Source organism: Streptomyces sp. NPDC058470, from assembly GCF_042721055.1.
GTDB lineage: Bacteria > Actinomycetota > Actinomycetes > Streptomycetales > Streptomycetaceae > Streptomyces.
Window position 1 is genome coordinate 1 of the sequence record NZ_JBHXMF010000054.1, and the last position, 57,671, is coordinate 57,671.

Sequence of the window (57,671 nt, forward strand, 5' to 3'; positions counted from 1 at the left end):
GACGCCGCGAGGCCGCCCTCCGGGCGACGACGGGAATGTGACGACAGGACCTAGCTGGGGTCGGTCTCGATGACCGCGACCCGGTCGGTCGTGCTCAGCAGTGCCTGGCGCAGGGCGCCGTAGACGTCCTGCGGTGTCACGGCCGTCTTCTCGCCGTTGGCCCGGGTGATGAGCACACCGTCGAAGGTCTGACCGTAGAGCTCCTCCAGAGCGGTCAGGTTCGGCTTGTCGACCAGCTTGCCGTCGACGGCCGCCACCCCGAGGAACTTCCACAGCGAGTTCTGCGGACTCATCTGGATCGAGTGCGCCGCGTCCGTCTGCACGGTCACGATGGCCGACATCGCCGGCTCCGCGAACTCCTTCATCATCCGGTCGACCTCGGCGTCGCTGACCGTCGGCTGCTGGGTGGACGTGGCGACCTGCACCGGCGGGGCCGTGCCGCTCTCCACCTGCGTGCGGTAGGCGTCCTCGACGGCCTGCGTGGAGGACGCGACGTCGATGCCCTTGCCCGCCTTGCCGTACACGGCGACGGCCTTGCCGGACTCGAACTTGACCGTGCCGTCGCTCGCCGAACCGGAGCCGCCCGCGGTGCTCTGCAGCGCCGCCTTGAGCTTCTCCTCGTCGACGGGCATCGCGGGCTCGACGACACGCTCCTGGCCGAACAGGGAGCCGATCACCGAGACGGGGTTGTAGTCGCTGCCCGCGGCGGCGCGGACCGTCGCCTGGGTGTCGAGCTGGAGCCCGGCCTGGTCCGGCTTGAGCGAGACCGTCTCGCCATCGACCGACAGGCTGAGCGCCTTGTTCGTACGGTCGCCGAAGGCGTCGTCGAGCTTCTTGACGGCGTCGTCCCGGGTGCCGCCGCCGATGTCGACGCCCAGCACGGTGGTGCCCTTGGGTACGTCCGAGTGGTTCATCAGCAGCCCGGCGCCGTAGGCACCACCGCCTATGACGAACACGCCGACACCGAGGAGCACCAGCTTGCTGCGGCCCTTCTTCTTGGTCCGCTTGCCCGTGGGCGCGGGCTCCTGGACCGGCTCGGGCAGCTTCGGCGGGGTGTGCGGCAGCGGTCCATCCGGGTGCGCGCCGGGCCCGAACGGGGAGTTCTGGGTGGCGGGTACGACGGGGATGCCGCTGGTCAGGGTGTGCCCGGAGACGTTCTCCCCGGCGCCGCCGCCGTAGCCGCCGAGGCCCGGCTCGGGGGCCGGCTTCTGCGGCGTGAGGATCGCGGTGTCGTCGCTGAGACCGCTCGCGAAGTTGTATTCCGAGCCGCTGCCGGGGTAGCCCGAGTCTCCCGGACCCGCCTGGCCGGGGCCTGCCTGGGGCCCTGCCTGCCCTCCGGGACCCCCGGGACCCCCGGGACCTCCACGGGGGTACCCCGAGCCCGCGCCGGGCCCACCCGGCCTCATTCCCTGCCCGGCCTGTCCACCCGGCCCACCAGGCCCCGCGGCCAGACTGCCGGGCGCCACGCCCGGACCCATCGGCGGAACCAGCGGACCGTCCCCTGTGACCGGACCACCGGTCGGCCCCGAGGGGCCGGGGCCGCGCCGGCCGTCGTCGGGGAACTCCGAGAAGTACGGGAGGTCGTCGCGCCGCTGTTCACCGGCGCCGGATCCGATCGCCGGGAAGGAGGCGGTGTTGCCGAGCGCTCCGGAGACGTCGAAGGAACCGGTGCCGCCGCCGTGGCCGGGTGCCACAGGTCCGGCGCCGGTGGCACCGGGCAGCCCGGCACCGTTCGTACCGCCGGGACGGGGCGCGTTCGCTCCGCCGGGCCGGGCGCCACCGGGGGCGCCCTGCGGACCGGCGCCGTTCGCGCCGGCGGGACGCGCACCGCCGGGAGCACTGTGACGGCCGCCACCGGCACCCTGGCCGCCCGAACCCTGCGGCCCGGCAGGACCGGCGCCGCCCCCGGGACCCGAACCACCGGGCAGACCTGCCCCGTTGGTGGACCCGCCGCCCGGCCCGCCCTTGGGCGCACCGGACTTGCGCGGCGCGAACCAGTCGCTCGCCTTCTCTTCGGCGGCGGCAGCCGCGGGAGCCGGAGCGGCGCCCCCCGGAGCGTCCATGTAGGTGGCCGCTCCGCCGCCGGAAGTCAGGGCACGCGGTGGCTCCGCGCCACCGGCCGGGCTGTCGGCACCGTCGGCGGACGCATCCGCGACCGGTGTACGCACCACGACGGGCGGGATGGGCCGCGATCCAGGGATGTTGATCCGGATCCGCGTCGTCAGCGTGGTCTCGGTCTTGCGCTCCTCCGGAGGGGTGCCGGCAGCCGAACGGGCCGCGTCAGCACCGCTGTCGGTGGCCTGTGGGGTCCCGTACGGCGGCGTCCCCGACGGGTACGCGGCTCCACCGCGCCCGTTGGGCCCGGAGGACGAACTGTCAGTTTCACGACTCAAGGCAAGTTCTCCCGGTTGGCTCCGCCGCCCGTTTACTCGACCTCATCTCGGGCAGCTCGGCGGCGCGCACCACCATACTGGCCATGTCCGGCCCGCAAACCTCGCCCGCCAAGGAAAACCCCACGGGACCCGCACCTGCCGGATACGGCGAAGTGGTACGTCACTTGCCAAGTCGGACGGCGGAGCCGTCAGGTTGCGGCACTTGTCCAAGCGTGGCGCACATCACAGCCACAGCCATTCCACCGAGCAGGAAAAGGTAGGAGCCGAATCCCGCGCCGAAGAGGAAGTCGCCTTCCGGGCGGCTGGCGGTGAGCAGGATGACGGCGACCATCCAGCCGGCCGCGGGCACGACGGCCCCGGCCCTGGTGCCGACCCCCTGCGCCCCGCCCAGGAAGAGCCCGGCCGCGCCGGCCACCGCGAGCAGCAATCCGCCCGGGAACCAGCCGGGTTGCACCAGCGCTCCGGCTGCCCCGACGACGGCGCCGAGCACGAAAAGCCCCACGTAGACGGCGATGCGCCCGCCCGAGGGCAGTGCCAGCGGCTGGGCGATCCCGCTCCCCCGCTGTCCCGTCGTACTCATCACACGCCCGCCTTTCGCTCGTGCCGGTCGATCCCCGCGAACAGATCGGTTTCCCGCGACCTCGGTCGCTCGCCCCGCACCAACTCGTAGTACTCCGTGGTGAACAGCGGCTGAGCGAGCTCATTGGACAGGACGAACCAGGGCTCGGCCACTTCGACCTGGGTGGCGTGCGCGCGCATCGCGGCGGCCTTGGCGGCGGCGTGGGCCGTTCCGTCGATCTCGGTGGTGATCAACGAGTCGTCGACCACACCCGGTACGTCGTCGATGACGGCCGACTTCGCGTACGGCAGTCCGGGCAGCGCTTCCCGAAGCCGTGCGAACCCCGCCGCGACCACGGAACGCGGGACCCGGTTCCAGTAGATCTTTGCGATCTCCCAGGGTTCACCGAGATCGGTGCGGAAGGACGGCTGCGCGGCCAGCTCGGCGGCGCGCATGGCCACGCGGTGGGCCTGGATGTGGTCCGGGTGCCCATAACCCCCGTCGGGGTCGTAGGTGACGAGCACCTGGGGGCGTACCTCTCGGATCACCGCGACGAGGTGTCCGGCGGCTTCGTCCACATCGGCGGACCAGAAGGCGCCGGGGCGCCGGTTCTGCTCGGTGCCCATCATCCCGGAGTCGCGATAGCGCCCGGGGCCGCCCAGGAAGCGGTGGTCGGTGACGCCGAGTTCCTTCATGGCGGCGGCCAGCTCGCCGATCCGGTACGGGCCGAGCCCGCCCTCGCGGTCCGGCGCGAGGTGGGCGAGCCCCGGCGGGATGACCTCACCCTCTTCGCCGAGGGTGCAGGTCACCAGCGTCACCTGGGCGCCCTCGGCCGCGTACCTCGCCATGGTCGCGCCGTTGTTGATCGACTCGTCGTCCGGGTGCGCGTGCACCAGAAGCAGACGCCGATCGGGCAGTTCCGTCATGGAACCCACCCTACGAGGCGCCCGCCCCGCCGCTGCGGCGGGCGCGGGTCGGGGTCGGTCGGAGAGCCTGGCCGGTCGGACGGGGGCGGTCAGAAGTTGATGCTGCCGATCATGCCCGCGATGTTCGTGGTCACCTCGCTGATCGTGGGAGCGACCGTCGAGGAGGCGAGATAGAACCCGAGCAGGACACACACGATGGCGTGCGGCGCCTTCAGTCCTGACTTCTTCACCAGGATGAAGACGATGATCGCCAGCAGCACCACCGCCGAAATCGAGAGTGCCACGGCGGTTCACCTCCAAAGATCCCAGGGACACGGGTCCGGTACGGGGGTCGGACATGAGGGGTCGGTAAATCCATACAGCAGCCAGCAGGTTCATACCCACACAGCGCTAGTGATCATAACTATCCGTACGCGCGCATCGATCGGCGCACGGCCGCACAAGGGGGCGCATGGCCAATATGGTCGGGGCATGACGACCGAGCCCCTCTCCTTCCCCCGACAGCACGCCCGTACCCAGCGGTTCACGCTCGGCGCGCCCCGCGCCTTCGCCGTGGCCCCGGACGGTTCCCGCGTGGTGTTCCTGCGTTCCCGCTCCGGTACGGACCGGGCGAATCTGCTGTGGGTGCTCGACGTGGCGGACGGCACGGAGCGCGTCGCGGCCGATCCACAGGCGCTGCTCGGGGGCGTCACGGAGCACCTGTCGGCGGCGGAACGCGCGCGCCGCGAGCGCAGCCGCGAGGGCAGTGGCGGGATCGTCGGCTACGCCACCGACACGGCAGTGGAGTTGGCCTCTTTCGCCTTGTCAGGGCGGCTTTTCACGGCCGAGCTGCGGGTCGGCACGGCACGCGAACTCCGCGTCCCCGGACCGGTGATCGACCCGCGCCCCTCACCCGACGGACGGCTCGTGGCGTACGTCTCCGGGAGCGCCCTGCGAGTTGTCGGCGCCGAGGGCGAGAACGACCGGGCGCTCGCCGAGCCGGAGACCGAGACGGTTTCCTATGGATTGGCTGAGTTCATCGCGGCCGAGGAGATGCAGCGTTCGCGCGGCTTCTGGTGGTCGCCGGAAGGGGACCGGCTGTTGGTCGCACGGGCCGACGACGCACCCGTACGCCGCTGGTGGATCTCCGATCCCGCACAGCCCGAACGCGATCCGCAACAGGTCGCGTATCCGGCGGCTGGAAGCGCCAACGCGGACGTACGGCTCTACGTCATCGATCTCGACGGGGTGCGCACGGAGGTTGTGTGGGACCGGGCGCGGTACCCGTATCTGGCGCATGTGCACTGGTCAGAGGCTGGTGCGCCGCTGGTTCTCGTGCAGGCGCGGGACCAGCTGAGTCAGCTGTTCCTGGCGGTGCATCCGGACACCGGAGTGACCCGGATGGTGCACGCGGACGAAGATCCACAATGGCTTGATCTTTTCCCCGGCGTGCCGTGCTGGAGCCCCGCCGGGCAGCTCGTCCGCATCGCCGACGAGGGTGGCGCGCGCGTCCTCGCGTTCGGTGAACGCCCGCTCACAGGACCGCAGTTGCACGTGCGCGCGGTGCTCGACGTGACGGACGAGGAGGTGCTGATCTCGGCGTCGGCGGGCGAGGTGGCGGCCGCGCCCGAGACCGGCGAAGTCCATGTGTACCGGGTCAACGAGCTCGGGTTGGAGCGCCTCTCACAGGAGCCCGGCGTGCACTCGGCGGTGCGCGCCGGGGGCGTGACCGTGCTCGTCTCGGCGGTACTGGACCGGCCTGGCGCCCGAGTGCAGGTACTGCGCGACGGAAAGCGAGCGGCGACGATCACCTCGTACGCTGAAAGCCCCGGTCTGTCCCCGCGCGTGACCCTCACACAGGGGGGCGCACGGAAAATCCCATGCGCCGTGCTTATGCCTACGGACTACCGCGGCGACACTCCCCTGCCCGTCCTCATGGACCCCTACGGCGGTCCGCACGGCTCCCGGGTACTGGCCGCGCACAACGCGCACCTCACCTCGCAGTGGTTCGCGGACCAGGGCTTCGCGGTGATCGTCGCGGACGGGCGGGGCACCCCCGGCCGTTCGCCGGCCTGGGAGAAGGCGATCAAGGACGATGTGGCCGCGGTCGTGCTCCAGGACCAGATCGACGCGCTCCAGTCGCTCGCCGAAACCTTCCCGCTGGATCTGACCCGGGTCGCCATCAGGGGCTGGTCGTTCGGCGGATATCTGGCGGGGCTCGCCGTGCTGCGCCGCCCGGACGTGTTCCACGCGGGCATCGTCGGGGCCCCGGTCACCGACCAGCGGCTGTACGACACGCACTACACGGAGCGCTACCTGGGCGACCCGAACACCCGGCCCGAGGTGTACGCCGCGAACTCGCTGATCGACGACAACGGCCTGGTGGCCGCCGCGGAACCGGCCCGCCCCATGATGATCGTGCACGGCCTCGCCGACGACAACGTGGTGGTCGCCCACACCCTCCGCCTGTCCTCGGCCCTACTGTCCGCCGGCCGCCCGCACGAGGTACTCCCCCTGTCGGGCGTCACCCACATGACTCCACAGGAACAGGTCGCGGAAAACTTGCTGCTGCTCCAGGTGGACTTTCTCCGGCGCGCCCTCAAGCTGGGCTGAGCGGAAAGATCCCACAGAGCACCGCAACCATCAATTGAGTAACCACGACGGCGAGTACCAGGTCCGCGAAAGCGGCGCCGGTTTAGGCGCAAAGAGGTGCAGCGGGCCGGGACGACATGGCGCGTCCCGGCCCGCTTACGGCACCCGCACGGCCGTACGTTGTTCAGACTGACGCGTCCGTATATCGGGTCCGCTTCCGTGAAGTTGCCTGCGTGTAAACGCGATTGGTGCACATTTGTGCGGCTATGCCGCCCCCTCTGTGGGGCCCTCCGGCGGCACCACCTGTTTCTCCTCCGCGAAGTGACAGGCAGAGTCGTGCGCGGCCGGACCCTCGGTGAGCCGGAACTCCGCGGGCACCGCGAGCAGCGGGACCTCCAGCGCGCAGCGCTCCTGCGCCTTCCAGCAGCGGGTACGGAAGCGGCACCCGGACGGGATGTTCGCCGGGGAGGGCACATCCCCGGTGAGGATGATCCGCTCGCGGTGTTCCCGGGCCTCGGGGTCGGGGACGGGCACGGCGGAGAGCAGGGCCTGGGTGTAGGGGTGCGTCGGGTGGTCGTAGATCTCGGCGTCCCGGCCGGTCTCCACGATCCGCCCGAGGTACATCACGCCGACCCGGTCGGAGATGTGCCGCACGATGGAGAGGTCGTGCGCGATGAAGACGTACGACAGATCGAACTCGTCCTGGAGCCGGTCGAGCAGGTTGATCACCTGCGCCTGGACCGAGACGTCGAGCGCGGACACCGGCTCGTCCGCGACGATGATCTCGGGGCGCAGCGCCAACCCCCGTGCGATACCGATGCGTTGGCGCTGTCCGCCGGAGAACTGGTGCGGGTAGCGGTTGATGTACTCGGGGTTCAGTCCGACCACGTCGAGCAGGTCCTGGACCTTCTGCCGCCGGTCGCCCTTCGGCGCGACCTCGGGATGGATCTCGTACGGCTCCCCGATGATGTCGCCGACGGTCATGCGCGGGTTGAGCGAGGTGTACGGGTCCTGGAAGACCATCTGGATGTTGCGGCGTACGGCTTTCAGCGCCTTGCCGGACATCTTGGTGATGTCCTCGCCCTTGTACTTGATCACCCCGGCGGTCGGCTTCTCCAGGTTGACCAGCATCTTGGCGACCGTCGACTTGCCGCAGCCGGACTCGCCGACGATGCCGAGAGTCTCGCCCCGGTCGAGGTGGAAGTCGACGCCGTCGACGGCCTTGACGGCGCCGATCTGTTTTCTGAAGACGATGCCCTGGGTCAGCGGGTAGTGCTTGACCAGCCCGCTGACCTCCAGAAGCGCCTCCGTGGTGGCTGCTGGTGTCGCCTCAGTGGCTGCTTGTGTCATCGAGGCACTCCCTCCAGAAGAAGCAGGCGCTCCTGCGGTTCTCGTCGACCTCCGCGAGCGGCGGCACGTCGGTCCGGCAGATGTCCTGGGCCATCGGGCAGCGGGGGTTGAAGGCGCAGCCCGGGGGGATGTGCATCAGGTTCGGCGGCAGGCCCTTGATGGCGTAGAGCTCCTGGCCCTTCTGGTCCAGGCGCGGGATCGACTCCAACAGGCCCTTGGTGTACGGGTGTGCGGGGGCTTTGTAGATGTCGTGGACCGGCGCCGACTCGACGATCCGCCCCGCGTACATCACGGCGATCCGGTCGGCGACGTCCGCGACCACGCCGAGGTCGTGGGTGATGAGGATGAGCCCCATGTGGAGCTCGCGCTGCAACTCGGCGAGCAGGTCCATGACTTGGGCCTGGACCGTGACGTCGAGCGCGGTGGTCGGTTCGTCGGCGATGATCAGGGCGGGTTCCAGCGCCAGCGCCATGGCGATCATGATGCGCTGGCGCATACCGCCGGAGAACTGGTGGGGATAGTCGCGCACGCGCTCGGCGGCGGCCGGGATCCGTACCCGTTCCATCAGCTCGATGGCCTTGGCCCGGGCGGCCTTCCTGGACATCCCGCGGTGCACGGTGAACATCTCGCCGAGCTGGTCGCCGACGCTGAGCACGGGGTTGAGGGAGGACAGCGCGTCCTGGAAGATCATCGCCATCTCGGCGCCGCGGACCTTGCGCCGCTCCTCCTCCTTGAGCTTGAGCAGGTCCCGGCCCTGGAAGAGGACTTCACCGCCGGTGATCTTCCCGGGCGGCACGTCGAGGATGCCCATGATCGCCTGTGCGGTCACCGACTTGCCGGAGCCGGACTCGCCGAGCACGGCGAGGGTCTCGCCCTCGTCCACGCTGTAGGTGACGCCGTTGACGGCCTTGGCGACCCCGTCCCTGGTCCTGAACTCCACGTGCAGATCGCGCACTTCGAGCAGCACGGCGGTCACCTCAGCTTCGGGTCGAGGGCGTCGCGCACCGCGTCGCCGAGCATGATGAACGCCAGGACGGTGATCGCGAGGGCTCCGGCGGGCCACAGGAGCATGTGCGGGGCGTTGCGGATGTATGCGGACGCCGCGGAGATGTCGATGCCCCAGGAGACCGTCGGGGGCTTCAGGCCGACACCGAGGTACGAGAGTGTCGCCTCCAGCGAGATGTACGTGCCGAGCGCGATGGTCGCCACGACGATCACCGGCGCGACGGCGTTCGGCGTGATGTGCCGCAGCAGGAGCCGTGAGTTGGAGGCGCCCAGGGCGCGGGCGGCCTGGACGTAGTCGTTCTGCTTGGTGGTGATCACCGCACCGCGCGCGATGCGGGACAGCTGGGGCCAGCCGAGCAGCACCATGAACCCGATGACGGGCCAGATCGTGTTGCTCGTCACCACGGAGAGGAGGACCAGGCCGCCGAGCACCACGGGGATCGCGAAGAAGACGTCCGTGATCCTGGACAGGACCGCGTCCCACACCCCGCCGAAGAAGCCGGCGAGGCCGCCGAGCACCGACCCGAGGATCGCGACCCCGAGCGTGGCGCAGACGCCGACGGCGATCGAGACGCGCGTGCCGTACACCGTCCGCGTGTAGACGTCGCAGCCCTGTCCGTCGTACCCGAAGGGGTGGCCGGGCTGGGAGCCCTCCTGGGCCTTGGCCAGGTCGCAGTTGAGCGGGTTCCCGGAGGCGATCAGCGAGGGCCGGAGGGAGATGACCACCAGGAAGAGGATGACGAGCCCCGAGAGGATGAAGACGGGGTTGCGGCGTAGGTCGCGCCAGGCGTCCGACCAGAGGCTCCGGGGTTTCTCCTGCGGTCCGGTGCCCTCCGGGCCGCCCGGGGTTTTGTCGAGGGTCTCCCCCTCGCTCATGGCGAGGTCCATCGCGCCGCCCATGCCCGTCGCCGCGATCGCGCCGTCCTCCGGGGCGCGGCCACCGCCCGACATCCACGGCTCCGGCGGCTGGGGTTCAGGCATAGCGGATCCTCGGGTCGAGTACGGCGTACAGCAGGTCCACGAGCAGGTTGGCGACCAGGAACACCAGGACCAGGACGGTCACGAAGCCCACGACGGTCTGCGTGTTCTGGCGGAGAATCCCCTGGTAGAGCTGGAAGCCGACGCCGTGGATGTTGAAGATCCGCTCGGTGACGATCGCGCCGCCCATGAGCGCGCCGATGTCCGTGCCGATGAAGGTGACCACCGGGATGAGTGAGTTCCGCAGCAGGTGCTTGGTGATCACCCGGCGCCGGGGCAGGCCCTTGGCGATCGCCGTACGGACGTAGTCGGACCGTTTGTTCTCCGCGATGGAGGTCCGGGTCAGCCGGGTCACGTAGGCGAGGGAGACGGAGGCCAGGACCAGGCCGGGGACGATCAGTTCGCCGAATTCGGCGTCCGAGGAGACCGACGGTTTGATCCAGCCCCACTCGACGCCGAGCAGCAGTTGGAGCAGCAGGCCGGTGACGAAGGTGGGCACCGAGATGACGACGAGGGTGAACAGCAGGACGCCGGAGTCGACGGGCCGACCGCGCCGCAGGCCGGTGATGACGCCCAGCGCGATGCCGATGACGATCTCGATGACGATCGCGACGACGGTGAGCCTGATGGTGACGGGGAAGGCGGTCGACATCAGTTCGGTGACCGGCTGCCCGTTGAAGGCGGTGCCGAAGTCGCCGGTGAAGACGTTGCCCATGTAGGTCAGGTACTGCTGCCACACGGGCTTGTCGAGGCCGAACTCCTTCCTGAGCTGGGCGGCGGTGGCGGGGTCGCAGGCCCGGTCTCCGCAGAGGCCGGCGATGGGGTCACCCATCACGTTGACCATCAGGAAGATCAGCAGGGTGGCGCCGATGAAGACCGGGATCATCTGCAGCAGGCGCCGGATTACGTACCGTCCCATGAGGGCTCCGGAGGTAGGAGAGGGCGGCCCCGTCGGGGGGCCGCCCGGCGCGGCTCAGTTGACCTTGATCTCGCTGTAGACGGGGACGCTGAACTGGTTGAGCGCCACGTTGGAGACGTTGTCCGAGTAGCCGGCGCTGCCGTTCTGGTACCAGAGCGGGATGGCGCCCATGTCGTCCCGCAGGACCCCCTCCGCCTGCTGGAAGAGCTTCACGGCCTTGGCCCGGTCGGTCTCGGCGTTCGCCTGGTCGACGAGTTTGTCGAAGTCCGGGTTGGTCCACTTGCCGTCGTTGGAGGAGGCGTTGGTGTAGTACAGCGGCTGCAGGAAGTTCTGGATCAGCGGGTAGTCCATCTGCCAGCCGGCCCGGAAGGGGCCCGACATCTTGTCCGACGTGATCTGGCTGCGGAAGTCGGCGAAGGTGCCGACGGGGTTGCCGACGCAGGCCTTGTCGTTGCCCATCGCGTTGTTGACGGAGTTGCAGACGGCGTCGACCCACTCCTTGTGCGAGCCGGTGTCCGCGTTGTACGAGATCTTGATCTGCCCGCCGGGGAGGCCGCCGCCCTCCTCGATCAGCTTCTTGGCCTCGCTCGGGTTGTAGTCGCAGGCGTCACCGCAGAGCCCCTCCTTGAAGCCGCCGTCCGCGCCGAGCACCGGTGAGGTCCAGTCGGACGCCGGAGTGCGGGTCTTCTGGAAGATCGTGTCGGTGATCTGCACACGGTTGATCGCCATGGACAGTCCCTGGCGGACCTTCTCCACCCCTGCTTTGCCCCAATTCTTGTCATAGAACGGGAAAGCGAGCGTCTGGATGATGCCGGCCGGAGTATTGATGTACCGGTCACCGAGGTCGCTCTTCACGTTCTTGAGCTGGGAGGCGGGCACGTCATCGACGAGATCCAGGTTGCCGGCCATGAGGTCGGTGTAGGCGGTGTTGTTGTCGGTGTAGACCTTCAGGTCCACACCGCCGTTCTGCGCCTTGTCCGTGCCGGAGTAGCCGTCCCACTTCCGCAGGGACATCTGCGAGCCCTTGGTGTACGAGTCGATGGTGTACGGCCCGTTGCCGATGGGCTTCTTCAGCCAGTTCGCGTGGTCGTCGAAGAACGCCTTGGGCAGCGGCGAGAAGGCCGCGTAACCGAGGGTGTCGGGGAACGTCGAGAACTTCTGGTTGAGCCTGACGGTGAAGGTGTTGGTGCCGGTGACCTTCAGCCCGGACAGGGTGTCGGCGCTCTGCTTGCTGCCGTCCTCCGGGTGGGCCTTGTCGTACCCCTCGATGTACCCGAAGAAGTACGCGTTCTTCTGGTTGTTCTTGAGGCTGGCGCCGTAGTTCCAGGCGTCGACGAAGGACTGCGCGGTGACGGCCTCGCCGTTGCTGAACTTCCAGCCGTCCTTGATCGTGACCGTGAAGTTCTGCGAGTCCGTGGTGTCGATCTTGTCGGCGAGCATGTCCTCGGCGGCGCCGGTCTTGGCGTTGTACCGCTTGAGGCCGCGGAAGACCATGTCGAGGACCTTGCCGCCCTGCACCTCGTTGGTGTTGGCCGGTTCCAGCGGGTTCTGCGGGTCTCCCCACGAGGAACTCACGACTCCGGTGCCGTCGCCGCCGCTGCCACTCCCTCCGCCCCCGCAGGCGGTCGCCGCGAGGGCTACCGCGGCCGCACATGCGGCCCATTTGGCGTGCGTGGCTCCACGCATGGAGTGCCTCCTCAAGAGTGCGCTGTGCCGCCGGCGCCGGGGCGTTCGCTGTCGACTCCGGTGCGCTGTGCCTTTAGCGCTCAATATCGGCCCATAAATGGCATATCGCACATTCAGCCCACCCTTTCGAGTGGAAGCGCCAGCCATATGCAGGCACCCCGAAATCTGATACGCCAGTTGTCGACACACCGGACGCCGACGCTTCGGACGACCGGCACAACGGATCTTCACGGTTCGATGCAGAACCGTTGGATTGCGTCCGCCGGATGTACGCATTCCGAGACTCCAGCGTCCGCATATCGAACGCCTTGCCCGATTAGGGCAGTTGGTCCGTTTCTGGACACGGATCGGCCACGGCGCGCTACACGCGTAGTTATGCTTGAGTCAAGTCGAGGTAAAGGAAGTAAAGACAAACCCAAGGGGGGCCAGATTTTATTGACCTTGCATGAATTGCGTTGAAAAAGTCCGGCGTAGCCCGTAGGGAGCGCCCTGCGGAGCCCTTGACCCCTTCGGGCACGGAGCACCATGACCCTCCCCACTCCTTCCGCGGCCGCCCCGCTTGAGGTGACCGACGAGAGCGCCGAGAAGTCGACGCCCTCTTCCACCCCCAAGGGCTCCGAGAGTCGCTCCCCGGGACGACTCGCCTGGAAGCGGTTCAAACGCGACCACACGGGCGTCATATCGGCCTACATCGTGATCTTCTTCTTCGCGATCGCGATCTGCGCCCCGCTGATAGCGAAGCTGTACGGCAAGAACCCGTACACGACGTACGCCAGCCAGCGCCCGGAACTCCTGGATGCCTTCTCCTACCCGGCCGGAGCGAACGGCGGGATGAGCTCGGAGTTCTGGTTCGGCATCGAGCCGCAGCTGGGCCGGGACGTCTTCACCTACCTGCTGTACGGCATCCGGACATCGCTGGGCATCGCCGTGGCTGCCACCCTGCTGACCACCGTCGTCGGCGTGGTCGTCGGCACCACCGCGGGCTATCTGGGCGGCAAGACCGACTATCTCGTCGGCCGGATCATCGACATCGTGCTGTCGTTCCCGTCGACGCTGTTCTTCATCGCCTTCATGCCGGTCGTGTACGGGCTGTTCGTCGCCCCCGACGAAAACGTCCCCACCTCCCTGCGGGCCGCCGCCCTGATCCTGGTCCTCTCCGCCTTCGGCTGGGCCTCCATCGCCCGACTGCTGCGCGGCCAGGTCCTGGGTCTGCGCGAGAGGGAGTACATCGAGGCGGCCAAGGTCACCGGCGCATCACCACGGCGCATCGTGTTCAAGGAGCTGCTGCCCAACCTGTGGACGCCGATCCTCATCCAGTCCACGTTGATGCTCCCCGCCTATGTGACCGCGGAGGCCGGGCTGTCCTTCCTCGGCGTCGGCATCATCGACCCGACCCCGGACTGGGGCGTCATGATCCAGCGCGGCGCCCAGTTCTACACCGAGGACCTCACCTTCATGCTCTTCCCGGGCGTGTCAATGGTGATCTTCGTCCTCGCCTTCAACCTGCTCGGCGACTCGGTGCGCGATGCGCTCGACCCGAAGTCCAAGCGGTAGCCACCCCGTTCCACCCGGTCGTTTCAGGCGGCCGGCCCATCCGTTTCGATCGTCCTCGTAAGGCAGGTTCACCCATGTCTTTCTCCCGTAGAAACTTCCTGATAGCCACCGGTGTGGTCGCGGCCTCGGCGTCGGTGCTGACCGCATGCGGTGGCAGCGACACCAAGTCGGCCAGCAAGGTCCCCTCGGTCAGCGGCTCGAAGACCCAGGAGATCCCGGTCGGAACCAAGGCCGACTCGACCGGCCCGGCGCCGGAGGTCACGGGGGCGGTCAAGGGCGGGACGATCTACTCGCTCGACCAGTTCGACATGGACCACCTGGACCCGGCGCAGATCTACGTCTCCACCGAGGGCGCCATCACTCGGCCGATCCTCCGCGGCCTCACCGGCTACAAGATCGACGACAAGGGCGGCGCGACCCTGGTCGGCGACCTCGCCACCGACGCCGGCACCATGAAGGACGGCGGCAAGACCTGGTCCTTCACGCTGAAGGACGGCGTCAAGTGGGAGGACGGCTCGGACATCTCCCTGGACGACGTCCGCCACACCTTCGAGCGCCTCTTCGCCACCTTCGTCACCGAGGGTCCCCGCTACGTCCAGCAGTGGCTGGTCGGCGGCGACAAGTACACCGGGCCCTACGACGGCAAGTCCCTCGACTCCGTGGAGACCGACGGCAAGACCGTCACCTTCCGCCTGACCGAGGCGCGCGCCGACTTCAACTTCACGCTCGCCATGCCGGGCTACGGACTGGTGAACAAGAAGAACGACACCAAGGAGAACTACGACAAGCGTCCGTTCTCCTCCGGCCCGTACAAGATCGGCAGCCGCAGTGTCGGCAAGTCGCTGACCTACGTGCGCAACGAGCACTGGGACCCGGCGACCGACGCGATCCGCAACAACTACCCGGACAAGTTCGTCTTCCAGTTCGGCTTCGAGCTGGTGGCCTCGACCGACCGCTACATCGCGGACTCGGGCAACGACCAGTACGCGATGTCGATCTTCAACGAGGTCGCCCCGGAGCGCATCGCCCAGGTCCTCACCAACGCCACGCTCAAGAAGCGCGTCCTCACGCAGGTCGACACGGTCACCTACTACTGGCCGATCAACATGACCCGCATCAAGGACGTCAAGGTCCGCCAGGCGATCAACCATGCGTGGCCGCACCAGCAGATCCAGACGATCCAGGGCGGCGCCTCCACCAGCGAGGTCGCCACCACGATCCTCGCTCCGGTGACCCCGGGTTACGAGCAGTTCGACCTCTACGGCGTCAAGAAGAAGCCCGGTGGCGACCCGGTCAAGGCCAAGGCCCTGTTGAAGGAGGCCGGCAAGGAGGGCCAGAAGCTGGTCATCGCCTACCAGTCCTCGGACACCCAGGTGAAGGTGGCCGTCGCGGTCAAGAACGCGCTGGAGGCGGCTGGCTTCACGGTCGTCAACAAGCAGGTGGACAAGTCGACCTTCTACACGCAGATCGGCAAGATCGACAATGACTTCGACCTGTTCGGCGCCGGCTGGAGCCCGGACTGGCCGAACGGCTACTCGGTCTTCTACCCCTGCTGGAGCGGCAAGAACATCGGCGACGGCCGCAGCAACTACGCCCAGCTGAACGACCCGAGTGTCAACAAGGCCATCGACGCGGCGGCCACGATCACGGACACCGCCGCGGCGAACAAGGCCTGGGGTGCCATCGACCGCCAGATCATGGAACTGGCGGCGGTCGTCCCGGACTACCACAAGATCCGCAACTGGATGCACGGTTCCAAGGTCGGAAACGTCGTCTACGACAGCGGCAACACCTGCGTCGCGCTGTGCAAGCTGTACGCGATGAGCTAAGCCGTACGACCCAGGGGGCGGCCGTTCGCCCGGCCGCCCCCTCCGGCACCCCTCCCTTCACGCCCCCGGCGACGGCGCCCCGTCCGGAAAGTCACGCCCCCATGTCCCGCTTCCTCATCCGCCGAGTCCTCGGCGCACTGGTCATCCTGCTGATCATCAGTGCCATCACCTTCGGCCTCTTCTACGCCATCCCGCGTGACCCGGCGATGATGTCCTGTGGCAAGAACTGCACGCCCGACATGCTCGCGCAGATCCGGAAAAACCTGGGCATCGACCACCCGATCCCGGTGCAGTACTGGGATTGGCTCAAGGGCGTCTTCGTCGGGCGCGACTACGCCAGCTTCGGGAACTGCAACGCCCCCTGCCTCGGCTACTCCTTCGCCAACCGCGAGCCCGTCCTCGGCACGATCCTCGACCGGCTGCCGACGACCCTCTCACTCGCCTTCGGTGCGGCCATCGTGTTCCTGATCTTCGGTGTCGGCGCGGGCATGATCGCCGCCCTCAAGCAGGGCAAGTTCCTGGACAAGTTCGCCAGCTCGGCCTCGCTGTTCGGCTCCTCGCTGCAGATCTACTTCGTCGGCTACATCGCGATGTTCTTCCTGGTCTCGAAGCTCGGTCTGTTCTCACAGCCCTCGTACACGCCCCTCACCGAGGATCCGGTCGCCTGGTTCTCCGGGCTCCTGCTGCCCTGGCTGACCCTGGCGATCATCTTCACCGCCAACTACACCCGTATGACCCGCTCCCAGCTCGTCGAACAGCTCAGCGAGGACTACGTCCGCACCGCCCGCGCCAAGGGCCTGTCCCGTGCGAACGTCTTCTTCCGGTTCGCCTGGCGCGGTGCGATGGGTCCCATCGTCACGGTCTTCGGCATCGACCTCGGCACCCTGATCGGCGGCGCGATCATCACGGAGTCGGTCTTCAGCATGCAGGGCATCGGCCGCCTCGCGGTGGACTCCGTGAACAAGAGCGACCTGCCCATGCTGCTCGGCGTCACCATCCTGGCGGCCGGCGCGATCGTGTTCTTCAACATCATCGTCGACGCCGTCTACGCCCTCATCGACCCGCGGATCCGGCTCGCCTGACCCCGGGCACCCCGCCCCCGACAGCTACCCCGGCATCACCCCCCTCAGGAGCGTCCCCGTGACGAGCACCGATCAGCAGCCCTTCCTGTCCGTCAGGGATCTGAAGGTCCACTTCTCCACCGAAGACGGCACCGTCAAGGCCGTCGACGGTCTCACCTTCGACCTGGCCAAGGGCAAGACGCTCGGCATCGTGGGCGAGTCGGGCTCGGGCAAGTCCGTCACGAACCTGACGATCCTGGGCCTCCACGACCGCAACCGCACCGACATCGAGGGCGAGATCCTGCTCGAAGGCAAGGAGCTGCTGACCGCCTCCGAGCGGGAGATGGAGCGGCTGCGCGGCAACAAGATGTCCATGATCTTCCAGGACGCGCTGGCCTCGCTGTCGCCGTACCACACGATCGGCAAGCAGATCGGCGAGACGTACCGCAAGCACACCGGCGCCTCCAGGAAGGAGGCCCGCGCACGGTCGATCGAAATGCTCAAGCGGGTCGGCATCCCGCAGCCGGACATGCGGGTCGACGACTACCCGCACCAGTTCTCGGGCGGTATGCGCCAGCGCGCGATGATCGCGATGGCGCTGGTCTGCGACCCGGAGCTGCTGGTCGCCGACGAGCCGACGACGGCACTCGACGTGACGGTCCAGGCCCAGATCATGGACCTCCTCAAGGACCTCCAGCAGGAGTTCGGCACGGCGATCATCTTCATCACCCACGACCTCGGTGTCATCGCCGACATCGCGGACGACGTGCTGGTGATGTACGGCGGCCGGTGCGTGGAGCGCGGGACCAAGAGGGAGGTGCTGCGGCAGCCGCAGCACCCGTACACCTGGGGTCTGCTGGGCTCGATGCCGAGCCTCGAGGGACCGGTCGACGTACCGCTGTCGCCGATCCCCGGTACCCCGCCCTCTCTCCTCAACCCGCCGACGGGCTGCCGCTTCCACCCACGGTGCACCTTCACCGAGAAGGTCGCGGGCGGCCTCTGCTCCACCGCGCAGCCGCCACTGAAGATCACGGACGGGCGCGGTGCCGCCTGCCACCTCACGGCGGACCAGCGCCTCGACTTCTTCGCCGACTACGCCGCGACCCGGTCGCACTGACGTAACCGAGACGGGACCTCACGATCATGAGCAACACGAAACCCCTCCTGGACGTCACCGGTCTGACCAAGCACTTCCCGGTGATGGGAGGCTTCCCCATCAAACGGAAGATCGGCGCGGTCCAGGCGGTGGACGGCCTCGACTTCCAGATCGCCGAGGGCGAGAGCCTGGGTCTCGTCGGCGAGTCCGGCTGCGGCAAGTCGACGACCGGCCGGCTGATCACGCGCCTCCTGGAGCCCACCGACGGAAAGATCTCTTACCGCGGCCAGGACATCACGCACGCGAACCGCCGGCAGCTCGCCCCGGTCCGCTCCGAGATCCAGATGATCTTCCAGGACCCGTACGCCTCGCTGAACCCGCGGCAGACGGTCGGAAAGATCATCTCGGGTCCGATGGAGATCAACGACATCAACCCGGCGGGCGGCCGCGAGAACCGCGTACGCGAACTCCTCGAAACCGTCGGCCTCAACCCCGAGCACTACAACCGTTTCCCGCACGAGTTCTCCGGCGGTCAGCGGCAACGTATCGGTGTGGCAAGGGCGTTGGCCCTCTCGCCCAAGCTGATCGTGGCGGACGAGCCGGTCTCGGCCCTCGACGTCTCGATCCAGGCGCAGGTCGTGAACCTCCTCCAGGATCTCCAGAAGGACCTGGGTATCGCGTTCCTCTTCATCGCCCACGACCTCGCCGTCGTCCGCCACTTCTCACAGCGCGTCGCCGTGATGTACCTCGGCAAGATCGTCGAGATCGCCAACCGCGAGGACCTGTACGACAACCCGCGCCACCCGTACACGCGCGCGCTCCTGTCCGCCGTTCCCGAGGCCACGGCGGACGACGTTCCGTCCCGCGAGCGCATCCTCCTCACCGGTGACGTGCCCTCGCCGCTCAACCCGCCCTCCGGCTGCCGCTTCCGCACCCGCTGCTGGAAGGCCACCGACAAGTGCGCCTCGGAGGCTCCGCCGCTGGTCCAGATCGACGGCAGCAGCGACGGCCATCTGACGGCGTGCCACTACCCCGAGGTCAAGGACTCCGTCCCGGCTCCCCGCCTCGCCAAAGACCCCGAGGTCGCGGCCTGACACACCCCATTCCGTCAGCCCGCGACCTGCGGGACCGAAGTTCGCCGGCCCATTGACCCGAGCAGACGAACGTCCGGTTCCGGGGGAACGAAGGCCCGCACCCCGCCCCGGGTGCGGGCCTTCGTCTCGACCGGCGCGACGCACGCACGATGCGCAGGCCCCATCAAGGTCGATCCCGCCGCGCTCAGTGTGGTGGGCGTGGAGCCGCCCACCCCACAACCAACGCACACCGCAACAGGGTCGACTCCAGCACAAGGAGACGGACTTGACCCTGACGACCATGGTGTCCTGTCCCGTACACACAGCGCCGAAGACCGGAGCGGGGAAACATCATCCGCGTCGTCGGGAACGAAGCGGCAGTCGAGAGTCCGCAGGCGGGACTCCGCCGCCGCTCTCAGCCCAACTCCCCTCGCTCCACGCAGAATTCGTTCCCTTCGGGATCGGCCAGGACCACCCACCCGCCACCGTCCGGGCGGGTGTGGTCCGCGATCTGCCGGGCGCCGAGGCCGAGAGCCCGTGTGACCTCCTCCGCACGCGTACGTCCCTGTGGCTGGAGGTCCAGGTGGACCCGGTTCTTGGCCGCCTTGCCCTCCGGAACGTGGACGAAGAGGAGGGTCGGGCCTCCGGACGGGTCGCGGATCAGCGCTTCGGGGTCGCCGGGCTTGTCGTCGTCGGCCAGGGGGCGGCCGAGCAACTCGCTCCAGAAGAGGCCGAGATCGTACGGGTCGCCGGTGCAGTCGAAGGTGAGGGTGCGAATGGTGGGGTTCAGCAAGCCTGTCTCTCCCAAGGTCCAGGGTCTGTCCGGCGGATCAGGACGCGGGAAATCGGCGGCAACTGATCAGCGCTGGTGAGCGGGGTTTGGTGCGTGCAGCTGCAAGGCGGAGGAGGGAGTCGACGCGATGGGGGTCCCACCGCTCGAGCGAAGCCGAGAGTGGGGGAGTCGGCGACCGACGACAACGCCGCAGATGGGCGCACCAAACCCCGCGTCTGCGGCATGATCCGCCGGACGGACCCTAGTCACCGGTCCGGCCGTCGGCCAGTTCGCGCAGGATGTCGAGGTGGCCGTTGTGGCGGGCCGTCTCCACGATCAGGTGGAGGATGATCCAGCGGAGGTCGACATGGAGGCCGTCGCGGATGGGGCGCCTGGCGGTGGTGTCGAGGTCGTGCTCGGCCACCAACCGGCGGTAGCGCGCGCACTGCTCCTCGTACCGGGCCAGCAGGTCCGTCAGCGGAACGTCGACGGCGATGCGCATCTCACGGTCGGGGTCCTCGTCCGTCCACGGGCCTTCATCCTCCTCGCCGAGGAACACCACCTGGAACCAGGAGTACTCGACCCAGTGCAGGTGGCTGATCAGTCCGCACAGGGTCATCAACGGGGAGCCCGGCAGCGGGGCCTTGCGGGCGTCCTCCGGCGAGACGTCCTCGCACTTGGCGTGGGCGGTCGCGCGGACGTAGTCGAGGGAGGTGGTCAACTGCGTGCGCTCGTCCCAGGCGGGAGGCGTGTCTGTTCGCGTCGTCGTCATCGGGGTGAAGCATCCCCGCCCGCCCGTTTGATGTCGAGCGATTAACCCCCTCGTTCCGCCAGCCCTCTCCCCCCGTCCCCATCCTTATCCTCCTCATCCTCGTCATCCTCAGTCTCAGCGCCATCGCTCCCCCGCTGAATATCGGATCAGCGCCCCGCCCGACGCCCCCAGCGCTCAGCGCGCCTCCCGCCTCCCACCTCCCGCCTCCCGCCTCCCGCAGCGAGGCAGATCAGGCGTCCGCACGAGCGAGTTCCGCCGGCCGGTGGGTGGTCGCCACCGCGCACATCGTGCAGCCGACCTCCAGGCCCGCCTCGACGCCCGCGGGTCAGTCCTCGATGACCACGCAACGGGCCGTCCATGCCGAAGAGGACGACAGCCACCGCACGTTCTTCCAACTCCCCTGCCTTTCGCCGCAGTTACCTGCGCACACGCGAGCAGCCGCCAGTGTCGCGATCACTGACTCGAGCGAGCCCACCGGGCTGAGAGACTGCTGCGATGGCTGACCATTCGTTCAGTGACCTCTCGCTGGCCGCCCTGTACGACACCCTCAACCCATGGGGGCCCGGTGACGACTTCTATCTGGACCTCGTGCTGTCCGTGCGGTCCGTGCTCGATGTCGGGTGCGGGACGGGGCAGTTACTCGGGCGGGCCCGCGAGACCGGCCACGAAGGACGGCTCTGCGGGCTCGATCCCGCCGCGGCGATGCTGGTGCAGGCGCGGCGGCGGCCCGGCGTCGAGTGGGTGCTCGGGGATCTCGCCGCGACGCGGTGGGAGCGGGAGTTCGACCTCGTCGTGATGACCGGCCACGCGTTTCAAGTACTGCTGGGCGAGGATCAGTTACGTGAGGCCCTGGCCGCGGTGCGCCAAGCCCTCGCACCCGACGGCCGGTTCGTCTTCGAGACCCGCAACCCGGCCGCCCGCGCCTGGGAGAGGTGGACTCCCGAGCACGTGCGCGAGGTGACGGACGCCCGCGGCAATGTCGTACGGGTCTGGCAGGACGTCGAGACACCCGTCGTCGGAGGCCGTGTCACGTTCACCGAGACCTTCGTCCACCCGGAGTGGGAGCCGCCCCGGGTCAGCCGCAGCACGCTGCGGTTCCTCGGCCCGGACGCGCTCGACGGGTTTCTCGCCGAGGCGGGGTTCGTCGTGCACGAGCGGTTCGGGGACTGGGGGCGGGGGCCGTTCACCCCCGCCGCCCCGGAGATCATCACGGTGGCCCGCCCCGACAGGCAGTGATCCTCAGTCCTTCGTGATCCCGTCCTCCAGCGCCGCCAGCGCCGGGTCCAGGATGATGTCCTCCGCGCGAGCCCCGATCGTCGGGTCCTCCGGGAAGTGGCACGCCGTCAGGTGGCCCTCGGCGTTCCCCGAAAGGCGGACCAGCGGTGGCTCCTCCTGCGCGCACTTGTCCTGCGCCTTCCAGCAGCGAGTGCGGAAGCGGCAGCCGGAGGGCGGGGAGATGGGCGAAGGCACATCGCCTTCCAGGCGGATGCGTTCCTTCTTCTCGGCGTCGATGTCGGCATCAGGGACGGCCGACATCAGCGCGTGGGTGTAGGGGTGGCGCGGGCCGGTGTACAGCGACGTACGGTCGGCGATCTCCACGATCTTGCCGAGGTACATGACCGCGACGCGGTGCGAGAAATGCCGGACGATCGCCAGGTCGTGGGCGATGAAGACGAACGCGATGCCCATCTCGCGCTGGACCTCCTGGAGCAGGTTCACGACCTGCGCCTGGATCGAGACGTCCAGCGCGGACACCGGCTCGTCCGCCACGATCAGCTTGGGAGACAGCGCCAACGCCCTTGCCACGCCGATACGTTGCCGCTGCCCGCCGGAGAACTCGTGCGGGAAACGGTTGTAGTGCTCGGGGTTGAGGCCCACCGTCTCCAGGAGCTCTCGTACCCGGGCCTCGCGCCCGCCGGGCGGACGGACGCCGTTGATCTCCATCGGGGCGGAGATGATGGTGCCGACCGTCTGACGGGGGTTCAGAGAGGCGTACGGATCCTGGAAGATCATCTGGATCTCGGAGCGGATCGGGCGCAGCTGCCGCCGGGTGGAACGGCTGATGTCCTTTCCGCGGTACAGGATCGTGCCGTCCGTCGGCTCAAGGAGCCGGGTCAGCAGCCGTCCCGTCGTGGACTTGCCGCAGCCCGACTCGCCCACCACGCCCAGGCTTTCGCCGGGGAACACGTCGAAGGAGACCCCGTCCACGGCTTGGACGGCGCCGACCGTGCGCTTGATCGGGAAGCCACCCTTGACCGGGAAGTGCTTCTTCAGGTCGGTGACACGCAGCAGCGGTTCTCGTGCCTCGTCCCGCTGCCCGGGGATCGCGTCGGTCACGACCGCGGTTTTCTCGTCGCTCACAGTCAGTCCCCTCAGCCCAGCCTGGGCCGAATCGTGTCGGTGAAGATGTGGCTCTTTTGATCCGGTGTCAGATGGCAGGCCGAGCCGCGCCCCACCGGAAGTTCGGGCCGTACGTCCACACAGCGGTCGGAGCCCTCGACCTCGGCCGTGAAGGTGCACCGCGGATGGAAGGGGCACCCCGAGGGCGGGTTCAGCAGCGACGGGGGCGCGCCCGGAATGGGCACCAGCGGTTCGTCGACATCCGCCGTGAGGCGCGGCATGGATCCCAACAGGCCCCAGGTGTACGGGTGTTGCGGGGCCTTGAGTACCTCGCGGACCGTGCCGCGCTCGACCGCCCGGCCCGCGTACATCACGAGCAGGTCGTCCGCCATGTTCGCGACCACCCCGAGATCGTGCGTGATCATGATGATGGCGGAGCCGAACTCCTGCTGGAGGTCTTTCAGGAGGTCCAGGATCTGTGCCTGGACGGTCACGTCGAGGGCCGTCGTCGGCTCGTCGGCGATCAGCAGATCCGGGTTGCAGACCAGGGACATCGCGATCATCACACGCTGGCGCATACCGCCGGAGAACTGGTGCGGGTAGTCGTCCACACGCTCCTTGGCGTGCGGGATGCCGACCTTCGTCAGCATCTCGATCGCCCGCGCCCTCGCCTCCTTCTTGGAGGCCCCGGTGTGCTTGCGGAACGGCTCACCGATCTGCCGCCCGACCGAGTGGTACGGCGACAGCGCGGTCAGCGCGTCCTGGAAGATCATCGCCATCTTGTTGCCGCGGAGCTTCTCCAGCTCGCTCTCCGTGGCGGTGGTCAGCTCTTTGCCGTCGAGGACGATCTCGCCCTCGATCGTGGTGTTGAGCGGGCTGTGCAGGCCGAGGACCGTCAGGTTGGTGACGGACTTCCCCGACCCGGACTCACCGACGATGCCGAGGGTCGTACCGCGCTCCAGATCGAAGGAGAGACCGTCGACCGCCTTGACGTCGCCGTCCTCCGTGGAGAACCGCACGTGCAGGTCGCGGACCGAGAGAAACGCGTCGGATCCGGTGGGAGCCGGCGCGTCCTCCGGCTTGGTGAGAGTGGTCACTGCGGTTTCTCCCGGTACTACGAAGCAGGGCGACGAGCAGGACTGCGGCACAGCCAATACGGCAGAGCTACTACGGGGCTACTCGACTACGGAGCCATCTGAACTACGGGACTACGGGACTACGCCAGTCGTACCCGCGGATCGACCACCGCGTACAGGGCATCGACGATGACGTTCAGTACAAGGATGAACGCGGCGCTGACGAGCATCACGCCCATCAGTTTCGGCAGGTCCTTGCCGATCACCGAGTCGACCGCGAGCCGGCCGAGGCCCGCTAGACCGAAGGTGAACTCGGTGACGATGGCGCCGCCAAGCAGTGCGGAGAGGTCCATGCCGAGGATGGTGAGGATGGGAATGAGCGAGCCGCGCCAGGCGTACCGGAAGAAGACGTATCTGCCGGACATGCCCTTCGCTCGGGCGGCGCGCACATGCTCCTCCTGGAGCTGCTCGATCATCGTCGAGCGTGCCATACGCGTGTAGTTGGCGGTGAAGATCACGGACATGACGAGCCAGGGGATCAGCAGGCCCATGAACCACCCCCACGGATTCTCGGTCAGCGGCACGTACTTGGGCTTGTCGAGCCAGCCCGTGCTGTAGACGAAGATGCCGAGGACGATCGGGCCGAGGAAGTAGATCTGGAACGAGCTGAGGACCAGCGAGATGCTGCTGGCGCCCTTGTCCAGCCAGGTCCCCCGGAAACGGGCGGCGATCATGCCGGTGCCCAGGCCGACGATGAGGAAGACGACCAGGCCGCCGACCGTGAGCGACAGCGTCAGCGGGAAGCGGTCCATGATCGTGTCCCAGACCATCTGCTGGTCGCGGAAGGAGACGCCGAAGCAGGGGGCTGGGCAGTGACCCACGGCGAAGTCCCGCCCGACGAAGATGCCGGAGAGGAACTTCCAGTACTGCACGGGCAACGGCTCGTCCATGCCCAGGTTCTTGTGGATGATCGCCAGCGCGTCCGGGGTGCAGTTCTTGGCGCACGAGAGCAACGCCGGGTCCTGGGGAATGGCGTAGTACATGAGGAACGTGACGACGCTGATCAGCAGAAGGATGAGCATCGCGCCGAACGTCCGGCGAAGGATGAATCGAAGCATGGCGGAACGCTGCTCTCGGGACGGCTACGGCCAGGGACGGACAGGAGCACCCGGGGGCGCACTCGGCTGAGTGCGCCCCCGGGACCATGATCAGCTCTTGAGGAAGACCCGGGTCGGGTCGGTGTAGCTGGTCACCGTGGAGTAGCGCAGGCCGCCCACGTTGGAGCCGGCGATCTGGAACACCTTGGTGTAGTAGATCGGCGCGGCCGGGTTGACCTTCTCGCTGATGTACTGGTTGAGGGCGTTCCAGGCCTTGGTGGCCTCCGCGGAGTCCGTGATCTTCTGGATGCGGACGATCTCGGAGTTCACGTGGTCGTCGTTGATGTGCGCGTAGTTCGACGAACCGTCCTGGATCTGCGTGCCGTCGTACAGCGGCGGGAAGACCGTGCTGGCGGAGGCCCAGTCCTGGCCCCAGCCGGTCATGTAGATGTCGAAGCCGTTGTCGACCTTGCCGACCTGCTCGTACCAGGTGGCGGAGTCGATCTCCTTCTTCTGGACGTCCAGACCGATCTTCCCGAGGGCGTTCTCGATGAGGAGGGCCTGCTGCTGGCGGACCGGGGTGTTGGCGTAGGCGTAGACGATCTTCTGGCCGTCGGCGCCGGCCTCCTCGACCAGCTTCTTGGCCGCCTCGATGTCACCGTTGGGCTTCTTGGCCCGGTTGAAGGGGTCGTACGCCTTGTCGTAGCCCGGAGTGGTGGGCGACATCAGGCTGTTGGCGACCTCACCGCCGTAGGCGCCGCCGTCGGCCTTGAAGACCGAGGTCGCCGGCAGGGCCAGGGTGATCGCGTCACGGAGCTTCTTGTCCTTGACGCGGTCCAGGTTGAAGTTCAGCTGCCACACGTACGGCGCGTAGCCCTGGATGGAGCGCTTCATCGCCGCGGCGTCGGACACGACCTTCTGCACCTGCGTGGTGGCGACCTGACCGGTCATCATGATCGCGTTCTGGGCGTCACCGCGGTCGGCGAGGATCGTCTTGGTCTGGTCCTCGTCGTCGTGGTTGACCTCGATGTTGAAGCCGTCGACGTACTGGTGGCGCATCGGGTCCGAGGCCGCGTCCCAGTTGGCGTTCTTGACCAGCGACACGCTCTTGCCGGGCTTGAACTCCGAGATCTTGTACGGACCGACGGCGACCGGGTCGGTGTCGTACTTCTCCTTGGTGTCCGTCTCCTCGGGCACGATGGAGTATCCGGCCATGGCCAGGGCCTGCGCCAGGTCCGGCTGCGCGTCCTTGAACTTGAAGACGACGGTCTTGGCGTCGGGCGTGGCCAGCACGGTGTCCGGCAGGTGCTTGTCCTTGAACGGACCCGCGTACGCGTCGCGGTAGGTGGTACCGGAGCCCGACAGCCACTGCTGGACGTAGGTCGGCCCGTCCGTGATGAACGGGTCGTAGAGCCGCTCGATGGTGTGCCTGATGTCGGCCGAGTCGATCACATGACCGTTCTCGTCCTTGATGCCGTCCTTGAGCGTGAACGTCCAGGTCTTGCCGCCGTCGGAGACCTTGCCCGGGTCGGTGGCGAGGTCACCGACGACGGTGAGACCGCCGTTGTCGTCTTCCTTGTACGTGGTCAGACCGCGGTAGATCAGCTTGGAGAGCAGGCCGCCGTCGCTGACGTAGATCTGGGCGGGGTCGAGGTGCGAGAAGTCGGTCTCCTGATAGACCTGTATGGTGCCGCCGGCCTTGGCTCCGGCGACCTCCGCCGCGGGACCCGTGGAGTCCGCCGCGGTGCCGAACTTCACGGCCGCGGACTGCGCGGCGGCGTCTTCCTTCTTCTTGCTGTCGTCGGTGTTACTGCCGCTGTCACTGCTGCTGCAGCCGGCCAGCGCCAGGGCGCCGACCGCGACCGCGGCGAGTGCGGTCCGCCCTCTGCGGGAACTGAGGATGCTCATGGAGTCGAGTCCACCTGCCTGTGAGTAGTGATCACTGGTGCTGCCTTGCGGTGCACGGCCCCGTCGCCGGCTCCCGGGGGGCAGCGGCCCTCGCTGGTATCAGCGGCCCGTCTTGGGATCGAAGGCATCCCGGACGGAGTCCCCGAGGAGGTTGAACGCCACGACGAAGACGACCATGGCGACACCCGGGAAGAACATGTAGACAGGGTCCTGTTCGTAGATGTCCGACCCAATGGCGAACATCCGGCCCCAGTCAGGCGTCGGCTCGGTGTAGCCGACACCGACGAAGGAGAGAAACGCGACCGACAGGATGGTGCTGGGCAGCATGTACGTGCCCTGCACCAGGATCGGTGTGACGAGGTTGGGCAGCAGTTCCTTGCGGATGATCCGCCACGGGGAGGCGCCGGCGACCTTCGCGGCCTCGACGAACTCGCGCTCACGCAGCGAGAGGGTGACCGCCCGGATCAGCCGGGAGAGTCCCATCCAGCCGAGGAACCACAGCACGCCGACGATGGCGAGCGTGCGGATGTAGGTGGGCGTCTCCTCGTCAGGAGCGACGAACACCACCGTGATCACGGGCATGGACGCGATCATGAACAGCTGGTTGGGGAAGGCCAGCAGGAAGTCCGTGAGGCGGCCGAGCCAGTAGTCGACCTTGCCGCCGAAGTACCCGCCGACCAGCCCGATGACGATGCCCATGATCACCATGGCGACCGTCGCCGCGAGTGCCGTGTAGAGCGAGGTACGCATGCCGTACAGGAGTTGCATGAACACATCGCGCCCCAGAGTCGGTTCGATGCCGAACCAGAACTCGGACGTGATGCCGCCGTTGGGTCCCGACGGCATGTTGAAGTCGTTCAGGAGCGTCGGGTCGTCCTGCCCGTAGAGCGTGTACGGGTCCTTGCCGTACAGCTTCGAGATCAGCGGAGCGAGAGCGGCGATCAGGAAGAAGAAGAGCACGATGTACGCGGACAGCACACCGGTGCGGTCACGCTTGAACCGGAGCCACATCAGCTGGCCGGGCGATCGGCCCGCCAACTTCTCCGGCTGCTCGGAACGTTTCGGCCCGGCCTTCTCGTCGACCTCGATGGAGGCTTCCGCGCCCTGGATCTCGATCGGACTGGTCATGGTTCGTCCATTTCATGGGTACGCCGAGTCCGCGGGCCACCACAGGGTGGGGGCGGCCACGGTTCGGACCATGTGAATCAGAAGAGACGTATGCCTAGTAGTCGCTGGGCGCCAGGGCGCGGCGGGCGACAACTCGCAGGTGAACACGCGTAGTTGGCATCTTGTGCCTCCTCATGACTCAACCGGTGCACGGACAGGAGGGGCTTCTTGCTTGACCTCCGACACCCCTGACGGAGGGTCAAGCGCCCCACAGTGCTCGTGAGTCGGCGCTGCCCCCGGCAGCGCATGACCCATTGACCCGAGCGTTACGCGGCTAACTATCTGACATGAGCCAGATACCGACCACTGCCTTTAGGTCTCGGTTCCATCACAGCTGACACGTACATCTTCCAAAATCTGGACAAAATCATCTGCGGGAGAAGTCCGCGAAACGGACTTGTTACATATGTATCGGGCGGGACGAACCGCATTTCGGACACGGTGCGACGGGAAATCCGGTTGCAGGTGTCATCCGGGACAGCTCGATCTCTCGCAGCAGAAAGCCCGGGTTCCCCCATCATGGGGGAACCCGGGCTCAGTTGCCGGTGACTCGGTCCTGCCGAGGGGGCCGGATCAGCTTTTCCGGACGGCCGGATCAGCCGTACCGGACAGCCGGATCAGCCGTGCTTGGCGCGGCTCGCGGCGCGGCCGCGCTCGCGGGCGTCCAGGTTGACCTTGCGGATGCGAACGGATTCCGGAGTCACCTCGACGCACTCGTCATCGCGGCAGAACTCCAGCGACTGCTCCAGCGAGAGCTTGCGCGGCGGGACGATCGCCTCGAAGGAGTCAGCCGCAGCGGACCGCATGTTGGTGAGCTTCTTCTCCTTGGTGATGTTCACGTCCATGTCGTCGGCGCGCGAGTTCTCGCCGACGATCATGCCCTCGTACACCTCGGTGCCGGGGTCGGTGAAGAGCACACCGCGCTCCTGGAGGTTTGTCATCGCGAACGCGGTGACGGCGCCCGCGCGGTCGGCGACCAGCGAGCCGTTGTTACGGGTCGTGAGCACGCCGAACCAGGGCTCGTGGCCCTCGTGGATCGAGTGCGCGATGCCGGTGCCGCGGGTGCCGGTGAGGAACTCGGTCCGGAACCCGATGAGGCCGCGGGACGGCACGACGAACTCCAGACGGACCCAGCCCGAACCGTGGTTCGACATGTTGTCCATCCGGCCCTTGCGGACGCCCATGAGCTGCGTGACCGCGCCCATGTGCTCCTCGGGGACGTCGATCGTCATGCGCTCGACCGGCTCGTGGACCTTGCCGTCGATCACCTGGGTGACGACCTGCGGCTTGCCGATGGTCAGCTCGAAGCCCTCGCGGCGCATCTGCTCGACCAGGATGGCGAGCGCGAGCTCACCACGGCCCTGGACCTCCCAGGCGTCGGGACGCTCGGTGTCCAGGACGCGCAGCGAGACGTTACCGACCAGCTCGCGGTCCAGACGGTCCTTGACCTGACGGGCGGTGACCTTGCGGTCCTTGACGGCCGCCTTCGCGGAGGCGCCCTTGCCGGTGCCGCCGCGGCCGACCAGCGGCGAGGTGTTCGTACCGATGGTCATCGAGATCGCCGGCTCGTCGACCGTGATCAGCGGCAGCGCGATCGGGTCGGCGGGGTCGGCGAGGGTCTCGCCGATCATGATGTCCGGGATACCGGCCACGGCACAGATGTCACCGGGGCCCGCCATCTCGGCCGGCTTGCGGGTGAGCGCCTCGGTCATCAGGAGCTCGGTGATGCGCACGTTGGACATCGTGCCGTCGCGCTTGATCCACGTGACGGTCTGGCCCTTGCGCAGCTCGCCCTGCTCGACGCGGAGCAGCGCGATACGGCCGAGGAAGTTGTCGGCGTCCAGGTTGGTGACGTGCGCCTGGAGCGGGGCGGCCTCGTCGAACTCGGGGGCCGGGACGTGCGACAGGATCGTGGAGAAGAAGGGCTCCAGGCTGTCGCTGTCGGCCGGGACGGTGCCGTCCTCCGGCTTGGTCAGCGAGGCTACGCCGTCACGCGCGCACGCGTAGACGATGGGGAACTCGATCTGCTCCTCGTCCGCCTCCAGGTCCAGGAAGAGGTCGTAGGTCTCGTTGACGACCTCGTCGATCCGGGAGTCCGGGCGGTCGGTCTTGTTGATGCACAGGATGACCGGCAGGCGCTGCTGGAGCGCCTTGCGCAGCACGAAGCGGGTCTGCGGCAGCGGCCCCTCGGAGGCGTCGACCAGCAGGACGACCGCGTCCACCATCGACAGACCGCGCTCGACCTCGCCACCGAAGTCGGCGTGGCCGGGGGTGTCGATGATGTTGATGGTGATGACGTCGCCGCCATCCTTCGGGTGGTACTTCACGGCCGTGTTCTTGGCCAGGATCGTGATGCCCTTCTCACGCTCCAGGTCATTCGAGTCCATCATGCGGTCGTCGAGCGACTCGGCGGCGTGCGCGGCGAAGGCACCGGCCTGCTTGAGCATGGCGTCGACCAGAGTGGTCTTGCCATGGTCGACGTGGGCGACGATGGCAACGTTGCGGATGTCGTGGCGCGTGGCCATATTGAGGCGCTTCTCCCGGAGTGAGTGGACGGCCCCTCCGCTCACCGGGGTGGGGCCCTGCCGGGCTGAACGCGCCACGGCCTGACCCCATGCTACGTGGCCCTGACACCCGCGGCCTCCGCGGGCCCGCGGAGGCCGGCCCGCGCACGGCGTGCCCGGGCTCGTGGTCAGGCGGTCTTCGCGGCGGGCGAATCGGTCGGGCAGAGCTTCCGGGCGGCGGTGCGCTCGGCGGCGCCCGTTGAGGCGAAGTCCCCGACGTCGAGGGGGTCGCCGCAGGTCAGGAACCCGCTACCGGTCATCTCCCAGGTCAGTACATGGCCCTTGACCGGCTCGGCGCCGCCACCCCGACAGGTGTACGTGAAATCGGCCTCGACCAGATCGACGTACGTCCATGCGTAGTACGCCCCCTGGAGGTGCCCTGTATGTGCCTCGAAGCGCTCCCCGACTTCGCTGGGCACGGCCGGCTCCGAGGGATCCGCGAGGGGCACCGCCGTCTTGAGATGCCTGCCCAGCGCCTTGATGGCGTCGGCCGCGCGGACGCCGGGGGCCGTGGAGGTCATGTGGGGCTGGTAACTGACGCCCCTCAGCGGATTGAGGTCCACCGACACGGAGTCCGTCTTCGTCTTCAGCCTGATCGGGTCGGCGAGCCCGGTCAGCTTCTGCTCACGTTCGATGCCGGACCAGGCGTACGTCCCTTGTCTGCACGGCACGGCACTGTCCTGTCTGTCCTTCTCGTCCTCACCGCTCGTGCAGCCCGTGCCGGCGACGAACAGCGCCGCCGCGGCGAGACCCGCCGCCGTGTTCCTGAGAGTGTGCTCGCGCATGGTCTTCCCCCGGTGTCCGAGGGCCGGTGGTGATCACCGGCCCTCGGGGACACTCTGCCCAGCCCGGTCCCGTCCGGCACTCGGCTTGAGGATGATCTGAGCGACGAGGATCTGTGCGAGGGGACTACTTGTCCACTACTTGTCCTTCTTCTCCGTCTTCTGCGGGCCCTGCGCGCCCTTTCGCAGGAAGCCCATGTCCTCGTAGACGGGGGTCTGGAAGCCGAAGGCCCCGGTGTTCGCGAGGTTGGAACGGGCGGCTGTCAGCTGGGGGCGCTGGTAGAGGGGAATCGATCCGGCGGCGGCCCAGATGCGGGCGTCGGCCTTGCGGACCAGGGAGCGCCCCTCTTCCTCGTCGAGTGTGGCGATGGCCTGGTCGAAGAGCTGGTCGACCTGGTCGGTGCCCACGCGGGTGTAGTTCTGCTCGACGGTGAGGGAGCCGTCGGCGGCCGGCACGGGCTTGGAGTAGATGGGGCGGGCGTCGGTGGCCGGGTAGGCGGAGGCGGGCCAGGAGTACAGCGCCAGGTCGTACTCGCCGGACGCGATGTGGTCCTTGAAGTAGCTGTCGTCGGGGACCCGGTTCATCTCCGTACGGACGCCGACGCGCTCCAGCATCCGCGAGATGCGGTCGGCGACGGCGCGCAGCGACTCCGAGCCGGGGCCGGAGGGGACCACGAAGCGGAGGGTGAGCGGCTTGCCGTCCTTGGCGAGTGCGCCGGGCGCGGCGCCCGCCGGGGCGGCCGTGCCCTTGGGGGCGTACGCGCCGGGCGCACCACCCCTCTTGGCCTCCTTCGCCTCCTTGCGCCCGTACTGCTTGCCGTCGAGGTGCTTGCCTGCCTGCTCGTCCGCGTACTGCCCCGACTGCTTCCTGGAGTGGTCCTTGGGGTCCTTCTTCTTCTCCCGGTCGGCCTCGGCGGGCTTGTTGTCCTCGCCGACGATGTACGTCCCGTCGTCGGCACCTTCCCCGGAGCCTTCCTGGGAGCCGTCTTGGGAGCCGTCTTGGGAGTCCGCTAGCTCGCCCTCGGACCCGGCCGCCTTCTCCGTCTTCTTCTGCTTCTTGACCGGCCCGCCGGGCACCCATCCGGCGTCCGCGAGCAGCGCTCGCGCCTCCGCGGTGTCCTGACCGCCGAGGGCGCCGCTGTTGTCGGCGTACGCCTGCTGGCCCGAGAGCGCGAGGTGGCTGCCGACCGGCACGGCGGGCAGGCCGAGCGGTTCGAGGACCACCTTGGCGAGCTCCTCGCGGTCGAGGGCGCGGGCCACGGCGCGGCGGACGCGCTCGTCGGCGAGAGGGCCCTCGGAGCCGTTGAGGGCAAGCTGGGTGTAGGCGGGTTCGAGGGACTTGCGGACCACGAAACCGCGCAGGGCGGACTGCTGGTCGGCGTACTCCGCGAGCGCCTCCCGCCGCTTCTGCCGGGCGCTGATCTCCTCGCCCGCGGCCTCCTCGTCGGAGCCGTGCGCGAGGGCCCAGGAGCGCAGCGCCTTCGCGGGGGTGAGCGCGGCGCCGGGACCCTGGAGGGGCGTGCTGCCCTTGTCGCGGGCGGCGAGGGTGATCCGCTCGGCCTCGGAGGGGTCGATCTCGGCCAGGTCGAGCTTGTCGGCGGCGAGTGCGGCGGCCCGCTCGTCGCGGGGGACGGCGCGCAGCACGATCTCGGAGAGCTTGGTGGGCCGCCCCCACCAGCGCGGGTTGCGGGTGAGGGTGACCTTGCCGTCCTCGTGGTCGACCTTCTTCAGTGCGAAGGGTCCCGCGGTGACCTTCAGCTTGCGGCGCGCGCCGTCGTTGAAGGTGTCCGGGGTGCCCATGACGTCCTTCGGGTACAGCGGCGAGAACAGCGACTTCCAGTCGGCGTACGGGCGGCTGAAGGTGACCTTGACCTCCAGGTCGTTGGCGCCGCGTTCGATCTTCTCGATGCGGTCGTAGCCCGCGTTGCGGGCCGTCCAGTACGCGGTGTCCTTGCCGGACAGGGCGCGCCACTGGGCGGCGAAGTCGGGGGCGCCGATCTCGCGGCCGTCGCTCCAGACGGCCTGCTGGTTGAGCTTGTACAGCACGACCTGCTTGGGCTCGCGGTCGGCGACCTTCGCGGTCTCCAGGTAGTCGGGGTTGGCCTGCGGCCGCCCGTTCGGGTCGAGCCGGAACATCGAGGGCAGTACGGCGCCGGCCACCCTCGACGTCGCGGCGTCGGCGTCCGCCTGGAAGGTGTTGAGCGTCTCCGGTAGGGCGTCCACGGCCCAGCGCAGGGTGCCGCCGTCGGCGATCAGGTCGCGGGTCGCGGGCGCGATGTCCTGCGCGGCCACCGGCTTGCCCGCCTGATCCTGCTCGCTGCACGCGGTGAGAACGGGTACCGCGAGCGCGCCCGCGGTGAGAAACGCGACCGAGCGCATCACCGCGCGCAGACCGACGCCGTCGTGGGACATCACTGCAACCTCCGGGGGACGCTCTACTGTCGGCTTCTGATCACGTTTGGCGGTATATGGAGCTGATCAGATGTATGCGCCCACTGAAGGGGAGGGGTTCGCCGACGGGGCGGCGACACGGCGGGGGGAGGGCGGAAGCCCACCCGTGCGGCGCAACGAACAAGGCTTCTCGCCCCCGCCGCCCCGTTTCAGCCCGTCCGGCGATTGAGGACGAGCGCGTTCAGCGCGACACGGGGGTCTGGGGGCAGAGCCCCCAGGAACAAGGGACGGGCAGGCGCGGAGGGGGCGAGAAAACCAACCCCCAGCCCCGGCGCACGGAGGCGCGCGATCCACCAATCCGTGCAGATGCCTTCACAGGGGCTCATGTGACGCGCAACACTCGCAGGCGCATGAACGTTGCCGCCGAGGGGCCGACGCGCCCCGGAAGTGAGGGCAAGTCATGTCCGTGCAAGACGACCTGACGTCAGTCCAGCGCTGCCTCGACGACCTCGCGAGGTCGGTGAGCCGCCTGGAGCAGCAGATCGGCCCGGGCCTGGAGATGCGCCGCGTACGCACCGACGCCGACCACCTCCGCGAGAGCGTCGCGCTGCTGAAGGAGGCCGCCCCCGGCCTGACCACCCTCCGGCGCCCCGACCTCGTACCCATCCCCGACACCCCGTACGACACGTCCCTGTGGACGGACTCGGACGACGAGGGACTCGGCGCCCGCGACCGCCGCGCCCCCTGAATCCGCCCCCTGGACCGGAACCCGAACGCGAACCCGACCGGAGTCATGAGTTGGCCACTGGTACGGAACCCCATCCCCACAGCGGCGGTGTACGCGCCGGTACACGCGCCGCGATCACCGCCCCGCACCTGCGGACGGACCGCTGGTGGCTGGCGCCCGCCGCCACCGCGGCCGGTCTGCTGGCCTTCATCGTCTACTCGACATGGCGGGCGTTCGCCGACACGGACTACTACGCGGCGCCGTACGTCTCGCCGTTCTACTCACCCTGTCTGGCGGACCGCTGCGAGCCCATGCGCTCCGGACCCAACGCCGACCTCTTCGGGAGCTGGTGGGGCATCTCCCCCGCCATCCTCATCCTGATCTTCCCGCTCGGCTTCCGGCTGACCTGCTACTACTACCGCAAGGCCTACTACCGCGGCTTCTGGGCGAGCCCGCCGGCCTGCGCGGTCGCCGAGCCGCACAAGAAGTACTCGGGCGAGACCCGCTTCCCGCTGGTGCTCCAGAACATCCACCGGTACTTCTTCTACGCGGCCATCGTCGTCGCCGGGATCCTCACGTACGACACCGTGCTCTCCTTCCGCGACGAGCACTACAACTGGGGCCACATGGGCCTGGGCACCCTGGTCTTCCTGCTCAACATCAGCCTGATCTGGGCGTACACCCTGTCCTGCCACTCCTGTCGGCACATCGTCGGCGGGAAGCTCAGGCACTTCTCCAAGCATCCCGTGCGCTACCGGATGTGGCAGTGGGTCGGGAAGCTGAACGCCCGTCACATGCTGCTCGCCTGGGCGTCGTTGGTGAGCGTGGCGCTCGCCGACTTCTACGTGTATCTGGTCGCGTCCGGCGCCTTTGACGATCCGCGCTTCTTCTAGTGAGTGGGGCCTTCTGATGTCCGTGGTCGACCGACAGGAGTGGGACGTCGTCGTGGTCGGTGCCGGGGGCGCCGGACTGCGCGCCGCCATCGAGGCACGCGAGCGTGGCGCCCGTACGGCCGTGATCTGCAAGTCCCTGTTCGGCAAGGCGCACACGGTGATGGCCGAGGGCGGCATCGCGGCCGCCATGGGCAACGTCAACTCCGGTGACAACTGGCAGGTCCACTTCCGCGACACCATGCGCGGCGGGAAGTTCCTCAACCAGTGGCGGATGGCCGAGCTGCACGCGCAGGAAGCACCGGACCGGGTATGGGAGTTGGAGACCTGGGGCGCCCTCTTCGACCGTACGAAGGACGGGCGGATCTCGCAGCGCAACTTCGGCGGGCACGAGTATCCGCGGCTCGCGCATGTCGGCGACCGGACAGGCCTCGAGCTGATCCGGACCCTCCAGCAGAAGATCGTGGCTCTTCAGCAGGAGGACATGAAGGAGACGGGCGACTACGAGAGTCGTCTGAAGGTGTATCAGGAGTGCACTGTCACCAGGGTCTTGAAGGACGGCGACCGGGTGTCCGGGGCCTTCTGCTACCAGCGTGAGTCCGGCCGCTTCTTCGTCCTCGAAGCACCCTCCGTGGTGATCGCGACCGGCGGAATCGGCAAGTCCTTCAAGGTGACGTCGAACTCGTGGGAGTACACGGGCGACGGGCACGCACTGGCGCTGCTGGCCGGAGCGCCCCTGCTGAACATGGAGTTCGTGCAGTTCCATCCGACGGGCATGGTCTGGCCGCCCTCGGTGAAGGGCATCCTCGTCACGGAGTCGGTACGCGGCGACGGGGGCGTCCTGCGCAACTCTGACGGCAAACGCTTCATGTTCGACTACATCCCGGACGTCTTCAAGGAGAAGTACGCGCAGTCCGAGGAGGAGGGCGACCGCTGGTACGAGGACCCGGACCACAACCGGCGTCCCCCCGAACTACTGCCCCGGGACGAGGTCGCGCGCGCCATCAACTCCGAGGTGAAGGCCGGCCGCGGCACACCCCACGGCGGGGTCTTCCTCGATGTCTCCACCCGTATGCCCGCCGAGCTGATCCGGCGCCGACTCCCCTCCATGTACCACCAGTTCAAGGAGCTGGCGGACGTCGACATCACCGCCGAGGCGATGGAGGTCGGCCCGACCTGCCACTACGTCATGGGCGGCATCGCGGTCGAGTCGGACACGGCGGCGGCGCGCGGGGTGCCCGGACTGTTCGCGGCCGGTGAGGTCGCCGGAGGCATGCACGGCTCCAACCGGCTCGGCGGCAACTCGCTCTCCGACCTGCTGGTGTTCGGGCGCCGGGCGGGACTGCACGCCGCGCGGTACGCGACCGAGCTGGGTGAACGGCCTCCGGTGGACGACCTCCAGATCGACGCGGCGGCGGCGGAGGCACTGCGGCCGTTCTCCGCCGAGGGACCCGGGCCGGGCCAGGACAGTGCTCATCTGGGGGACGGCCCCCAGACCCCCGGCGGCCGCCCACCCGAGAACCCGTACACCCTCCACCAGGAACTCCAGCAGACGATGAACGACCTGGTCGGCATCATCCGCCGGGAGCAGGAGATGGAAGCGGCCCTGGAGAAGCTCGCGGATCTGCGGGTACGGGCCCGCCGGGCCGGGGTGGAGGGCCACCGCCAGTTCAACCCGGGCTGGCACCTCGCCCTCGACCTGCGCAACATGCTCCTGGTCAGCGAATGCGTCGCACGAGCCGCCCTGGAGCGTACGGAGTCCCGTGGCGGCCACACCCGCGAGGACCACCCGGCGATGGAGCGCACCTGGCGCCGTATCAACCTCCTGTGCCAACTGACCGACCCCACCGGCGGGTTGGCAGCGACCGACCCCGTGCACGGCCAGATCGACCTGTCCCGCGACACCACCGAACCCATCCGCGCCGACCTGCTGGCCCTCTTCGAGAAAGAGGAGCTGGTCAAGTACCTCGCCGAAGAGGAGCTCTACGAGTGAGCAGCTATGAGGCCCGATTCAAGGTGTGGCGCGGGGATGCGAAGGGCGGCGGTCTGAAGGACTTCGAGGTCGAGGTCAACGACGGTGAGGTGGTCCTCGACATCATCCACCGCCTCCAGGCGACCCAGGCTTCCGACCTGGCCGTGCGCTGGAACTGCAAGGCGGGCAAGTGCGGTTCGTGCTCGGCGGAGGTCAACGGGCGGCCGCGGCTGCTGTGCATGACGCGGATGTCGGTGTTCACGCGGGAGGAGACGATCACCGTCACACCGCTGCGCGCCTTTCCCGTCGTACGCGATCTCGTCACGGACGTGGGCTTCAACTACGCGAAGGCGCGTGAGGTCCCGGCCTTCGTACCGCCCCCCGGGCTGGGCCTGGGCGAGTACCGGATGCAGCAGGAGGACGTGGACCGCCCGCAGGAGTTCCGCAAGTGCATCGAGTGCTTCCTGTGCCAGGACACCTGCCATGTCGTCCGGGACCACGAGGAGAACAAACCGGCGTTCGCGGGGCCTCGTTTCCTGATGCGCGTGGCCGAACTCGACATGCATCCGCTGGACGCCGCCGCCGAGTCCGGCCTGGACCGCAAACGCACCGCCCAGGACGAACACGGCCTCGGCTACTGCAACATCACCAAGTGCTGCACCGAGGTCTGCCCCGAGGGCATCAAGATCACGGACAATGCGCTGATTCCCCTGAAGGAAAGGGCGGCAGACCGCAAGTACGACCCGCTCGTATGGCTCGGGAGCAAGATCCGACGGCGGACCTCCTGAAACACCTCATGTCCCCGCTCGGAGACGGCCCGAGCGCGTCACCTGGCCGCTGAACCTCATCCGGGTCAGGACACCCAACCCTCCCTGTATGCCGCCCAGTCCGACTCCTCGGCGGCGAAGTCCACATACAGCGCGACCCCGAAGCGCTCCCGGTCGCGGTCCGTGCGGGAGAGGCCCAGACGGGTGCCGCGTACGGCCGCCTCGACCGTTTCGGCGGATTCGTGGTGGCTCAGGTCGTCCTCGTGGAAGAACGGCAGGCCCATCAGCAAGTCCGTTGATTCCGGGGTGACTTCGAGAGCGAGGGAGGTCTGCTGGGCGACGTATCCGCCGTACAGGCTCTCCAGCGGAAGCGCCGTGTCGTACGACATGAGGGCAATCTGGTCGACGCGGCGGGCTACTTGGCCAAAGTAGGCCTGGGACCACCACTTGGGGTGGCCCGTGAGGGTGCCCCTGATGGAGTTGGCGGCCGGGAACGGGTCGATCTGGTGGGCGGCAACGGAGAGGGGGACGCCGCGGTCCTGGGTGACCGTGTGCAGGTCGTCGAGGAGGGAGAGGTAGTCGTCGTCGCCCGAGTGCAGCGGCTCCAGGTCGAAGTGGACGCCGTCGAAGCCGGCCCCGAGGACCTGCTCGGTGGACCCGACCACTGCGGCCCGCGTCTCCTCCCGCTCCAGCCGCAGCCCCTCCGGCCCCTCACTCGCCAGTACGTCCCCGAGCCAGGCCTGCACCCGTACGCCGGGCAGCTCGCGGTGCACGGCTCCGATCAGCCAATCAGCCTGCGGATAGACCGACTTGGGCAACGACCCGTCATGCTCCAAAGGTCCCGCATGCACGTACAGGTCCCGTATCCCGCTGTCCCGCACCTGCTCCGCGAGCGCCTGGACATCCGCGTCGTCCTTCCGCCCGTCGATCCAGGCGTGGCCCAGCCACAGGGCGTCACGGTTTCTGGTCTGGGTGCCGGGGCCCGGGTCTCCGGCGTAGTTCACCCGCAGCGCGATGCCGGCGCCGAGAGCCGGGAGGACGAGCAGGAGCATCAGCCCGAGGGCGATGCGCTTGGGCCAACGGAGGCGGGGGTGCCGCCAGGTGCGGAGAGCTCGGCGGGGGTGGGGGGTTCGGCCAGCGCCGGGGGCTCGGGGGGCTTGGTCTGCGGTCGCGTCGGGGGTGGGGGTGAGGTCGGGATCGGGATCGGGGTCGGAGTCGGAACCGAGGCCGGAGTCGGAGTCGGAACCGAGGCCGGAGTCGGGGTCGGAACCGAGGCCGGAGTCGGAACCGAGGCCGGAGTCGGAACCGAGGCCGGAGTCGGGACCGAGGCCGGAGTCGGAGTCGGGACCGAGTTCGGGGTCGGAGTCGAGGTCGGGCTCCGCGCCCGTCGGGGCGGGCGTGAGCTCCGCCTGTGCCTCGGAATCCGGCCCCGCCTCTGAATCCGTCCGCTCCGTGTCCATGCCCGTGCCCCCTCCGGTACGCCCCCGCATCCTCCGAAACTCTAAGGACCCCCATGTCGGCGCACCCCGGTCGCGGCGGCGCGCGGGCGGTCATACGCTCCCAAATGTGGCATCGCCCCAGAGTGGAAACCGGTCGCGCCGAGCGGCGTCGCGCATAGCCGTGCGGGGCGTGTATGGCCTGTTCGGGGGGCTGGTGGCGGTGGGGTGGCTGGTGTTGCCGCTGGCGCGAACGGACGCTGATGATCACGATCCGGTGACCATGTCGTGGAGTGCGGCGGCGCCGACGCGCGAGGCCGCCGGTGGTGGCGGGACGGGCACCGGGGATCTCATACTGCCGGTCGTCGCGGTGGGCGCGGCGGGTGTGCTGGCGGCGTACGCCTACACGCGGCGCAGGCGGCGCGCGAGGACGCGTACGACACCGGGCGGGGTGGCCACGACGGTCGTGCCGCTCGCCGAACTCGGCCGGCAGGCCCAGCAGTCGCTCGTGGACACCGACGACTGCGTCCGCACCAGCGCCGAGGAACTCGGTCTCGTCACGGCCCGGTTCGGCGACGAGGCGGTGAAGCCGTACGCGGAGGCGCTGGCGTTCGCGAGGTCCGGACTGGCGGCGGCCTTCCGGCTGCGGCAGCGGCTGGACGACCCGGGACCGGAATCCGACGACGAGCGCCGTCAGTTGCTGGAGGAGGTCGTCGCGCTGTGCACGGAGGCCGGGCGACGGCTGGACACGGAGGCGGCCGGGTTCGACCAGCTGCGCGCCCTGGAGCGGGACGCGCCGGCCGCGTTGGAGTACGCCGAGACCCGCTTTCGTCGGCTCGCCACGCGCACCCCGGCCGCCGAGGCGACGCTCCGTGAACTCCGCGAGCGGTACGCGCCTTCCGCGTCCGCTCCCGTAGCCGGATACGTCGAACAGGCCAAGGACCGGCTCCTGTTCGCGACGGTGCATCTCAACCGGGCGCGGCAGTCGCTCGACCGGGGCGAGGAAGACCTGGCCGCCTCATACCTGCGCGCCGCGGAGGGGGCCGTCGACCAGGCTGCCGTCCTTGTCGACGGGGTCGACCGGCTTGCGGGTGAACTGGCCGCAGCCGAGCAGCAGTTGCCCGCCGCGATCAGCGTGGTGGAGGGCGGCCTCGCCAAGGCACGGGGCGAGCCGGAGGGCACGGCCGGCGGCTCGCCCGAGCTGCCCGGCCGTGTCGCGCAGGCCGAGTCGGTCCTCGCCGACGTACAGCGACCGCTGTCGGCCGCCGGGGCGCAGGATCCGCTCGACGCGTTGCGCCGGGTAGCGCGGGTCGGCGCGGATTTCGCCGACGGGAGCGTTGATCACGTCCTCCTCCCGGCGCGTAGTTCGGTCGCCATCGCGGCCGACTTCGTCACCACGCATCGGGGGGCAGTGGGCTGGGAGGCGCGTACTCGCCTGGCGGAGGCGGAGCGGTGTCTCTCGGGTGACCTTGGCGGGGCTCAGGCAGCCGAGGGGCTCGCCCAGCGGGCGCGGGTGCTTGCCGAGCAGGATGTACGGGGGTATGGGCATCCGTTGCGCGAGGGTGCGGGGGCGGGGGCGGGCGGGGCGTTGCTCGGGGGGATCCTGTTGGCCGGGGGCGGTCCCGCGAGCTATGGCGGATGGGAGACGCGAGGGCGGCGGGAGGTGCCGTAGCCGTGGGCTGGGGGTGGGATTCTTCGCCCTCTCCGCCCCTACCCGTCCCTTGCCCCTGGGGGCTACCGCCCCTCCCAGACCCCCGCCCTTCCCAGACCCCCCCCATCGCGCTGAACGCCGCGCTCATCCTCAAACACCGCACGGGCTGACGATCCCCATCCAGAGATCCCTCCCCCTCCGTCAGAAAAGGCTCAGCAGTGCCTCTGCCGGATCCGCCAGGGCCTTTCCCCCGTGCGGGAGGGGGAGTTCGAACCACACTGTCTTGCCGCGTGGTGTGCGTCGAGAGCCCCAGCCTGCGGAGAGAAGGCCGACGAGTTGGAGGCCGCGGCCGCCCTCGTCCGTGTCGCGGGCGCGGCGTCGGCGGGGCTGGACGAGGCCGGCGTCCCAGACCTCGCAGACCAGGGTTCGGTCGAGGAGGAGCCTGAGTCGGATCTCGCCCTCGCCGTAGCGGAGGGCGTTGGTGACCAGTTCGCTGACCAGCAGCTCGGCGGTGTCGACGAGCGGTTCGAGGCCCCAGGACACCAGCTGGGTGCGCGCGTACTCCCGGGCCCGCCCCACGCTGCGCGGCTCGCGCGGCAGGGTCCAGTCGCCGACGGAGTCGGCGGGCAGCCCCTGGACCCGTGCCATGAGCAACGCGATGTCGTCCTCACCGTGCAGGGTGTCGAGGGTGTTGAGGACGTGGTCGCAGACGTCCTCCAGGGGGCTGGACGGGTCGGTCAGCGCGCTGACGAAGGCTTGCAGGCCCTCGTCGAGGGGATGGTCGCGCGATTCGACCAGTCCATCCGTGTAGAGCGCCAAAAGAGCACCCTCGGCAAGCTCGACCTCGACCTCCTCGAAGGGCTCGCCGCCGACACCCAGCGGCATGCCCGGCGGCACGTCGAGCATCAGCGCGGCCTCGCCGGGCTCCACCAGGACCGGCGGCAGATGGCCGGCGTTGGCGAAGGTGCAACGGCGCGTGACGGAGTCGTAGACCGCGTACACACAGGTGGCCAGGTAGACCTCGGAGAGGTCGGCGTCGCGGGACTGCCGTGCCGTGCGGGTGGCCTGCTGGACACCGCCCGGCGTGCCGAGTCCGCGGGCGATCTCGTCCAACGCCGAGAGCACCTCGGCCGGTTCGAGGTCGAGAAGGGCCAGCGTCCGTACGGCGGTGCGCAGTTCGCCCATCGCGACCGCCGCGCGCAGACCGCGCCCCATCACGTCGCCGACCACCAACGCCGTGCGGTGGCCGGGCAGTTCGATGACGTCGAACCAGTCGCCGCCGACCTCGGTGGCGGCGTTGCCGGGCAGATACCGGCAGGCGATGTCCAGGCCGGAGGCCTCGGGGTCGCCCGGGGGCAGCAGGGAGCGCTGCAGGATGAGCGCGCGCTCGTGCTCACGGCGGTAAAGGCGTGCGTTGTCGATGCAGACCGCGGCCCGCGCGGCGAGCTCCACCGCAAGCGCCCGGTCACGGTCCCCGAACGGCTCGCTGCCCTTCGTACGCGAGAACTGCACGAGGCCCACCACGGTGTCGTGCGCGACCATCGGCACGGCGAGCGTGGACTGGATGAGGCCGCCCTCTTCGGCGGGGAGGTACTGCGGGCGGGCGGTGCGCAGGACGTCCGCGCAGGGCGAGTTGAACGGGAAGCGGTGGACGGCGCCGACGGCGACGGGCGCGGGTCCGCCGGCGAGGGGCGCGTCGGAGACGGCACTGGCGAAGGCGACGCGGCGCAGTTCGGCGCTGCCGTCGGCGAGTCCCGGCGGGGTCTCGTCACCGGCCAGGAGGCCCTGGTAGAGGTCGACGGTGGCGAGGTCGCAGAAGCCGGGGACGACGACGTCGAGGAGTTCGCGGGCGGTGGTCTCCAGGTCGAGGGAGTTGCCGATGCGGGCGCCGGCCTCGTTCAGAAGAGCGAGATTGCGCCGTGCGGAGGCGGCTTCGCGCGCCGCGGCACGGCGGGCCGTGATGTCGGTTCCGAGCCAGGCGATGCCGATGGGGCGGCCACTGCCGCTGTGCACTCGGTAGAGGTTGATGGACCAGTGGCGGCGCTCTTCGGAGCCGGGCACATGGCCTGTGACGTGCATGTCCGTGATGGAGTCGCCGGTCTCCAGGACACGGCGCAGGGTCGCGGCGACACGCTCGGCCTCGGAGCGCGGCAGATAGTCGTGGACGCCGCGCCCGCGGTGGTCCGCGGGAGTGCCGCCGAAGGTCGAGGCGAACCGCTGGTTGGCACGCCGGACCCGCAGGTCCGTGTCGATCAGCAGAAAGCCGAACGGAGATTGTCCGAAAATCGCCTGCGAGGCGGCGAGGTCCGTCTCAATCCGCCGGAGGGTGCGGACGTCGACGACGATGCACACGGCGGCCCGCTCGCCGTCCTCGTTGGTAGTCGGCATCACATAGACCTCTGCGAGGCCCTCGGCGCCGTCCTGATCGGTCTCGGTGGGCGGCATCCGGAAGGGAACCACGCCGGTCCACTCCCGGCCGTCGAGGATCTCCGCCATCTTGCGGTGTCCGAAGTCACGCCGGTCCGGGGCGACGAACGCCGCTATGGGGTCCATGCCGACGGCGCGGTCCGCGGATATCCCGAAGAGCTGCTCCGCGCGCAGACTCCACTGGTCGACCAGCCCGTCGGCGCCTATGGAGAACGAGGCGACCTTGATGTAGTCGTAGATCGAGCCGGGCGGGCTGCTCTGCCACATCCCGTCGCCCGCCCTGCCGCCTCTCGTGTCGCCCATCCCCTCGTCCAAGGGGGACAAGGTGGATCGACGCACGACGGAGTCACCCACGGCCGAGTCACCCACGGCGCCAGTCCTCGCGCCGTCCGACGGGTCCTCGGACTCCGTGGCCTTCGCTGGTATCTCGCTCACGCGAACCGTCCCCTCCAGCTCACCGCGTCCGGCACCGGTCACCGGGGGCGGCTGACCGCAGTATCCAGTACTACGGCGCCGCACAACACGGTGTTCACGATCACAGCACGGTCCCGATGATTTTTGGACCGGCCGCGACATACTCCCAGTCTTCTAACCAGGTGGCACCCCGTCGAATCCAAGAGTCCGGCAACCGCCAGTGGCCTGAACCAATCGATTGGCCCGTGCTCCGGACGGATCCCCCTCATCCAGGCACCGCCAGCTCGAACCAGACCGTCTTGCCGGTCTCCCCCGGGCGGGTGCCCCAGCGACGCGAGGATCTGGCCACCAGCTGCAGTCCGCGGCCGCTTTCGTCGTCGACGTCGGCGGCCCGTTCGCGGGGCGGGTCGGGCAGTGGGTCGGAGACCTCGACCAGCAGGGCGTCCGGCTCTCCGCCGCGCCGCAACAACCGTACGCCGATGGGGCCCGTCGCATGTCGCAGGGAGTTCGTCACGAGTTCGCTGACCAGCAGCGCGGCCATATCAGCAAGGCAATCCAGCTGCCAGGTGCGCAGCTGGTCCCGGACGACGGCCCGAGCGTTGCGGACGGCTCCCGGCTCCGCGGGAAAGGTCCACTCGGCACAGTCGTCTTCGGTGTCGATCACGCCGATCACTTCCCAGGCCCGAAGCGCACCCATGTCCGGTTTCATGGGGTTAATTGGCACATACCCGATATCCGGGACGCCTTACCGCACCTGACAGCGCACTGTGGCGCGAACGGCGTACGAAGCGCCGAACAAATGCCATCGCACGCGCCCCCACCTCCGGACGTCAGCGACGTGTCCCCGAGCGAGACGAGCAGGGCCCGCATGATCCATTCCAGCTCCTCGAAGTCGCCGTCACCGAGACCGAGACCGGAGAGAAGTCTGCGCATGATCGCCGCGAGGGCCGCGGGCCTGGCGACCAGCCCGACGAACGGCTGGGCCGAGGACGAGGTCAGGAAGGCCATCGGTGTGGCCGGCCGCGACGACCTGCACATCGCGCTGCTCGTGCCGCTGGGCCATCCGGCCGAGGAGCGGCATCTCACGGCCTGAACAGACCACCCAGCGGTCCCAGATCTCGCCCTACAACCCGACCGGGTCCCACACCAGCAGCGTCGCCTTCACGGCGGGAACGTCCTGGTCCAGCCAGTCCACGTCCCAGATCTCGTCCGGTGTCAGCCAGCGCAGCTCGTCGTGGTCCTGGAGTGGCTGTGGATCGGGCGAGCCGGGGAGCAGCCGTGCGGTCCACACCTGGAGGACGTACGGCACTCTCAGGGGCCACTCCCCCGGGACGCGGCCGGCCGGCTCCGCGGTGACGCCGAGTTCCTCGTGCAGCTCGCGCGCCAGGGCCAGTTCGGGGGTCTCGCCGGGCTCGACCTTGCCGCCGGGGAGTTCCCAGCGTCCGGCGAGCTCCGGGGGTGCGCTGCGGCGGGCGGCGAGCAGTCGCCCGCCGTTCAGGAGGGCGGCTCCGACCACCACGGTCCGTTCGGTCATGCGCCGGAGCCTACGGGAGCGCCCCCGACCCCCGGGCGCGCCCGCCGGTCGGGATCACCTGCTCGCGCTCTGCCCGTTCTGGCCGAGCCGCTCGACCCAGTAGAGCTGCTTGTGTCCGCGGTCGTCGAGGCTGTCCGCGATCTTCTGTGCCTCGGCACGGGTCGCGTACCTGCCCACGCGGTAGCGATTGCCGTTGTCGTCCTGCCGGATGACGAGCCAGGGAAGAGTGATCGTGCCGTCGTTCATCGAGCCCCTCCGCTTCCCGCCCCGGGCCCCCGCCTTGCCTCGACCTCTAACGAAACCGCAATCCGCATATGCCCGAGCCTACGCCTAACCTTCACGCAGCGAACACGGCTTTTCACAAAGAGGTACGCAACAAGCCAGGAAGGGGACTTGAGTCCTGGGGCGCACACCGCCGAACGCGCCGTCGACCGCATTCCGCCACGCCTCCGAGCAGGGCAAAGTCTTTACAGGGCACGGCTGTTGAGAAAGGCCAGATTCCAACCGGGCTGGCTTGGGGGCCACTTCACCGGCGGCAGCTGCCGCGCCCCCCGCGGCTACTTCATCGGCGGCCACTACCGCACCCCCCGCGACCACTTCACCGGTGCGGCCGCCCGCTGCCCTCGACTGCTGCACCGGCGCGGCCGCCCACCCCCCCTCGGCTACTTCACCGGCAGGTGGTACGAGATCCGGTACCGGTCCGCCGGTACGACGACGTCCGCAGTCTCCACCGGACGCCCCGACGCGAAGAACGTCCGCTGGATCACGACGACCACGTGCCCCGGAACGCCGCCGAGCGAGAGGAGCTCCTCCGCGAGACCTGGGCGGGCGCCCACCTCCTCCGTGACGTTGTCCACGATCACGTCGATGGCTGCCATGCGCTCGACGACACCCATGCCGCCGAGCGGGCCCTCCTCGGGCAGCATCACCGGCGTACGGCCGGTGACGGCGAGGGGCTCCCAGGACGTGGAGAGCATCATCGCCTCACCCCCGTCCCGGTAGACGTAGTTCGTGCACATCACGCGGTCGCCGGGCTGCACGGAGAGCCGCTCGGCGACCGCGACGCTCGCCTCGACCTGCCGGCTGCGGGACTCCCAGGTGCCTCGCGCGGAGACGTCGGCCTGCTCCTGACGGAACGGGGTGGCGCCGCTGTCCGGCCGGTACCCGGAGCGGGCGACGCTGCGCGGCACCGGCCGCTCCCTTACGTAGGTACCCGAGCCGGAGCGGCCCTCGACCAGGCCCTCGGCCATCAGCACCTTGCGTGCCTCCAGCGCGACCGTGTCCGAGACGCCGTACTCCTCGCGGATCCTGGCCTGCGAGGGGAGGCGGGTGTGTGGGGGCAGTGAACCGTCGACGATCTTCTGGCGGAGATCACCCGCGACGCGCAGGTAGGCCGGCTGCTCACCGAATGTCACTGGCCGCTCCCATCAGGTTGTACAGACAGCAACAGCCTGGCAACCGTGGGTTGTCTCACGCAAGCAAAGGCCAAAGATTCACTCGATGTGATGACTTGCGCTTGCCAAGGGCTTTACCCAGGCACTTTCTCCCCGGTATAGCCGCCGTCACACCTCCAGATCGGGGTCGCCCCCGCCGTCGCCCGCCGAGCCGTCGTCCCCGCCGTACGTCGGCGGGCTGGTGGCAAGGCCCAGAGCCTCGCGCGTGGTGACCGTCTTCTCGGGGTCGGTGAGGTCCAGCCCCTTCTCGTAGTGCACGTAGAAGGCGTCCACGTCCCCCGCGTCCGCCGCCTTCGCCCACTCCTCCTGCGCGAGGTCGAGGTCCTTCAGGAGAGTGGCGACGGGCTCGGCGGCGTCGGGGGCGAAGGTGTGGCCGCGGAGCATGCCCGTCTGCTCCGTGAGCGCGTCCGCCACCCTGGTCGCCCACTCCTTGTGACCCGGCAGATCGTCCTCGACGTACTCCGTGTCGGGCACCGAGTCCATCGCCGCGTTCAGCACGCGCGCGGCCTCCAGGTAGGCGAGCTGGTCCGCGTCGAGCGTCGTGGCGTCCTGGCGCAGCGAGCCGGTCAGACTGGCTGTCTCCTCGACGTTCCCGAACACGCAGGTGATCTCGCGGTCGCCCAGGCCCCAGCTCTCCCGGGTCGGCGTGAAGTAGTACAGGTCGACATTGTCCGGGACGGCCCAGGTGTCCATCGCATACGCGTCCTGGAGGGTGTAGCACTTGTCGTCGGCGGTGTCCGAGATCACGCTGTCGCCGGGATAACTTCCTTCGCTCATCAGGAAGTTCGCGACCACCTCGCCATGGTGCGCACCGGCGCACGGCACCTTGTCGACGTCGTACGTCATGCCCTCCAGCGAACCGCCCGGCACGTCGAAGCAGTCGCCCTTGTCGAGCGAGAAGGTGCTGTTCTGCGAGTCGTTCGCCGCCTCCTTGAAGCCGTCCCAGAAGTCGCGCGCACCGCCCGTGGTGACCGCGAGCAGGGCCAGCACCATCCCGAGCGAGGACAGCACCACACCCCCGACCGCCATCCCCTTGCCCCGCTCGCCCCGCTTCTTGATCTGCAGCAGCGCGACGATCCCGAGGACCAGCCCGACGCCGGGCAGGAAGCAGAGAAGGCCGAGCACGAGCGCGGAGATCGCAAGCCCGTTGACGGGGACCGGCGGGATGGGCGCGGGGTAGCCGTAGCCCCAGGGCTGGTGAGGCTGCTGGAACGGCTGCTGCTGGTACAGGCCTTGGGAGTAGGGGCCCTGTGGGTACGGGCCCGGTGGCGTCCCTGGAGGCGTACCGGGAGGCGGGTACTGGCCCTCGGGCTGCTGGGGGCCGGGCGGCGGGGATATGGCCACAGGTACGTACCTTGCTCCTGGTCCGGGCGGGTGCGGGTTCGGCGTACGAAGCGCCGTACGAACAGCAGTACGGCTGGGCGCATCGTAAACGCGGCACGAGCGGGGACGGAATGCGGGGCCGTGCTCGACGTCCTCCTTGCGCTGCACGGCGCCGCACGCCTCGTCCTCGCGGCCGGCCGGGTCACGGACCCGAAGCCGTACCGCGAGGACGAGTAGTCGCTGTCCCTGCTCAGGACTCAGAAATCAGAACTCAGAAATCAGAACTCAGGACTCAGGACTCAGAACTCAGGACTCAGAACTGCAGGGCCCAGGAGTCGATCCGCCCCACGTCCTGCGCCGCGTTGTCACTGACCCGCAGCTTCCATACGCCGTTGGCGACCTCGGAAGAGGCGTTCACGGAGTACGTGGTGTTGATGTTGTCGGCGCTGCCGCCGGTGCTGTACGCCTTCAGCGTGTACGCCGTGCCGTCGGGTGCGATCAGTTGCACCTGAAGGTCACCGATGTACGTGTGAACGATGTTCACCGGCACGCTCAGCGCCGCGGATGCGTTGCCCGTGACCCCACTCACCGTGACCGGCGACTCGACGGTGGTGTTGTCGGCGATCGCATAGTCGGCGGTGTTCTCGAAGCGCGGCCCGGTCGGCGGCGGAGTCGTCGTACCGCCGGGGACGTTGAGCAGCCGGTTCGGCGAGCCCGTGCCGGGGCCGGTGACCACGCCGGTCGACGAGAGGTTGATGAGCGCTGTCGCCACCTGCGCGGGTGTGGCCGTCGGGTTGTCGGCCAGATAGAGCGCCGCCGCGCCCGCCACGTGCGGTGCCGCCATCGACGTACCGGAGATGGTGCTCGTGGCCGTGTCGCTGGTGTTCCACGACGAGGTGATCGAGGAGCCCGGCGCGAAGATGTCCAGGACCGTGCCGTAGTTGGAGTAGCTGGCGCGGGCGTCGGTCGAGGTGGTCGCGCCGACCGTGATGGCCTCGGTGACGCGCGCGGGCGAGTAGTTCGACGCGTTCGCGTTGCTGTTGCCCGCCGCGATGGAGAAGGTGACCCCCGAGGCGATCGCGTTGCGGACGGCCGTGTCGAGCGTGGTGTCCGCGCCGCCGCCGAGCGACAGGTTGGCGACGGCCGGCTTGACCGCGTTCGTGGCGACCCAGTCGATGCCCGCGACGACCCCTGCGGTCGTGCCCGACCCGGCGTTGTCGAGAACACGCACGCCGACGATCTTGGCCTTCTTCGCGACGCCGTGCAGGGTTCCGGCGACCGTGCCCGCGACGTGCGTGCCGTGGCCGTTGCCGTCCTGCGCGGTGTTGTCGTTGTCGACGGCGTCGTAGCCGTAGGAGGCACGGGTGCCGAAGTCGCTGTGGGTGATGCGTACGCCGGTGTCGATGATGTACGCCGTCACGCCCGTCCCGGCCGAATCCGGGTAGGTGTAGCTGTTGTCGAGCGGAAGGGTCTTCTGGTCGATGCGGTCCAGGCCCCAGGAGGGCGGGCTGGGCTGGGTCGCACTGATGTGGAAGGTGCGGTTCTGGACGACGGAGGCGACCGCCGGGTCGGCGGCGAACTCCTTCGCCTCGGCCTCGGTGGCCTCGACCGCGTAGCCGTTCAGGGCCTTCTTGTACGTACGCTCGATGGTGGCGCCGTACTCCTTGGCGAGGGCCTTGCCCTCGGTGGAACCGGCCTTCGCGGCGTCCGCCTTGAGGGTCACGATGTAGCTGTCGGCGACCGCGTTGGCGGCGCCGGCGTACTGGATCTTTCCTACTCGCTCCGGCGCCGCGTTCGCGGGGAGAGCGGAGACGACTCCGAGGACGAGGGCGGCGCTTGCTATACCGGCCATTCTTCGGCGGGTGTGACGCATCACTGCCATCTGAGGGATCCTCCTCAATCGGTGGTGCGCTGTCGTGGGGGCGGTACAGCACAGGCAGACAGGGCCATGCCGGTCCACTGTGCGGATCGCCATGCCGATCCACCGTGCGGATCCTGTTCGAACCCCGTGCAAAACCTGTGCGTCTGCCGAATGATTGAGGCTCCCGCACGAATTGCACAAGGGGCCCTGCGGGGACGTAACACATGTGCCATACGCCAGTCATGACACAACGTCACCAAACCGCACATCTACGCTGCACACATGACCTCATTGCCGGATTGTTACTGCCCGGTGGACGGCACCCGCGTCCCCGCCGGTTCGCTCGCCTGGTGCTGCCCGGCCTGCCGCGGCCCGCTCGACCTGGACTTCGCCCCGACACCGGCGACCCTCAAGTCCCTTACAGGACGCGTCAATTCACTCTGGCGCTACACGGAGTGCCTGCCGCTGGCGGCTCCCACCATCAGCCTGGGCGAAGGCCGTACGCCCCTGGTCCCGCTCCGGGACGGCATCTCGGCCAAGCTCGACTTCCTGATGCCGACGCTGTCGTTCAAGGACCGCGGTGCCGTGCTCCTCGCCGAGCTGGCCCTGCGACTGGGGGCCCGGCAGGTGCTCGCGGACAGCAGCGGCAACGCGGGGACGGCGATCGCCGCGTACTGCGCGCGGGCCGCGCTGCCGTGCACCGTATACGTCCCCGAGGGCACGTCACCGAAGAAGCTGGAGCAGATCGGGGCACACGGGGCGCGGTTGCGCGTGGTCGACGGCGACCGTGAGGCCACCGCGGCCGCCGCCCGGGAGGCCGCGGACGAGGAAGGCGTGTTCTACGCCTCGCACGTCTTCAACCCCTACTTCCTGGCCGGAACCAAGACCTACGTCCACGAACTCTGGGAGGACCTCGGCGGCCGCCTCCCCGACGTCATCGTCGTCCCCGTCGGCAACGGCACCCTCCTCCTGGGCGCCGCCCTCGCCGTCGCCGAACTCCATTCGGCGGGCCTCATCGACCGCCGGCCCGCCCTCTACGCGGTCCAGGCCGCCGCCGTCGCCCCGCTCGCCGAGGCCTGGCACGCGGGCGCCGACGACTTGATCGGCCCGACCCCGACGGCTCCCACCTTCGCCGAGGGCATCGCGATCCAGCGCCCGCCGCGGGCCCGCCAGATCCTGCGCGCGGTACGGGACTCCGGTGGCGCGTTCCTTACGGTGACGGAGGATCAGATCCGGCACGCACAGACGGACTTGGCGTCACGGGGTCTGTATGTGGAGTCGACGGGGGTGGCGTGCTGGGCGGCCGTCCGGGACGGGGTGCTGGGCGAGCGGTCGGCGGTGGTGCCACTGTGCGGGGCGGGGGTGAAGACGGGACTGGCTCACTGAGGGACGGCCTTGGAAAACACGCCCGCCAGGCGCTGCTGTTCCTCCTCGACGATGCGGCGGGCGAGGCCGCTGTCCGAGACGTCGACGGCGTCCGGGGTGTGTTCGGCGGTGTCGCTGCGGCGGGCGTAGGCGTCGAAGAGGCGGGTCTTGTTCTTCAGGATGTCCAGAAGTCGCTGGTCGACGCTGTCGGTGGCAAGGAGACGGTGGACCTGGACCGGGCGGACCTGGCCCATGCGGTGGGCGCGGGCCACGGCCTGGTGCTCCATGGTCGGCTTGACCTGCGGCTCGCAGAGGATGACCACGGACGCCGCCTGCAGATTGAGGCCGACGCCGCCGGCCTCGATCTGGCAGAGCAGCACCGCGTGCCCGGGGGCGGCCGTGAAATCGTCCACCAGGCGCTGTCTGCGCGCGGCGGGAACGGCGCCGGAGATCGGGCCGAACATCCCCTCCCCCAGGGCGTGTTGGACGGTGGCGAGGACATCCTTGAAGTAGGAGAACACGACGACCTTCAGACCGTTCTCCGCCGCCTCCGCCACCAGCTCCCGCAGCCGTTGCAGCTTCGCCGACCTCGCCGCGTCGGCGTACCCGGCACGGCGCATCGCCATGAAGTTCCCGTCCTCGACGGCCTTGCGGTACGCCGCCCGGTCCGCCGCGCCGAACTCCTCCCACTCGTCGACCTGGAGGAGTGCGGGCAGTTCGGTCAGGACGTCCTGCTGGTTGCGGCGCAGATACGCGGGGGCGACGGACCGGCGGAAGACGTGCGGCCCCGCGGCCGCGGAGCCGTTGTGGATGGTGGGGAGAAGGCCGGGCTGAAGGTAGCGGACCAGGGTGCGGAACTCCTCGACACGGTTCTCCATGGGCGTACCGGTGAGGAACAGGACACGGTCGCAGTGTCCTGTCCAGGCGGCGACCGACTTGGAGCGACGGGTATCGGGGTTCTTCACGTAGTGCGCCTCGTCGACGACGAGCATCCCCGGCCTGGTACCCGTGGAGCCCTTGGTGCCGTCGGGCTCGGGCAGGCTGTGCAGCACGTCGTACGTGGTGATCGCGACACCTCCGCGTTCCCGCCACTCCTCGTACGCGTCCAGCCGCTCGGAGCCGTGCACCGGCAGGGCCCGCAGGGTGCTGCGCGCGCCGATCTCGCGCGTCCAGTTGATCAGCACGCTGGCCGGGCAGACGACCAGGAAGTGGCTGTGTCCGTCCGCCGCGAGATGGGCGAGCGCCGCGATGGCCTGCACGGTTTTCCCGAGCCCCATCTCGTCGCCGAGGACGACCCGCCGCTGGGCCAGCGCGAATCGGGCGCCGAAGGCCTGGTAGCCGCGCAGCGAGACCCGCCGGTGCGTGTCGTCCAGCTCCTGCGCGTGCACCCGCTCGGCGACCTCCGACGGCAGGAACCCCTCGGAGGCCTCGACATCCGGACGCTGCTGCGACACCTCGGCGAGCTGGCTGTAGTACTCCGTGGAACGCAGCTCGAAGTCGACCCACGCCTCGATGTCGGAGGCGGGTTCGCGCAACAGGTCCGCCGACGCCTGGGCCAGCAGCAGTCGTACGTCTCTGGCGGCGGCGCCGGTGGTCAGCTCCCGCAGTTCCACGACCGCCGCCCAGGCGCTCTCGCGCCGCTGCCGCCCCGCGAGCGCCATCCGCAGCCGCCCTCCGGCGGGCCGGGCCGCCGGCAGCAGCGCGCCGAGCCGCTCGTCGAGCCGGGTGGCCGCGTCCACGGCCCGGCGCAGGTCGGGACCGGCCTCCACCAGGGTGCGCAGGGCGACGACCAGGGCGGTCGTCCGGGGCTCCGGGTGATCGACGTCGATCCGCACGGAGACGGTCTCCTCCACCGCCCGCGCGATCTGCCGCGCGGCGGCGAGCGCACGGTCGGCGGTCTGCGCCCCCACGCCGGGCACCTGCCGCAGCTCGTACCGGCTCGTCCCGTACACCGCCCGCACCGATTCGAACCCGGCCGACTCCAGCGCGCCGAGCCGCAACCGCCCCTCGGTGACGTCCTTCAGCCGCGAGACGGGGATGGACTCCAGCTCCCCGGCGACCAGTTCGGCATGTATCGGCGCCAGCGCCGCCCGCACCGCTTCGAGCGCCCGCGCGTGATCGGCGAGCACGGCGCGCGCGGCCCCGTACAACCGCGCACCCGCCACGACCAGTTCCCTGGCCCGCCGCCCGACCGGCAGGGCTTCACCGGCCCTCCCCGCCCGCGCCGGACCCGGCCTCCCACTCCCCTCCACACCCGCCATGCCGCGCCCCTCTTGAGCCGTCCGCCCCGATGCGCGCATCCTTCCACGGAGCACTGACAGCGACGGCCTTGACCTGGTCGGGGGGCAGCCTCCATGGGAGGCGGCACCTTACCTACGGGTCCTACGTGTCCTACGTGACAGAATCACGGCCGACGTCGGCTCCGCGGATGACGACGCGTCCTGGTCATCCGTGAACCGCATTTCCGCACAGGAAGATCGGCCTCGGCAACGCTGCCAGGCCGGGAGGTCTGCGCATCCAGGTCGAGGTCCGGGACGAAGGGCTGCGCCTGGAAGACCTACGCATGCCCGGGAGGGTGACGAACGTGAGCACGTGGCAGCGGAGCCTGACGGCGGCTGGGGTCCGGGAGCCGCAACTGCGCAACGACTACGACTACGGGCGTCGGCTGGTGTCGCGGTTCCGCCGTAGTTCCTACCTGGCGGCCCGTTTGCTGCTGCCGCCGTCGGTGCTGCCGCATGTGGTGGCCGCGACGGCCGTGATGCACCACGGGGACAACCTGCTGGACACCGGCCCGAAGCCGCAGCGGATCGCGGCATGGGCATCCTGGGAGCAGCGGGTTCGCAAGGCACTGGAAACGGGGGTGGCCGACGACCCGCTGATCCGCATCTTGCTGCACACTGTCGCTGCGTATCCACGGCTTCGGGGAGTGGTGGAGGAGTATCTGTCCACCGCCGGCGCCGAGCTGGAGTTCACCGGCTTTGTCTCCGAGGCCGACTACCAGGCCTACGTGGACGCCTACTCACTGCCCGCCTTCATGCTGGTTGCGGTACTGCTGGGCCCTGAGGACGGTGACGCCCGGTACCGGGCGATGTGCCGGACGCTCATCGACGGCAGCCAGCGACTGGACTTCGTCAATGATCTCGCCGAGGACGTCGCGGAAGGACGACCGGGCATTCCGGCTCAGACGCTGGCGAGCTTCTCGGTCACGGTGGCGGACCTCGTGGCGGGGCATGAGCCGCCCGGTCTGCGCCTGTTGGTGGAGCACGAGGTCAGCGCGGCCCGGGCGGCCCTCAAGGCAGCCCGTGAACTGCTCTCCCAGGTCTCGGCTCCCGGCCGGGCACTGCTGAACGCCTTCGTCGAGATCGAGCTGCTGACCGCCGACGCGGCACTGGCACGCGGAGCAGCGCTGCTGCACGGCTCCGCAGGTCCGCCGCTCCTGGGCACGCTGCGGGTACTGCGGATTGCTCGCCGGACCAGACGCCTCCCCTCACCGTTCACAGCGTGAACATCAAGCAGCTCTGTGGTTCCAGGGGCACTCGCGAGGTCCGGTAACACAGAAGGAGCCGGACGGCCTCACCAAAGTCCGACCCCTTCCCACCTGCACACTTGACGAACTACCAGCGTGGAGTAGAGACCCGATTACACGTTGAACCGGAACTCCACCACGTCGCCGTCCTGCATGACGTAGTCCTTGCCTTCCATGCGGGCCTTGCCCTTGGCTCGGGCCTCGGCGACCGAGCCGGTCTCGATGAGGTCGGCGAAGGAGATGACCTCGGCCTTGATGAAGCCCTTCTGGAAGTCGGTGTGGATGACACCGGCGGCCTCGGGGGCGGTGGCGCCCTTCTTGATGGTCCAGGCGCGGGATTCCTTCGGGCCGGCCGTCAGATAGGTCTGGAGGCCGAGGGTGTCGAAGCCGACGCGGGCCAGGGTCGCCATGCCGGGCTCCTCGACGCCGACCGACTCCAGGAGCTCCATCGCTTCCTCCTCGTCGAGCTCGGCGAGGTCCGCCTCGAGCTTGGCGTTGAGGAAGATCGCCTCGGCGGGGGCGACCAGGGCGCGCTGTTCGGCCTTGAAGGCGTCGTCGACCAGTTCGTCCTCGTCGACGTTGAAGACGTAGAGGAACGGCTTGGTGGTGAGCAGGTGCAGGTCGTGCAGCAGTTCCTCGTTGCCGGAGCCCTGGACGATGCCCGCGGAGAAGAGGGTCTCGCCCCGCTCCAGGATCGCCTGGGCGGCCTCGACCGCAGCGACCTTCGGGCCGATGTCCTTCTTGATGCGCGACTCCCGCTGGAGGCGCGGCAGGACCTTCTCGATCGTCTGGAGATCCGCGAGGATCAGCTCGGTGTTGATCGTCTCGATGTCGTCCTTGGGCGAGACCTTGCCGTCGACATGTACGACGTTCTCGTCCTGGAAGGCGCGGATGACCTGGCAGATCGCGTCCGACTCGCGGATGTTCGCGAGGAACTTGTTGCCCAGGCCCTCACCCTCGGAGGCGCCCTTCACGATGCCGGCGATGTCGACGAAGTCGACGGTGGCGGGAAGGATCTTCTGCGAGCCGAAGATCCCGGCCAGCGTCGCCAGTCGCGCGTCAGGGACGCCGACCACCCCGACGTTCGGCTCGATCGTGGCGAACGGGTAGTTGGCCGCGAGCACGTCGTTCTTGGTCAGGGCGTTGAACATGGTCGACTTGCCGACATTGGGCAGACCGACGATTCCGATCGTGAGCGACACGTTGCGACTTCCCGTACATGAGGATGGGCGAGGGGGCCCGGGAGAGCGCGGGCCGATCCACCAGTCTACGGCGTGCGCGATCCCGCACCGGCGACGTATCGAACGCTTGGCCAAGGTCTGCCCTCCGGCGTGTCTGAAGGCCTATTCCACACATAAACCGACCTAAGTTGGTCCAGTGGAGCAACACAGGACGCGTCCCTCTCAGGCCGGACCGCAGTACCGACCGCGCCGCGGCACGCCGTTCCCCTCGCAGGCCGGGCGGAGTGCGGCGGGCGCGGTGCGGCGGGGTTCGGCGGTGGCCCGGCGGCCCGTTCCGCCCGTCGTCCAGGCGGTACGGCGGATGCCGAACCCCCGGCTCACCGGGCTGGGCAGTGGGCTGTTCTGCGGTGCGCTGATGTTCGCGCTCGGCTGCCTCGACCAGTTGCTGTTCGGGGCGTCGCCGCTGGTGTACGGCGTGCTGTTCCTGCCGGTCTGCGCGCTGACCGCGGTGTGGGTGCGGCGCGGTGACCTCGTCACCGCGCCGGTCGTCGTACCGATCGCCTTCGCCTTCGGGCTGCTGCCCGTCGCCGACGACAGCGGGGGTGGGGTCGGGGGGCGGCTGATGGGGCTGGTCACCGCGCTCGCCGTGCAGGCGGGATGGCTGTACGGGGGGACTCTGGTCGCGGGGCTCATCGTGACCGTACGGAAGGTCCGGCTCATGAGCCGCAGGGCCGCCCAGCGCAGGGCGGCGCAGGCCCAAGCCCAGGCTCCTGCACGTCGGCGTCCCGCCTAAGGTCCGTTGTGGTTTTCGCCGCTTCGCGGCAGGTTTCCCACCCCAGCCACCCGACTCGCCCCGCTACAAAGTCCAGCTCTAAAGCCTTACGCCGCCTTCGCCGCCCGCATCGCCGCCCCCACGATCCCCGCGTTGTTCTGCAACTGCGCCGGGACGATCTCGGCCCTGATGCCCTCGATCAGGGGGAGGAATCTGTCGGCCTTGCGGCTGACGCCTCCGCCGATGATGAAGAGCTCGGGCGAGAAGAGCATCTCCACGTGGGCGAGGTACTTCGTGACCCGGCGCGCCCAGTGCTCCCAGGTGAGCTCGTTGTCATCCTTGGCCTTGGTGGACGCGCGCTTCTCCGCGTCGTGGCCGCCCAGCTCCAGGTGGCCCAGCTCGGTGTTCGGCACCAGCTCGCCGTCGATGAAGAGCGCGCTGCCGATGCCCGTGCCGAAGGTGAGCAGAATGACCGTGCCCTGACGGTCGCGGCCCGCGCCGA

The 57,671-nt window shown here is 69.0% G+C and carries 46 protein-coding genes (1 of these 46 running past the window's edge); 16 read left to right on the forward strand and 30 right to left on the reverse strand.

The genetic code is table 11. The features are described 5' to 3' along the window. Positions 1 to 50 precede the first annotated feature (50 nt). The 4 genes from ACFWP7_RS32270 to ACFWP7_RS32285 all read right to left on the reverse strand — a co-directional run bounded on the left by ACFWP7_RS32270 (position 51) and on the right by ACFWP7_RS32285 (position 4,162). A complete protein-coding gene (locus ACFWP7_RS32270; protein WP_384388671.1) occupies positions 51 to 2,393 on the reverse strand; it encodes a hypothetical protein in 2,343 nt (780 codons plus the stop codon). 160 nt (positions 2,394 to 2,553) lie between these two features. Then, positions 2,554 to 2,973, reverse strand: a complete 420-nt coding sequence (locus ACFWP7_RS32275) for a DUF6113 family protein (protein WP_384388674.1) — start codon at positions 2,971 to 2,973, stop codon at positions 2,554 to 2,556. Then, entirely contained in the window at positions 2,973 to 3,878 is a 906-nt protein-coding gene (gene mshB, locus ACFWP7_RS32280) for an N-acetyl-1-D-myo-inositol-2-amino-2-deoxy-alpha-D-glucopyranoside deacetylase (protein ID WP_384388676.1), read from the reverse strand. The genes ACFWP7_RS32275 and mshB overlap by 1 nt, the downstream gene beginning before the upstream one ends. 89 nt (positions 3,879 to 3,967) lie before the next feature. Beyond that, on the reverse strand, positions 3,968 to 4,162 hold the full coding sequence (locus ACFWP7_RS32285; protein ID WP_384388679.1) for a hypothetical protein: 195 nt from the start codon (positions 4,160 to 4,162) through the stop codon (positions 3,968 to 3,970). Positions 4,163 to 4,349: 187 nt separating this feature from the next. Here ACFWP7_RS32285 and ACFWP7_RS32290 point away from each other — a divergent pair, with 187 nt between their 5' ends. Beyond that, positions 4,350 to 6,470: a prolyl oligopeptidase family serine peptidase gene (locus ACFWP7_RS32290; protein ID WP_384388682.1), complete on the forward strand. Its 2,121-nt coding sequence runs from the start codon at positions 4,350 to 4,352 to the stop codon at positions 6,468 to 6,470. Between the two features lie 243 nt (positions 6,471 to 6,713). Here ACFWP7_RS32290 and ACFWP7_RS32295 read toward each other — a convergent pair whose 3' ends face one another. Genes ACFWP7_RS32295 through ACFWP7_RS32315 form a run of 5 tightly spaced genes read right to left on the reverse strand, consistent with a single transcriptional unit; the run spans position 6,714 to position 12,387 of the window. Continuing rightward, positions 6,714 to 7,799, reverse strand: coding sequence for an ABC transporter ATP-binding protein (locus ACFWP7_RS32295; protein ID WP_384388685.1), 1,086 nt, complete (start codon positions 7,797 to 7,799; stop codon positions 6,714 to 6,716). After that, positions 7,780 to 8,766, reverse strand: coding sequence for an ABC transporter ATP-binding protein (locus ACFWP7_RS32300; protein WP_384388688.1), 987 nt, complete (start codon positions 8,764 to 8,766; stop codon positions 7,780 to 7,782). The genes ACFWP7_RS32295 and ACFWP7_RS32300 overlap by 20 nt, the downstream gene beginning before the upstream one ends. Positions 8,767 to 8,771: 5 nt before the next feature. After that, a complete protein-coding gene (locus tag ACFWP7_RS32305) occupies positions 8,772 to 9,785 on the reverse strand; it encodes an ABC transporter permease (protein ID WP_384388690.1) in 1,014 nt (337 codons plus the stop codon). Continuing rightward, positions 9,778 to 10,701 (reverse strand): ABC transporter permease, encoded by a 924-nt coding sequence (locus ACFWP7_RS32310; RefSeq protein ID WP_384388693.1) that lies wholly within the window; start codon positions 10,699 to 10,701, stop codon positions 9,778 to 9,780. The genes ACFWP7_RS32305 and ACFWP7_RS32310 overlap by 8 nt, the downstream gene beginning before the upstream one ends. Before the next feature lie 54 nt (positions 10,702 to 10,755). Continuing rightward, entirely contained in the window at positions 10,756 to 12,387 is a 1,632-nt protein-coding gene (locus ACFWP7_RS32315) for an ABC transporter substrate-binding protein (RefSeq protein ID WP_384388696.1), read from the reverse strand. Between the two features lie 525 nt (positions 12,388 to 12,912). On the opposite strand from ACFWP7_RS32315, the gene ACFWP7_RS32320 reads away from it, so the two are divergent. The 5 genes from ACFWP7_RS32320 (at position 12,913) to ACFWP7_RS32340 (ending at position 19,021) form a co-directional block, all read left to right on the forward strand. Then, entirely contained in the window at positions 12,913 to 13,941 is a 1,029-nt protein-coding gene (locus ACFWP7_RS32320; RefSeq protein ID WP_384388699.1) for an ABC transporter permease, read from the forward strand. A gap of 74 nt (positions 13,942 to 14,015) precedes the next feature. Beyond that, a complete protein-coding gene (locus ACFWP7_RS32325) occupies positions 14,016 to 15,770 on the forward strand; it encodes an ABC transporter substrate-binding protein (protein ID WP_384388702.1) in 1,755 nt (584 codons plus the stop codon). Positions 15,771 to 15,871: 101 nt separating this feature from the next. Continuing rightward, on the forward strand, positions 15,872 to 16,852 hold the full coding sequence (locus ACFWP7_RS32330; RefSeq protein ID WP_384388705.1) for an ABC transporter permease: 981 nt from the start codon (positions 15,872 to 15,874) through the stop codon (positions 16,850 to 16,852). Positions 16,853 to 16,910: 58 nt separating this feature from the next. Next, positions 16,911 to 17,948 carry an ABC transporter ATP-binding protein gene (locus ACFWP7_RS32335; RefSeq protein ID WP_384388708.1) on the forward strand — a complete coding sequence of 346 codons (1,038 nt, stop codon included), beginning with the start codon at positions 16,911 to 16,913 and terminating at the stop codon, positions 17,946 to 17,948. Positions 17,949 to 17,974: 26 nt separating this feature from the next. Then, positions 17,975 to 19,021, forward strand: coding sequence for an ABC transporter ATP-binding protein (locus tag ACFWP7_RS32340; protein ID WP_384388711.1), 1,047 nt, complete (start codon positions 17,975 to 17,977; stop codon positions 19,019 to 19,021). Between the two features lie 394 nt (positions 19,022 to 19,415). Here ACFWP7_RS32340 and ACFWP7_RS32345 read toward each other — a convergent pair whose 3' ends face one another. Beyond that, a complete protein-coding gene (locus ACFWP7_RS32345; protein ID WP_384388714.1) occupies positions 19,416 to 19,793 on the reverse strand; it encodes a VOC family protein in 378 nt (125 codons plus the stop codon). A gap of 241 nt (positions 19,794 to 20,034) precedes the next feature. Continuing rightward, positions 20,035 to 20,544, reverse strand: coding sequence for a DinB family protein (locus tag ACFWP7_RS32350; protein ID WP_384388717.1), 510 nt, complete (start codon positions 20,542 to 20,544; stop codon positions 20,035 to 20,037). A gap of 495 nt (positions 20,545 to 21,039) precedes the next feature. Between ACFWP7_RS32350 and ACFWP7_RS32355 the strand changes: the two genes are divergently transcribed. Further along, entirely contained in the window at positions 21,040 to 21,780 is a 741-nt protein-coding gene (locus ACFWP7_RS32355) for a class I SAM-dependent methyltransferase (RefSeq protein ID WP_384388719.1), read from the forward strand. Positions 21,781 to 21,783: 3 nt separating this feature from the next. Here the strand turns inward: ACFWP7_RS32355 and ACFWP7_RS32360 are convergent, their stop codons facing one another. From ACFWP7_RS32360 to ACFWP7_RS32395, 8 genes are all read right to left on the reverse strand, one after another. After that, complete coding sequence (locus tag ACFWP7_RS32360; RefSeq protein WP_384388722.1) at positions 21,784 to 22,905, reverse strand: ABC transporter ATP-binding protein; 1,122 nt, start codon at positions 22,903 to 22,905, stop codon at positions 21,784 to 21,786. Positions 22,906 to 22,916: 11 nt separating this feature from the next. Next, positions 22,917 to 23,981: an ABC transporter ATP-binding protein gene (locus ACFWP7_RS32365; protein ID WP_384388725.1), complete on the reverse strand. Its 1,065-nt coding sequence runs from the start codon at positions 23,979 to 23,981 to the stop codon at positions 22,917 to 22,919. A gap of 119 nt (positions 23,982 to 24,100) precedes the next feature. Continuing rightward, positions 24,101 to 25,078 (reverse strand): ABC transporter permease, encoded by a 978-nt coding sequence (locus ACFWP7_RS32370; RefSeq protein WP_384388727.1) that lies wholly within the window; start codon positions 25,076 to 25,078, stop codon positions 24,101 to 24,103. Positions 25,079 to 25,168: 90 nt separating this feature from the next. Beyond that, positions 25,169 to 26,965, reverse strand: coding sequence for an ABC transporter substrate-binding protein (locus ACFWP7_RS32375; protein ID WP_384388730.1), 1,797 nt, complete (start codon positions 26,963 to 26,965; stop codon positions 25,169 to 25,171). A gap of 99 nt (positions 26,966 to 27,064) precedes the next feature. Further along, complete coding sequence (locus ACFWP7_RS32380) at positions 27,065 to 28,093, reverse strand: ABC transporter permease (RefSeq protein WP_384388732.1); 1,029 nt, start codon at positions 28,091 to 28,093, stop codon at positions 27,065 to 27,067. A 656-nt stretch (positions 28,094 to 28,749) separates the two neighbouring features. Beyond that, on the reverse strand, positions 28,750 to 30,657 hold the full coding sequence (gene typA, locus ACFWP7_RS32385) for a translational GTPase TypA (protein WP_384388735.1): 1,908 nt from the start codon (positions 30,655 to 30,657) through the stop codon (positions 28,750 to 28,752). Between the two features lie 167 nt (positions 30,658 to 30,824). Further along, complete coding sequence (locus ACFWP7_RS32390; RefSeq protein ID WP_384388738.1) at positions 30,825 to 31,481, reverse strand: hypothetical protein; 657 nt, start codon at positions 31,479 to 31,481, stop codon at positions 30,825 to 30,827. Between the two features lie 135 nt (positions 31,482 to 31,616). Continuing rightward, complete coding sequence (locus ACFWP7_RS32395) at positions 31,617 to 33,890, reverse strand: ABC transporter family substrate-binding protein (protein WP_384388741.1); 2,274 nt, start codon at positions 33,888 to 33,890, stop codon at positions 31,617 to 31,619. A 439-nt stretch (positions 33,891 to 34,329) separates the two neighbouring features. On the opposite strand from ACFWP7_RS32395, the gene ACFWP7_RS32400 reads away from it, so the two are divergent. The 4 genes from ACFWP7_RS32400 to ACFWP7_RS32415 are packed head-to-tail and all read left to right on the forward strand — an operon-like array spanning position 34,330 to position 38,246. Further along, the gene (locus tag ACFWP7_RS32400) at positions 34,330 to 34,617 is read left to right on the forward strand and encodes a hypothetical protein (RefSeq protein WP_384388743.1); all 288 of its coding nucleotides are present in this window, start codon (positions 34,330 to 34,332) and stop codon (positions 34,615 to 34,617) included. A gap of 50 nt (positions 34,618 to 34,667) precedes the next feature. Continuing rightward, positions 34,668 to 35,489 carry a hypothetical protein gene (locus tag ACFWP7_RS32405; RefSeq protein WP_384388746.1) on the forward strand — a complete coding sequence of 274 codons (822 nt, stop codon included), beginning with the start codon at positions 34,668 to 34,670 and terminating at the stop codon, positions 35,487 to 35,489. A 16-nt stretch (positions 35,490 to 35,505) separates the two neighbouring features. After that, positions 35,506 to 37,479, forward strand: coding sequence for a fumarate reductase/succinate dehydrogenase flavoprotein subunit (locus ACFWP7_RS32410; protein ID WP_384388749.1), 1,974 nt, complete (start codon positions 35,506 to 35,508; stop codon positions 37,477 to 37,479). Next, positions 37,476 to 38,246 (forward strand): succinate dehydrogenase/fumarate reductase iron-sulfur subunit, encoded by a 771-nt coding sequence (locus ACFWP7_RS32415; protein WP_384388752.1) that lies wholly within the window; start codon positions 37,476 to 37,478, stop codon positions 38,244 to 38,246. The genes ACFWP7_RS32410 and ACFWP7_RS32415 overlap by 4 nt, the downstream gene beginning before the upstream one ends. 65 nt (positions 38,247 to 38,311) lie before the next feature. Here the strand turns inward: ACFWP7_RS32415 and ACFWP7_RS32420 are convergent, their stop codons facing one another. Beyond that, complete coding sequence (locus tag ACFWP7_RS32420) at positions 38,312 to 39,685, reverse strand: hypothetical protein (RefSeq protein ID WP_384388755.1); 1,374 nt, start codon at positions 39,683 to 39,685, stop codon at positions 38,312 to 38,314. 259 nt (positions 39,686 to 39,944) lie between these two features. Here ACFWP7_RS32420 and ACFWP7_RS32425 point away from each other — a divergent pair, with 259 nt between their 5' ends. Beyond that, positions 39,945 to 41,333, forward strand: coding sequence for a hypothetical protein (locus tag ACFWP7_RS32425; protein WP_384388806.1), 1,389 nt, complete (start codon positions 39,945 to 39,947; stop codon positions 41,331 to 41,333). Between the two features lie 180 nt (positions 41,334 to 41,513). On the opposite strand, the gene ACFWP7_RS32430 is transcribed toward ACFWP7_RS32425, so the two are convergent. Both ACFWP7_RS32430 and ACFWP7_RS32435 read right to left on the reverse strand, forming a co-directional pair. Next, on the reverse strand, positions 41,514 to 44,174 hold the full coding sequence (locus tag ACFWP7_RS32430; protein WP_384388757.1) for a SpoIIE family protein phosphatase: 2,661 nt from the start codon (positions 44,172 to 44,174) through the stop codon (positions 41,514 to 41,516). 244 nt (positions 44,175 to 44,418) lie between these two features. Beyond that, entirely contained in the window at positions 44,419 to 44,850 is a 432-nt protein-coding gene (locus tag ACFWP7_RS32435) for an ATP-binding protein (protein WP_384388809.1), read from the reverse strand. Positions 44,851 to 45,084: 234 nt separating this feature from the next. Between ACFWP7_RS32435 and ACFWP7_RS32440 the strand changes: the two genes are divergently transcribed. After that, the gene (locus ACFWP7_RS32440; protein ID WP_384388759.1) at positions 45,085 to 45,246 is read left to right on the forward strand and encodes a hypothetical protein; all 162 of its coding nucleotides are present in this window, start codon (positions 45,085 to 45,087) and stop codon (positions 45,244 to 45,246) included. Between the two features lie 30 nt (positions 45,247 to 45,276). On the opposite strand, the gene ACFWP7_RS32445 is transcribed toward ACFWP7_RS32440, so the two are convergent. The 5 genes from ACFWP7_RS32445 to ACFWP7_RS32465 all read right to left on the reverse strand — a co-directional run bounded on the left by ACFWP7_RS32445 (position 45,277) and on the right by ACFWP7_RS32465 (position 50,346). Next, a complete protein-coding gene (locus ACFWP7_RS32445; RefSeq protein ID WP_384388762.1) occupies positions 45,277 to 45,687 on the reverse strand; it encodes a (deoxy)nucleoside triphosphate pyrophosphohydrolase in 411 nt (136 codons plus the stop codon). 54 nt (positions 45,688 to 45,741) lie between these two features. Beyond that, entirely contained in the window at positions 45,742 to 45,933 is a 192-nt protein-coding gene (locus tag ACFWP7_RS32450) for an SPOR domain-containing protein (protein ID WP_384388765.1), read from the reverse strand. A 416-nt stretch (positions 45,934 to 46,349) separates the two neighbouring features. Next, positions 46,350 to 47,102, reverse strand: a complete 753-nt coding sequence (locus tag ACFWP7_RS32455; RefSeq protein WP_384388768.1) for a GntR family transcriptional regulator — start codon at positions 47,100 to 47,102, stop codon at positions 46,350 to 46,352. 147 nt (positions 47,103 to 47,249) lie between these two features. Further along, on the reverse strand, positions 47,250 to 48,485 hold the full coding sequence (locus ACFWP7_RS32460) for a DUF4190 domain-containing protein (RefSeq protein WP_384388771.1): 1,236 nt from the start codon (positions 48,483 to 48,485) through the stop codon (positions 47,250 to 47,252). Between the two features lie 292 nt (positions 48,486 to 48,777). Next, complete coding sequence (locus tag ACFWP7_RS32465; RefSeq protein ID WP_384388774.1) at positions 48,778 to 50,346, reverse strand: S8 family serine peptidase; 1,569 nt, start codon at positions 50,344 to 50,346, stop codon at positions 48,778 to 48,780. A gap of 261 nt (positions 50,347 to 50,607) precedes the next feature. Here ACFWP7_RS32465 and ACFWP7_RS32470 point away from each other — a divergent pair, with 261 nt between their 5' ends. Then, positions 50,608 to 51,711 (forward strand): pyridoxal-phosphate dependent enzyme, encoded by a 1,104-nt coding sequence (locus tag ACFWP7_RS32470; protein WP_384388776.1) that lies wholly within the window; start codon positions 50,608 to 50,610, stop codon positions 51,709 to 51,711. Here ACFWP7_RS32470 and ACFWP7_RS32475 read toward each other — a convergent pair. Continuing rightward, positions 51,705 to 53,951 carry a DEAD/DEAH box helicase gene (locus ACFWP7_RS32475; protein WP_384388778.1) on the reverse strand — a complete coding sequence of 749 codons (2,247 nt, stop codon included), beginning with the start codon at positions 53,949 to 53,951 and terminating at the stop codon, positions 51,705 to 51,707. The genes ACFWP7_RS32470 and ACFWP7_RS32475 overlap by 7 nt on opposite strands. 323 nt (positions 53,952 to 54,274) lie before the next feature. Between ACFWP7_RS32475 and ACFWP7_RS32480 the strand changes: the two genes are divergently transcribed. After that, entirely contained in the window at positions 54,275 to 55,195 is a 921-nt protein-coding gene (locus tag ACFWP7_RS32480; protein WP_384388780.1) for a squalene/phytoene synthase family protein, read from the forward strand. 134 nt (positions 55,196 to 55,329) lie between these two features. On the opposite strand, the gene ychF is transcribed toward ACFWP7_RS32480, so the two are convergent. After that, the gene (gene ychF, locus ACFWP7_RS32485; protein WP_384388783.1) at positions 55,330 to 56,418 is read right to left on the reverse strand and encodes a redox-regulated ATPase YchF; all 1,089 of its coding nucleotides are present in this window, start codon (positions 56,416 to 56,418) and stop codon (positions 55,330 to 55,332) included. 175 nt (positions 56,419 to 56,593) lie between these two features. On the opposite strand from ychF, the gene ACFWP7_RS32490 reads away from it, so the two are divergent. Beyond that, positions 56,594 to 57,190, forward strand: a complete 597-nt coding sequence (locus tag ACFWP7_RS32490; protein ID WP_384388786.1) for a DUF6542 domain-containing protein — start codon at positions 56,594 to 56,596, stop codon at positions 57,188 to 57,190. A gap of 86 nt (positions 57,191 to 57,276) precedes the next feature. Here the strand turns inward: ACFWP7_RS32490 and ppgK are convergent, their stop codons facing one another. Beyond that, positions 57,277 to 57,671 carry the 3' portion of a polyphosphate--glucose phosphotransferase gene (ppgK, locus tag ACFWP7_RS32495; RefSeq protein ID WP_384388789.1) on the reverse strand. It continues 352 nt past the right edge of the window, so 395 of the gene's 747 nt are visible here — the last part of the coding sequence; the start codon falls outside the window, past its right edge — the gene reads right to left on this strand; it ends in the stop codon at positions 57,277 to 57,279.

Coding starts and splice junctions, on each gene's coding strand:
- ACFWP7_RS32465 (WP_384388774.1), bottom strand. CDS start 50,346: ATGGCAGTGATGCGTCACACCCGCCGAAGAATGGCCGGTATAGCAAGC.
- ACFWP7_RS32295 (WP_384388685.1), bottom strand. CDS start 7,799: ATGACACAAGCAGCCACTGAGGCGACACCAGCAGCCACCACGGAGGCG.
- ACFWP7_RS32470 (WP_384388776.1), top strand. CDS start 50,608: ATGACCTCATTGCCGGATTGTTACTGCCCGGTGGACGGCACCCGCGTC.
- ACFWP7_RS32355 (WP_384388719.1), top strand. CDS start 21,040: ATGGCTGACCATTCGTTCAGTGACCTCTCGCTGGCCGCCCTGTACGAC.
- ACFWP7_RS32325 (WP_384388702.1), top strand. CDS start 14,016: ATGTCTTTCTCCCGTAGAAACTTCCTGATAGCCACCGGTGTGGTCGCG.
- ACFWP7_RS32390 (WP_384388738.1), bottom strand. CDS start 31,481: ATGCGCGAGCACACTCTCAGGAACACGGCGGCGGGTCTCGCCGCGGCG.
- ACFWP7_RS32475 (WP_384388778.1), bottom strand. CDS start 53,951: ATGGCGGGTGTGGAGGGGAGTGGGAGGCCGGGTCCGGCGCGGGCGGGG.
- ACFWP7_RS32320 (WP_384388699.1), top strand. CDS start 12,913: ATGACCCTCCCCACTCCTTCCGCGGCCGCCCCGCTTGAGGTGACCGAC.
- ACFWP7_RS32380 (WP_384388732.1), bottom strand. CDS start 28,093: ATGACCAGTCCGATCGAGATCCAGGGCGCGGAAGCCTCCATCGAGGTC.
- ACFWP7_RS32425 (WP_384388806.1), top strand. CDS start 39,945: ATGTCGTGGAGTGCGGCGGCGCCGACGCGCGAGGCCGCCGGTGGTGGC.
- ACFWP7_RS32315 (WP_384388696.1), bottom strand. CDS start 12,387: ATGCGTGGAGCCACGCACGCCAAATGGGCCGCATGTGCGGCCGCGGTA.
- ACFWP7_RS32440 (WP_384388759.1), top strand. CDS start 45,085: ATGATCGCCGCGAGGGCCGCGGGCCTGGCGACCAGCCCGACGAACGGC.
- ACFWP7_RS32330 (WP_384388705.1), top strand. CDS start 15,872: ATGTCCCGCTTCCTCATCCGCCGAGTCCTCGGCGCACTGGTCATCCTG.
- ACFWP7_RS32290 (WP_384388682.1), top strand. CDS start 4,350: ATGACGACCGAGCCCCTCTCCTTCCCCCGACAGCACGCCCGTACCCAG.
- ACFWP7_RS32450 (WP_384388765.1), bottom strand. CDS start 45,933: ATGAACGACGGCACGATCACTCTTCCCTGGCTCGTCATCCGGCAGGAC.
- ACFWP7_RS32305 (WP_384388690.1), bottom strand. CDS start 9,785: ATGCCTGAACCCCAGCCGCCGGAGCCGTGGATGTCGGGCGGTGGCCGC.
- ACFWP7_RS32350 (WP_384388717.1), bottom strand. CDS start 20,544: ATGACGACGACGCGAACAGACACGCCTCCCGCCTGGGACGAGCGCACG.
- ACFWP7_RS32445 (WP_384388762.1), bottom strand. CDS start 45,687: ATGACCGAACGGACCGTGGTGGTCGGAGCCGCCCTCCTGAACGGCGGG.
- ACFWP7_RS32435 (WP_384388809.1), bottom strand. CDS start 44,850: ATGGGTGCGCTTCGGGCCTGGGAAGTGATCGGCGTGATCGACACCGAA.
- ACFWP7_RS32310 (WP_384388693.1), bottom strand. CDS start 10,701: ATGGGACGGTACGTAATCCGGCGCCTGCTGCAGATGATCCCGGTCTTC.
- ACFWP7_RS32410 (WP_384388749.1), top strand. CDS start 35,506: ATGTCCGTGGTCGACCGACAGGAGTGGGACGTCGTCGTGGTCGGTGCC.
- ACFWP7_RS32395 (WP_384388741.1), bottom strand. CDS start 33,890: ATGTCCCACGACGGCGTCGGTCTGCGCGCGGTGATGCGCTCGGTCGCG.
- ACFWP7_RS32275 (WP_384388674.1), bottom strand. CDS start 2,973: ATGAGTACGACGGGACAGCGGGGGAGCGGGATCGCCCAGCCGCTGGCA.
- ACFWP7_RS32375 (WP_384388730.1), bottom strand. CDS start 26,965: ATGAGCATCCTCAGTTCCCGCAGAGGGCGGACCGCACTCGCCGCGGTC.
- ACFWP7_RS32400 (WP_384388743.1), top strand. CDS start 34,330: ATGTCCGTGCAAGACGACCTGACGTCAGTCCAGCGCTGCCTCGACGAC.
- ACFWP7_RS32370 (WP_384388727.1), bottom strand. CDS start 25,078: ATGCTTCGATTCATCCTTCGCCGGACGTTCGGCGCGATGCTCATCCTT.
- ACFWP7_RS32420 (WP_384388755.1), bottom strand. CDS start 39,685: ATGGACACGGAGCGGACGGATTCAGAGGCGGGGCCGGATTCCGAGGCA.
- typA (WP_384388735.1), bottom strand. CDS start 30,657: ATGGCCACGCGCCACGACATCCGCAACGTTGCCATCGTCGCCCACGTC.
- mshB (WP_384388676.1), bottom strand. CDS start 3,878: ATGACGGAACTGCCCGATCGGCGTCTGCTTCTGGTGCACGCGCACCCG.
- ACFWP7_RS32340 (WP_384388711.1), top strand. CDS start 17,975: ATGAGCAACACGAAACCCCTCCTGGACGTCACCGGTCTGACCAAGCAC.